Raw genomic sequence first — 57,671 nt, forward strand, 5'->3', positions numbered from 1 at the left:
GATAATCAGCTATTCTTTCCTTCCAAATATCGTGTTTTATATTACTTGACATCAATACCTCCCAGAACTATTATTTTAAGGTATTATCTCAATAAATTACTCTTCACTCAAGATACAGTCGGTTTGACACTTACAAATATATAGCAGTAATCATCTTTAAAATAGTAGAAGTCCTTTTCCTGAAGCCATCCAAGAAAAAAGCCATTTATAATTTGATTTTTCTCAAAAAGTACAAAATGAATATGTTTATTCATCAAAAGATTATTTATCTCTTCATATGCATCTGATGCCGGACTGCAGGCATCATACACGCTTCCAATAAGCCCATTGGACATTTTAGCCCATAAATTTGATAAAATAAAAACATAATCTTTTGTTGCTCTTCTTATCATACTAAATCATCCTATTTAAAAATATTAAAGCTTATTTCCCATACATAATATCGTTTAATACATAAAAAAAAGTGGCTTCAAGTCACACTTTTTTAAAGAATACGCACATTTTAAAATAAAATTTGTGCCATTGTCACGAATATACTTGATATTGTGTGCAGCAAAAAAGGGCATTGCTCATCTACTTTAAGTAGTTTTGCAACAGCCCTTCTTTTATTTATATAACCATCAAATATCCATTAATAGTTCTTGTCTGCGTAATCCACCCAACCGCCTTCTCTTACAAGGGTTTTGTCAAATTCTCCAACCTTAAAGTCAATCTCTTCGGTTTTGCCGTTCGCAGAAATAACAATTTTATCCCTGTCTACATCAACACTTATTGACACATCCTGTCCTTTATAAGTATTGAAGAGGTAATCGATTTTTTCTTTGGGAAGCTCAATGGCAAACAAGCCGCAGTTGTACATGTTTTGTCTGAATATTCTTGCAAAATTCTCAGCTAATACAACGTTTATGTTGTTTACTTCCAAGGCCCATGGTGCATGTTCTCTTGATGATCCGCAACCAAAGTTTGCCCTTGTAACTATGACAGCTTTGCCTTCAATATCTTTCTTAGGATCAAATTCATCAAGGCTGAGATCCTCTAATACATAGGGCTTTAAAGCTTCCTTGGTAATCTCTGTTAGATATTTGGCAGGGATTATTTCATCGGTATTTATATCACTTCTATCTAAAAACAATACTTTTCCACTGAATGATTTCATTTATGCCTACCCCCTTCTATTCAAACAAACATGAATTGACTATTTTACCTTCAATGGCTGTAGCAGCTGCTGTAGCCGGGCTCATGAGATGAACGATTCCGCCTTTACCCATACGTCCGTTAAAGTTCCTGTTGGTTGTGGCGGCACACGATTCTCCATTCGCCAATACACCGTTACTCATGCCAAGACAAGCTCCACAGGTCGGATTGGTAACACAAAATCCTGCACTCTGGAAAATATCGATAATACCTTCCTTTAAAGCCAAACTATATATTTCAGGAGTTGCAGGACTGACTATTCCACGAACATCCTCGCTTATCTTCTTGCCTTCCAAGACTCTTGCTGCAACTCTCAAATCCTCTATACGCCCATTTGTACAGCTTCCGATATAAATCTGGTCAACCTTGGTACCGACCATTTCCCTGACGGGTTTAACCTGATCGGGCTTATAACCGTAGGTAACCATTGGCTCAAGGTCTGATACATCATATTCATAAACCTTTTCATAAACGGCATCTTCGTCGGAAATCCATTTTGTGTATTCTTCCAGTGCCTCTTCTTTTGATTTAAACTCATCTTTTATATATTTCCAGAGGTAATTCACCGTTGTCATATCCGGATAGCACACCCCGCAGGTTCCGCCTGCTTCAATTGCCATATTGCACAATGTCATACGTGCCTCCATTGTCATTTCATCAACAATTGGGCCTGTAAATTCCATTACCATATTTGTGGCACCGTTGACTGTCAATTCCTTAATGACAAATAATATTACATCCTTTGCAAATACTCCAGGCTTAAGCTTACCGTTCAACACTATTTTAATGGTTTTCGGAAAACGGAATGCACACACACCTTTTAAAATACCAACTTCCAGGTCGGTAGTTCCAACCCCTGCAGCAAATGCTCCAAAGGCACCATGGGTACAGGTATGGGAATCTCCCATTATAATAGTATATCCAGGTCTTACAAAGCCCTTTTCAGGAAATATTGCATGGCATACTCCATTACGTCCTATATCAAAAAAATCCTTAATACCATGTCTTTTTGACCATTCCCTTAATATCCTTCCCTGCTCTGCTGTTTTACTGTCCTTGGCAGGAGTTACATGATCTATTACGGCTTTAATCTTTGATGGATCAAAAACCCTGTCCTTTCCTCTCGCCTGAAGATCTGTAATAGCTATTGGCGTAGTTATTTCGTGGCAAAATACCGCATCCAGCTTCAACACATGTGTGTCAGGGAAAGGCATATTCACCCTGTGGGCATCAAATATCTTCTCTGCTAATGTTTTTCCCATTCAAATCATCCTCCTCGTTATTGCTAATTCTATAACCTATATTTATTCTATAACTGATATACTAAATAAACACCTATCATTGGTTTTAAGATAACCCAGGCTTTATTATACTACTGATTATATTACTTTCCAAGTCAATATTCTTCCTGTATTTTATCTAAAAAGGCCTTAATTTTAATGATTTTTGACTTCTGTAATTGATATTTCTGGATGCAAGCGATAACATTCATATATCAACCGGTACATACAACATTGGCGGTCCTTCTGCTGACGATTGTGGAAATTTGCCCGAAACTTCAAGAGAGATTCAATCAAACACCAAGATTGAAAGCTCTATAGATTACGTCAACGATTATGACTATTTCAGCTTCAAACCAAGCAAAGAAGGCAATTGCAATTTGAGGGATTTTGCTGCAAAAACTAATACCACTTACTATGATGAGCCATATTTGGGCCATTTTGCAAATATTTATAACAGCGATCTTAGATACTTTCAAATGACATACATAGACGATTACAATACTACTTTTTACTTTGAGAAAGATCATACATATTATTTTGTCGTTTCAAGTGCAAGCTATGATTATTTCTACTGCTGAACCGATATCATAAGGTGTTTCATCGAGATACACCGGCTGTAATACCTGCGGATCATATTTGATGTTTGCCTGATATCCCGCTACTACGTCAAAACCTTTAATATGAAGGGTTGCAGTAATTATATCTCCTATTGAGGCAGTTGTCTTATCCAAAGATAGATGCACCTCGCCCATTAAACCTTCCACTGGCTCTGCCGCCAACGATAAATTAACAAAAATGCTTCCAAAAAGCATAATCGTTGTCATTAAAACTGCTATAAGCCTTTTAATCTTCATCAATAATCCCCCCAAGCTATAAAAGAATATTTAGCCATGCTTTATTTTTATCTAAATACTATCACTTATTGGCAGTATATATAATTACTTGAAACAAATAATTATAAAACAAGCTTTTAACCATTTAGAGTAAGTATGGCTAAAAGCTTGTTTTTATATAAATATTGTTTCCTATGTAAATAGAACCCCGCTCATAGTGTCCGAACATCCCCCCTCCAAGATATGTATAATTTGTTGTAGCTTTTCCTAGCCAAGTGTTCTGGGCATACTTAGCACTTATTTTGCTTATCATTTCAGACTGTGTTAATGCATTGGCATTGATATTTATTGAAAACAGCATAGATATCATAATACTTATACAAACTAATAAAATAGTTGATCTTTTTACAATTTTTGATCTCATATCGAACACTCCTTTTCAATTTTTCAGTCAATACTATCCGTTACTTATATCCTTTTTGGTTTTGCTGATAAAAGTTACATTAATAATGATTTCTTGAAAATCATCTTTTAACTTCTAAGGAAGTTATATTTATTAAATTATATATTTCCCAATTCAAATAGTATTAACTTTTTTCACCCTCTTGCGTTTATAATTATCAGCATTTATAGTAATAGTAATAGATTAATCACTTTTAATATAGAAAGAGTGTTGCTATATGAAACTTTTTTTGGCACCTATACAGGCTATGACAGCAGCATGTTACAGAAATGCATTTGCAAAACATTTTGGAGGTATTGATGCATATTATGCTCCATTTATAGCAGCCTCCGATATAAAAAAAGTAAGTCATAAATTACTAAAGGATATTTTGCCTGAACGTAATGATAAATCAGTTAATCTTGTTCCTCAGCTTCTCGGTAATGATGGAGATCAGTTCAAGGCCTATGCCTATGCTATTTCAGAAATGGGTTACCAAGAAATTAACTGGAATATCGGATGCCCATTTCCTATGGTTACAAATAAGAAAAGGGGTTCTGGAATTCTGCCATACCCTGATATTATTAATAAGTTTCTTGAGACTGCTTGTTCTGGCAGTACTTACACTATATCTGTAAAGATGAGGCTGGGACTTAATGATACTGAAGATGGCATTCGTGTAATGAATATACTGAACCAATACCCTTTATCCGGAGTAATAATACATGCACGAACCGGGAAACAAATGTATGAAGGCAAAGTTGACCTTGATGCCTTTTGCACGCTTTCAACCGAATGCAAGCACGAGGTAACCTATAATGGTGATATATTCACACATAATGACTTTTTATCCATAAGCTCCAGGGTTCCCCATTTGAAAAATTTCATGCTTGGAAGGGGGGCCCTAAGTGATCCGTTTCTTCCTTCAAGCATAAAGGGACATGATGTACAATCCACCGATAAAGTAAAAATTGTCCATAAATTTCATGATGAGATTTTCGAGTATTATAAAAACACTCTTTCGGGAGATAAGCATTTATGCGATAAAATGAAAGAATTTTGGGACTTCATGCATATCCATTTGGATCAGGACGGCAAACTTATGAAAAAAATAAAAAAGTGCAACCGCACTTCTGATTATCTGGAAATAGTCAGCAAAGCATTCCATTCTGATGCGATATGGAAGGATAGCTAGAACAAAATTATGAAGTGGTTTTGTTATATTTATATAAAAGCAAAGGATTCCCAAAACCTGATTTTAGGAATCCTTTTATCATTTTCAATTTATATTATTTTGATCATACCTTTACTTCTGCCGGAAACTCATTAATCATTCCAATAAGCCATCTTCTCATGCAAGCATAGTCATCGGAATCAAAGTTGCCGTCTCCGTCAACGTCAGCCGCCTTCAATCCTTCTTCACCGCCCGGGAATTCATCTATTATTCCAAGCAAGTACTGCCTCATATAAGAATAATCGTCTGAATCAACATTTCCGTCACAATCAACATCCCCTACAATTACGGGTCTTGATGGAACAGGTAAAAGTGCTGCCGGTTGCTCTACGCCGAACTGATTGGATTTTAGAGCTTCACCGTTCCAGTTAAAGAGTAGTATGCCATTTACATCGCTCATTGTATTTGTGTATGCAAATGAGACCTTTGATCCGCTGTCTGGTATTTTCTTAATAACCTTAAATGTGATAAATGCGGCTGTCCCCGATGATTCCGGTCTGCCTGATGCTTTGTATGCACTCAGGTCCATATAAGCCCTGCCAAAATTGAGAATACCTTTTGTCAGGTCATGAACTGCTATATTGGTTCCAGAATATTGCTTTTGCATCAGCAATGTGCCTAAATCAGGCATTGTACTATTTGTGTAAGCCGCATCTACTGATGTATCCCACGGCTGCAAATAATCTGGATCATATTTAATATTGAACTGATAACCTGCAAAGTTTTCTATGCCTTTGATTCTTATTTCAGCTTTTACCAGATCTCCAACATCTGCATAAGTCTTGTCAAAACTCATTTCAACCTTGCCCCTCGGCGGAATGGTTGGAGTAGTTGAAACAGGATAGATTGCAGGTGCCTGAGTAACTTTATATGCTGATAACTGGTTACTATCCCAGTCAAACACCATTGTTCCATCCACAGGCTTAGTCATAGCCGGTGAATTTTCCAACAAGATCTTCGTAGGTTGGGATTTTAACACTTTAAATCGTACAACTGCTAAAGAACCATTATTTTCCTTAATTCCTGAGTTTCTATATGAAGTCCTGTCCATATATATTCTTCCGAAATTAAGGTCACCCTCAATAAGATTATGGCTTGCATGGTCAACCGGACTGTATCTCTTCTGCAGCAATGTACCATATTCAGGCACCGAGAAAGAATCATATGAAGTTCCGTCAGCGTATACAGGCTTAAGCACATATGGATCATATTTTAAGCATGCTTGATACGCAATTATGGAATCAAAGTTCTTAACATTCAATGTTGCTGTTATAATGTCTCCCACTGATGGAGATGTTTTATCAACAGTAACATATACTTCAGGCATACCAACAGGCGGAGTTGGTGTTGGTGTTGGTGTCGGCCCGGATATAACCACAGATTGGGCCTGGGTTACTTTGTAACCTGCCAGCTGATTACCGTCCCAGTCAAATATCATTGTTCCACCTACTGGATTTGATAAGAATGACGTGTTTTCCAATGTTATATTTGCAGGTGCAGCTTTCAATACCTTAAAGTATAACATTGCCAATGATCCTGTTTTTTCAGGTACTCCTGCAGCTTTGTAGGCCCACATGTTCATATATGACCTTCCGAAGTTCAAGATTCCTTTCACAAGATCATTCGTCACAATATCCACTGGTGTGAATCTTTTATTTAACAGCATACCATGGTCAGGTGCTGATATTGAATCATAAGGTGTTCCATCAGCATATACTGGCTGCAATACACTTGGATCGTATTTGACTATTGCCTGATATGCAGCTATTGAATCAAAATCTTTCACATTGATTGTTGCTTTAATGATATCTCCAACTTGTGCTGTGGTCTTATCAACAGTCACATATACTTCACCTTTGCTTATTGGTGTTGTAGGGGTTGGGGTTGGAGTTGGCCCACCGATAGTAGGATTGTTTTTTACTTTGTAGTCCGAAACCCGCATAGAATTCCAGTCAAATATCATAGTTCCTTCTACTGTGTCGGGAATACCAAGTGAATTTTCCAACATAATCTTGCTGTCTCCATACTTTAGAACCTTAAAATGAATAACTGCTAATGAACCGGTATTCTCAGCCACTCCTGAACTCCTATAAGCAGACATATTCATATATGTTCTTCCGAAAGTAAGTATTCCTTTTGTAAGGTCGTTTAGTGCCATATCTACCGGAGAGAATCTTTTCTGCAATAAAGTACCGTATTCAGGTACTGATGATGGATCATAGGGTGTACCGTCACTGTATACCGGCTGAAGTACGCTAGGATCATATTTGACTGTTGCCTGATATCCACCTATTGATTGGAAGCCTTCTACAGACAGTGTGGCGGTAATTATCTCTCCAGCGAATGCCCTTAATTTATCAACACTAAGAATTACAGAAGCATTGCTTGGTGTGCTGTTATTAATAATAGGTGCCTGAGTTACTTTGTAGTTTGACAATTGAGCACCGTCCCAATCAAACAACATTGTTCCCGAAACTGCATTTACTAAGGCTTCACTATTTTCTAATTTAATTGCTGCAGGCGTATTCTTTAGCACTTTAAATCCTATTATTGCTAATGAACCGGCAGTTTCAGCTACTCCCGACCTCTTGTAATTTTCCAAATTCATGTATGCTCTTCCAAAATTAAGCACGCCGTTTATCAGGTCATTTGATGCCATATCTACCGGACTATACCTTTTGCGTATCAAAGTACCTGGCTCAGGTACGGAATCACTGGCATATGGAGTACCATCGATATAACATGGCATTAATACTGTAGGGTCATATTTGATATTTGCCATGTAACCCGCTATAACATCAAAGTCTTTTACGTTTAGTGTTGCTGTTATTATATCGCCAACTGCCGCATTTGTTTTATCCAGTGTTACATAAAGTTCACCTTTTTGTTTTGGTGTAGGTGTAGGCGTTGAAGTTGGCGTAGGCACTTCTGTGGACACTTGATTAAAATATGCACCCTGGAATACTGTATATCCTTTTAACTGTATACCGTTCCAGTCATATATCAAAGTTCCTTCTACAGCTTCCGGCATTACTTCTGAATTTTCCAATGTTATCTTTATAGGTGCAGACTTCAATATTTTAAAGCCTATAACAGCCAAAGAACCGGTTCCTTCAGCCGCTCCTGAATCTCTGTATAAAGACAGATTCATATATGATCTTCCAAAGTTAAGTATACCTTTTGCCAGATCATGAGCTGCCATGTCTATAGGGCTGAACCTCTTGTTCAGCAAGCTGCCATATTCCGGTGCTGACGCATTATCATATGGTTCATTTTCAGAATATACCGGCTGCAAAATATTTGGGTCATATTTAATACTAGCCTGATATCCAGCTATAACCTTAAAATATTTCGCATACAATGTTGCCTTTATTATATCTCCAACTTTCGCACCAGTATTTTCAAATTCGATATAAACGTGACCATTACTAAAATCAGTCGGTGTAGGTGTTCTTGTTATCATTGGTGTAACTACTGAAGTTGGAGTTGATACTACCTTATTGATAATCGGCGCCTGTGCCACTTTGTAGCCTGACAACTGTGCCCCATCTCGGTCAAATACCATAGTCCCGTCTACAGGGTTTGTCAAGCTTGGTGCATTTTCCAATTTAATTTCTGTAGGTGTATTCTTTAACACCTTAAATCTTACTGTAGCTACTATTGCTTCTTTAACCGACTGTTTATATATCCTTCCAAAGTTAAGGGTTCCATTGATCAGATCATTTGATGCCATAAACTGATCGCCCTTGATCGACGGTGAAAACCGATTATGCCAATCCTCAGGCCAAGAAGCTGCATCATAAGGTGTTCCATCAGCATAACAAGGCATTAATACTGCAGGATCATATTTGATGTTTGCTTGTAACCCCATTATGTCCAAATCAAATTTTATATTCAATTTTGATACTATCATTTCTCCAACCGCAGCAGCTTCTTTATCAACTGTCAAATAAACTTTAGGCATACTTGTCGGAGTCACTATATTGTCATTGATTATTGGAGCCTGGGTTACTTTATATCCAGCTAACTGATTGGCATCCCAATCAAATACCATTGTTCCATCTACCGGATTGGTCAACACCGGTGTATCAGTTAACTTTATGTATGTAGGTGCTGCTTTCAATACCTTAAAACGAATAACTGCCACTGAACCGTTGTTTTCCGGTTCACCGGATTTTTTGTATGCAGCCATATCCATGTAATGTCTTACAAAATTAAGTACTCCTTTATTGAGATCATTTGAAGCACTAGTGAAAGGAGAAAATCTCTTCTGTATTAATATTCCGGCTTCTGGATCTGATTTTTCATCATATGGCGTTCCGTCTCCGTATACCGGCATCAAAACTGCCGGATCATATGTCATGCATGCTTGAATCCCAATTATTACATCAAATTCCTTTACGCTTAATGTTGCAGTTATGATATCTCCTACTGCTGCATTTGTTTTATCCAATGAAACAAATACTTCACCTTTTGCAGGAACCGGTGGTGTAGTTGCCGGCAAAGTATTCTTAGGTGTTGCAGTTACATGTAATTCTGTTATGCTTGGTACTGTAGGTGTTGCAGTAGTGGGCACTGAACCGTAAATAAGCTCTCCTGACAGATAAACAGCGATTTTTTCGTTTTCTACATACTTTGAAACAGGTCCTATGTATGAGTAGTCATTTGATTGGTCGAACTTTGAGCTGTCACTCTTTATCACTCTGCCCTGAAATGTCATTTCAGATCTATTTGGATTCTTGGATCCTGCAGGTGAAAGAGTTCCTGATGATAACTTTATATCAATATATTTATTAGCCTTATCTGTTACCGATAAAACGTCATTAATTGTAGCCGAAACTTTTCCCATACTTACACTTTTAGTATAGAATTTTATATCTGTATTGTCATCTTTAGTAAAGTAGTATCTGATGGTTATGTCTGAAAGATTTATATTACTTGTGCCTGAATTTTGCAGTTTAAAATTGGTATAAATCTCTTTTGAATTAGTTTGTGCTCCATTATTGTTAAACAGTACTTTCAAGCCTACAGGTTCTGCGGAAGCTAATGATACATTTGAAAATATACTACTGAATAACATTAATGTCGTCATTAAAACTGCCATAATTCTTTTAATTCTCATCGTAATACCCCCTCTTTTAAATTTTAAAATCATTTCATTTTCCTGCTTTTTCTTTTTTATACCTCCTTTTAAATTTGATTTATTCGGCATTGATATGCTACCTAATGCCATTTAAGGTTAGTGCTATAAAATCATAATTAACTTTACATTTTATAGTACAAATACTAAAACTTAAGCAGTATTTGAGTTGTTAAAATATAAAAATTAATTGATTTTTATAAAATAATTACGCCAATACTGGTAACGTCTATCTTTTTACCTAAATATTATCACTTATTAATTGCATATACAATTGTTTCAAAATAATTTTATTGTACAACATTCTATTACTAAATGTTTTCTGTAACTCATGGTTTACTCCATTTTATCATATGTATGGATTGCGTGCAATAAAAGGATTAACTGTAATAAAAATAAAATAATTTCAATCAGTTCATCAGGGTAGAAACAATATTCCACAATTTTCATATAAATAAACTTTAATATTTTCTTAGAGAGATTATGTAAACTGGGTCTGATGAAAATACACATAATTACAGTGGTTTTATAATTTGTAAATCATGATATTTATTATTATTTTACTTAAAATATTGAAAATTAATAAATATATGATAAAATTACAGCATATGGCATCCAATATTTTCAATGTTTCTACATTTTTCTTAAAAAGCTGTTTTAAGTACTTTTGTTGGTATTTAAAATCGTGAAGTTTTACATTATTCCAAGGCAAGAGTTCATTAAAGTATTCATAAATTTGCCAAAGGATATGTAAAATTATTATTGATTTTAATTTATACAAAAAACTAAGGAGGCAAAAAAATGAAAAAATTGTTAGCATTACTTTTAGTCAGCATTATGATACTTGGCCTTGCAGCATGCGGCAGTACAGACGATGTATCCACTTCACCGGCAGCATCATCACCTGAGGCTTCTTCCGCTTCAACTTCACCTGATTCTACTGCAGATGGTATGCTTATAGGAGTTGGAATGCCAACACAATCACTCCAGCGTTGGAATCAAGATGGAGCCAACATGAAGGCACAGCTTGAAGCAAAAGGTTACAAGGTTGACCTTCAATATGCAAACAACGATGTCAGTACACAAGTTTCGCAACTGGAAAATATGATATTAAAGGGCTGTAAAGTTCTTGTCATTGCTGCTATTGACTGTTACGCACTTACAAATGTTTTAAACAATGCACATAATGCAGGCATAAAAGTTATTTCATACGACAGATTGATAATGAATTCTCCTTATGTAGATTATTATGCAACCTTTGATAATTTTAAGGTTGGCGTAATCCAAGGACAGTACATAGAGAACAAATTAGGGCTCAAAGACGGCAAAGGTCCATTTAATATAGAGTTGTTTGCCGGATCTCCCGATGATAATAACGCAAATTTCTTCTTTGATGGTGCAATGAGTATATTGAAACCATATATGGACAGTGGCAAATTGAAAGTGACAAGCGGCCAGACAGAATTCAAAAAAATCGCAATTGAAAAATGGGAATCTGCAAAAGCTCAATCAAGAATGGATACTCTCATATCTGCAAACTATGCAGGCGGTAAAAAACTTGATGCAATACTTTCACCTAACGATAGCCTTGCTTTAGGTATTGTAGCCTCCCTCAAAAATTCAGGCTACGGAACCGATTCTAAGCCATTCCCGATTCTGACAGGACAGGATTGTGACAAACCTAATGTTATAGCAATGATCAACGGTCAGCAGTCCATGTCAATATTTAAGGATACAAGAGCTCTTGCTGCAAAAGTTGTCGAGATGGTTGATGCAGTTTTGAAAGGCCAACAGGCACCTGTTAACGACACCAAAACATACAACAACGGCAAGCTGGTTGTTCCCTCTTTCCTATGTACTCCTGAATTTGCAGATGCAAGCAATTACAAGAAGCTTCTTGTTGAAAGCGGTTATTATAAAGAGTCTGATCTTAAACAATAATTGGCTTTCTCTAATAAAAGTTAATTTTAAAGACATTATTCTTTTCCCAAAGTGGAGTCGGACGCCATCAAATGCGTCCGACTTCCATATTAAAAAAGCAATTTCTCACGACAACAATCACAGTTGCAAAATCGCAAACTATTTTGTTATTTCTCAAGGAGTTGATGGAATGGACGAAACCATTTTGGAAATGCGTAATATAACTAAGTTTTTCCCAGGTGTTAAGGCACTTGACAATGTAAATTTGAAGGTTAAAACCGGTGAAATCCATGCCCTGGTGGGCGAAAACGGGGCTGGCAAGTCCACTCTTATGAATATTTTAAGTGGTATTTACCCTCATGGAAGCTACTCCGGCTTAATCATTTTCAGCGGCAAAGAATGCATATTTAAAGGCATTAAGGACAGCGAAAGAGAAGGTATTGTCATAATTCACCAGGAGCTTGCTTTGGTTCCCTACCTCTCAATAGCCGAAAACATGTTTTTAGGTAATGAAATATCAAGCAAAGGCACAATCGACTGGTATAAGACCCATAGTCAATCGGCAGACCTGCTTCGAAAGGTTGGCTTAAATGAAAATCCAGATACCCTTATTAAAAATATAGGGGTCGGAAAACAGCAACTGGTTGAAATCGCAAAATCTCTGGCAAAGGACGTAAGACTTCTTATTCTTGATGAGCCGACTGCTGCCCTTAACGAAGAAGAATCCGGCAATCTTTTGAAACTGCTTTTAGACCTAAAAAAAGATGGCATAACTTCTATACTCATTTCCCATAAACTCAACGAGATCTCAAGCGTTGCAGATGCCATCACAATAATACGTGACGGTTCAACAATCGAAACCCTGGTTAAGGGTGCTGATACAATAACCGAGGACAGAATCATAAGGGGCATGGTTGGAAGAGAACTTGTTGACCGTTATCCCAAAAGAATCTCAAAGATAGGGGAAATTTTCTTTGAAATAAGGGATTGGAATGTTTATGACCCCATAGTCGACGGAAAAAAAGTGATAAAGAATGTAAGCATAAATGTGAGAAAAGGAGAAATCGTAGGAATATCCGGACTTATGGGTGCTGGCAGAACAGAGCTTGCCATGAGTGTTTTTGGCAGGACTTACGGTAAACACATAACCGGAACATTAATAAAGAACGGTAAGGAAATAACCCTTCACAATGTGAAGGAAGCAATAGACAACGGTCTTGCATATGTAACGGAAGACCGGAAAACTTCCGGCCTTGTTCTTATTGACGATATCAAATGGAATGTCACTTTGGCACGCCTTGATAAAATCTCAAGCAATCAAATTATAGATGATAACAAAGAAATCAACGTTGTAGAGCACTACCGCAAAAAGCTCAATATAAAATCCTCAAGCATTCTTCAAAAGGTAGGCAATCTTTCGGGTGGAAATCAGCAAAAGGTTATCTTGAGCAAATGGATTTTCTCAGATCCCGATGTTCTGATACTTGACGAGCCTACCCGTGGTATTGATGTTGGTGCAAAATACGAGATCTACAGCATCATAAATCAACTTGCATCTGAGGGAAAGTCAATAATCGTAATTTCCTCTGAGCTGCCCGAAATACTTGGAATCAGCGACAGGATATATGTAATGAACGAAGGCAGAATAGTTGGTGAATTGCACCAAGAGGATGCCTCACAGGAGGCTATTATGAAATGCATAATGAAAAGCAACAGGGAGGCTGTATAATGGATAAGATAATGGAAATATTCAAAAATAATATCCGGCAATACGCGATGCTAATTGCTCTGGCAATTATAATGGCCCTATTTCAAATACTTACTGACGGAATGCTTCTTTTACCTCAGAATGTATCAAATCTCATACTGCAAAACAGCTATGTCCTTATTTTGGCAATCGGCATGACATTCTGTATAATTTCGGGCGGTAATATTGACCTTTCAGTAGGCTCTGTATGTGCTTTTTTGGGTGCAATTACAGGCACATTTATTATATCGATGAAAATGGATATTACAATGGCTATCATATTGGTTATTGTGATAAGCATATTAATTGGAATTTGGCAGGGATTCTGGATTGCTTATATCAGAATTCCCTCATTTATAGTAACATTAGCGGGAATGCTTATATTCAGGGGGTTGACTGTTACCATGCTGGAGGGATTAACCCTTTCACCCTTCCCTGAAGAGTACCAATTTATTAGTGCTGGCTTTATTCCCGATTTATTCGCAGGTTTGATTGAAGGTATACACTTTACAACAATTCTTACAGGTATTGCTGCATCGATTATATATATTTTGCTGGAACTCAGAAAGAGGTCAAATCGCAGGAAATATCATTTTGAAGTAACACCAAGGGGCTTGTTTATCGCTCAGATTATTTTAGTTTTACTTGCAATCAATTTGTTCTCATACTGGCTTTCAGCTTATAAGGGAATTCCAGTGATCATGGTGCTTATAGGAGCGTTGATTCTTATCTATTCATTCATTGCAACAAAAACCATACCAGGCAGACATATTTATGCCATGGGTGGAAACGAAAAGGCTGCAAAGCTTTCGGGTGTAAAAACAAACAAGATGCTTTTTCTTACATATATAAATATGGCCGTTCTGTCTGCTGTCGCCGGGATTTGCTTTGCATCAAGGCTTAACGCAGCATCACCTCAGGCCGGAATCAACTTTGAGCTTGATGCGATAGCTGCATGCTTTATTGGAGGTGCTTCTGCCTCAGGCGGTATCGGGACTGTAACAGGTGCAATTATTGGTGCACTTGTAATGGGAGTTCTAAATAACGGTATGTCAATATTAGGACTTGGCAGTGACTGGCAGATGACAATAAAGGGGCTTGTGCTTTTGTTATCAGTTGCATTTGATGTATTGTCCAAGAGAAAGTAAGGCATTTTATAGAATTTTATAGACTTTATTTTTAGGACTTCAATATCAAGCAGTTGGCTAATATCAAAATCACGAAGTGATTTTGCAATCTTGATGTTGTCGTGAGAAAAATAAAGTCTACTTTTATTCTTTTTCTGATTGTTTTTATGTATTCTACAAATATGCACCATTAGCCTCAGGCATATTTTTATATTCATCAGTACTATAAATGTAATCACTAATATATTTGACCAGCTTCAGAAAATTTTTGTTATGGATTGAAAGATCAATGTTGTTAACCTCTGGATATAATCCGTTACTCCATTCTATTGTTCTACTCTTGCTTCCAATGGTTACTGTTAATTTATAATCGCATGAAGGCATAATCCCTGTACCCTCCAAATCCAATTTAGTGGGAAATGACATAATATCAATATCCCGCATTAAATCATATATGCTTTTTTTTATATTATCAGGCAATTTAAATTCTATTGTCTTTGTCCCATCCTTAACCAAATCCTTAGTAAACGTACCCTTATATGTATCAATCTGATACTTTCCATTAGTATTAAAATTTAATTTAAAATTAAACTTGTCTAAATCTTCATAGCTTAAAATATATATATCCTTTGGTTGAAAATTCTGTATCGCTACATAGGCAGTGCATAGCAGAACTACCAAAACAGCGGCACTAATAATAAATACAACTAATTTGTTATTTTTAATTTCACTCAAGAATTTGAACCTCCCCTTCTCTTAATTAGAAAAACAAGCCCTAAACACAGTAGAACACTGACTGCACTAAATCCCCATGCAGTTACATTGTTGCTATTTATAATGTTCCTTTTCGAATTCATTCTCATCATTTATTTTGTGATTATTTGATTCCACAAGAGTCCTCCTTATAATAATTATACTAAGCTCATCACTTCTGAACGTAAACTAATACTTTCTCTTCAATAACAATTTTATCATAGTCTACCTTTAAATTGAATCCAATCTGAATTTATTTTTCTATACATTTTCTATAACAACAAACGAACTGTTTTATTTAACAAGGTCATCCAATACTTACATTTTGAGCAATTCTGCCAATGGCGTAATAACTGTAACTTACAAAATAATAAGCCAACTGGTAGCTTCCAGTTGGCTTGTCCTTTTTAACCTTGAATATATTATATTCCGAATTCTTTTGGGTCAAGGCTAAGTCTTTGACACATTTCCTTTACAATTGCAACTTCACTCTTGTCAAAGTTACCGTCTGAAGATCCCACTGAAACACAAACTGCTATCAAAAGCCTTGCTTCCGAAGGTTTGTTTTTCATTTTTTCAACCTGCTTCATTGCTTCTATTTTACCTACATTGTAATCAAAATCAAAGTGACTTGCATAGTGATTGAACCTATCAATTACATCGTTAATTTTAAACACTTTAAGAGTATCGTTGATGTTTATGAATCCAATCATTTTTTGTTTTTCTTCAGAACTGATATTTCCGTCTGCTGAAGCTACCAGTGCACATGCCGCAGCCACTGCTTCCATGAAATCCTTATTTGCAATCTTTTTAACTTCTCCGGTTAATGATGCACCTTTCTGCTTTGCCCAATCCAAAAAGCCCATTTTATTTCCTCCTTATTAATTAATAATCTTAAATATAATTTAACACTTTTTAATACTTTTAACCAATTTTATTAATTTTATCACACTTAAGTTGTGAGTTTCAATATATTGGTGTGGAATTTTGAAAATATATACTGTAGAGCCAAATATATAGCTAAAAGTGTCTTAATCCACTTTTTCCTCAAAGGCTATAGATAGACAAAACTCTCTGCAAACTACGGATTTAACCCGGATACAGCAATTGTCAATAACAACTTTATCCCTTGATGTATCAAGCCTTTTAAAGTTAAGCTTCATTCCAAGTCTAACAACCTTAGATGCCGCCTCTTTTCTTGTCCAATATTCCATTGCCCTTTTAGCATATTCCTCTGCTCCTTTAAGACCCTTCAAAGCATCTTTTTCATTTCTGCTGTAGAAATGCTCAATCAAAGAAGGTTCAGGCACTACTGCCTTCTCAAGGTCCACACCTATCCTATTGCTTGAAACCATTCCGATACAATACGGAAAGGAATGTGTAATAGAAGCACACAAGTCAGGATACTGAAGGATATACGGTGCAGAATCCCTACCTTTTAGTACATCTATGCAAGAGGGATTTACAAGACTTGATTCCGACATTTTATATTTGAATAAAGCAGCTTTGACAGCATACCTTCCTGCCGCCCACTGAATTTTATTTTTGTTAATCTTAAGGCTGTGAAAATGATCCATCTCCTTTTCAGAAAGGACTGAGAGAAGGTTTAGTTCCTTCTCTCTGAGTCTTCTTTCCATATCAGTCATATTAACAAGGCAGAACTCAAATTTATAAGACCCGCTTAATAAATCAAGAGAATTCCTCATCATATATTCTGTTTTACGTAAGCTGCTTACATAATGATAATTATCATAAATTGTTTTATCGTTAATCATTGTGCTATTCGCTTAACTGTAACATCTTTTGCATAGTAGCAAACTTCTCCCTTATCATTATACAAAATAACGTTATACGATTTCTCGTTGTCATCTCCGCTGATCCTTTTAGCATATGCCTTAAACAGACCGGGTTCTTTTGGAGCCTTAACAATACCAAACTCCTTGATCTCCCACGGCAGATAAAGACCATCAGTATCAACCGAAGAATGAATCCCGCAGGACTGCATCAATGAATCGGCAAAGGCTGGATTTATAAGCAAATTATCAAGGTTATACTTTTTATTGTTTATCTGCTCCTCAGATAATGCAATGGACAGGACAACTCCTTGATCATTGTATTTGAACATATTGACTTTTGCAGCCTTTTCATCCATAAACAGCGGGCCTAACTTTATGGCATTTGGAAGCTTCTTTGATAACATTTCAAGTGAATCCTTAAGCGTAATCTCTACCATATTATCTGTTTCAATACCTTTAAGCTCGTTTAAATGTTCATAATCTCCGATGTTTGGCGAAACATTCATGCTGTTTAGTTCAATCATCTTGCCTTGACCTATTTTAGGCTTAAAATAATTGTAAAAGGTTGCCTTGATTAGGTTATCAGAAGACTTTTCAGGTTTCATTATAATCTCCTGCGGTTTTTCATTAAAAAGCTTTAAAGCTGTATTAAACTTGAGGTTTTTAAAGCAGTATTGCTCCTTTTTTCCAAACATCAAGCTGTGTGCCTGAGCACCAATTTCCATAAAACCTACAGCAGGCATCAATGGAGTCTTTCCAACCCTATGGTGATTTATTATTGGGTCCCCCTTGACAGAAAGCACCTTATAAATTTTCTTTATATCTCCATCTTTTTTGCTTACCCAGTCAATAAGAGGTGTCGGATTTTTTATTCCATGCCACTTTTTAAGGCCTACGAAAAAGCTTAATCCCTTACTTATAACAATTTCATCCATATTTATATTGCTTGTGAGTATGTTTAAAAATTCATTAATTCCTCTTTCCGGTTCAATTAAATGAAGTCCCATTTCCTCGGAGTTTTCTTTAACAAACTCATTTCTCCAAGCCATACCCAACTCTTTCCATCCCGACCATGAAATACTCACAGCTCTTATTTTACTGTTCTGAGACTTAACCATGGACATGAAGCTGCTTAGAAAATTATTTGCTGAGCAGTAATCCAATTGTGCTTCATTCCCAAACCTTCCTGATATGGATGAGAATGCCACTAGCACTTTTAAATGACTTTTATCTATTAATCTATATAGATTGCACAATCCATTAGCTTTTACCTCAAATACTTCCCTAAACTCCTCTACTGTCTTCTGCCCTATTAACCTGCTTTTTTCTACTCCTGCACCATGGATGGCAACATTTACCGGACCAAACACCGATACTGCATCACGAAGGACTGCACTCAAATTTTCATATTCACTTACATCACAGCTGAAATAACGAACCTCACACCCATTATTTCTGATATTATTTAATAGTTTGTAAACCGATATTGCTTTTATCAATTTGGTATGCTCTTTTTGAACCTCAGCCGGAGACACCTTCTTGCCCTCTTTCTTAAGCTGTTCATGTATTTGAAGCTTTTTTTGCTCCAATGAATTTTCATCGAGGCTTGAAAGTTCATCAATATTTGAAGGCAGTTCTGTCCTTCCGAGTATGGTTATCTTCGCCTTTATTCTTTTGGAAATTCCCAGTGCAATGGCTGCCGTAATTCCATTTCCTCCTCCTGTTATGAGGAAATGGTTTGAATCATATTGCTCAATAGGCGTCATTTCTCTTCGATCTATATTATCCAGTTTCAAGGTCACTCTTTTTTCATTGACATAACCTATCTCATATGACTTGAATCCTTCCTCCAACTCATTAAGAAGCCTTGCCAATATTATTTCATCCAGCTTCTCCCCGTTGTTCATTCTACCCAAATCTACTATCTTTACTTTTGATTTTCCAAATTCTTTCCTAATACCTTTGTAAAATCCGCAAAGTGCACCATAATACGGGTCAACCTCTGAATTAACTTCCCCTGCAAATCCGAAGCATCCATCCATAGAAACAATGGACAGTATTCTTAATGTGGGATCAGGTCTTATTTGTGAGAGCTTTTTATAAAACATAAACCTTATTAAACTATTTAATCGAAGTATATCTTTTTCCGCTTCTTTTGTAAGCGTTTCAAATTCATAGCTTTCACCTATATGACCGCAATCTATTATGATATCGGTATTATTAACTATATCTTTTAAACCCTTCATACATTTATCCAATTTATCCGAAGTCATAGATTGCTCAAATACCAGCTCGCTTACATTTGACGAAAACTTTCCAAAATACTCAAAGGCATTTCTGACGGTTTCTTGATTATCGCCGATCACCAGGATACTCCTGCCCTTTAAATCATAATCCTTAGTTCCTATATTTTCTTCCACCACAACAGGATATTGAACACACAGCTCTCTATCAAAGCCGTCATCTGCTATTCCATCTTTTTTTGCTTCATAAAGCTCAGTCTCTTCCGCCTCAAACTCTGCTACGGTTTTAATTTCTTCATAAGACTCCGCTGCCTTAGAGGCATCAGCGGATTGTGAAGATTCGTCCTGCTTGGCATCAACAGCATAGCTTTCAACTATATTTGTTATATCTTTAATAGTTTTAAGCTCTGATGGATTAAGCTTTATATCGGCACCAAGATTAAACTTTTGACTTAATTCCGAAAAAATTGTTGCCTGCTTTATAGTGTCAATCCCCAAATCAGCTTCAAGCTCCATATCATCCTCAAGCATTTCAACCGGATATTGAGTAATCTCTGAAATCAGCTCCAAAACCTGAACCCCAATATTTTTATCCGTCTTAATTACCTGTTGGACCCTTCTATCAACTGAATTTTTAATGTTTCTTTTAACAAATTCTATAACTGCACCAATGGTATTATACTGAGATATGTTTTCAGAACTATTTTCATTAATTTCAAACCTATCCCTGATAATGGAAAATATTGTGACTTGCTTAACAGTATCAATTCCCAGGTCTGCTTCCATATCCATTTCCTTATCAAGCAGCTCCACAGGATACAAAGTAATTTCTGAAATAAGTTTTAGAACTTCGTCTTCACAATTAAGTTTTAGAACTTCGTCTTCACAATCTTGATTATCTGATACAATCTGAATTTCTTCTGCAGCAACTTCTTTTTCAGTATACTCAACTTCCATAGCTGCACAATCACTGCTCACTTTTTCCAATACAAGTCCAATAATATGCCCGATCGTAGGGTAATTTGAAAGTGATTGCCCCTCTGAAAGTGCCAGGCTAAACCTCTCTGTCAAAATAGAAAAAATAGTTGCCTGCTTGACTGTATCTATCCCCAAATCAGCTTCAAGCTCCATTGAAGGCTCCAGCATTTCTTTAGGGTACTTGGTTATGTCTGCATAGATCGATAAAACCTCATCTTTTATTTTTTCAGTATCAAGTGTTACAGGCATTGCATCGGCTTTTTTCTCTTCAATCCGGGCAGCTGTCTTTTCTGTTTTATCTACACTATATTTCATTTCTATTTTATCCGTCTTATCTATCTTATCTGCTTTTTTTGTTTCTGCTGCCAACACTTCCCTGCCATGTACGTTAGGCAATCCACCAATCGACTGACCTTCAGAAGAATCAGCAACCAGCAGCCTACCGTGATTTTTTAGCCCTGCATTTTTTGATGCAACAGAGTCCAGCCAGTCTCTATATGCCTGCTTATCAACTATTCTTTCATCTCCATGAGCGATCTTTTGAAGCAAATGATAGTTGCCGTTTGCTCCAAAAGCAGCTACTGTCCGCAGAACATACTCAAATTCATACTTACCGCCCTTTGACAAATTAAGGCCCTCAAGATCCGGGTCAGGCACCTTATAGTTTGCAACAGGCGGAATCTCCTGATACTGCAGAACTTTTGCCGATACCGCTTCCTCAATCGAAGCTCCTAAGGTATGACCTGTCATCCCCTTAGTATTAATTACTTTAATCTCACGGAACTTTTCTCCAAAAGTTTTTTCAAGGGCAATTTTCTCCATATTTGAGCAGCCACCCTGTTTGTTTGAATAAGTTTCATGGGAGCAATATACCATTTTTGATGTAATGTCATTTCTGCTTAAGTTATGCTCATTCTCCATCTTTGAGATAAACCTGTCCAACTCAACACAGTGCTTATTGACATCAATTTTGGATTGGTGGCCCCCAGCATTAAACAAATGGGTGCCTAAAATCCGGCAAATGCCGTTCATACCTCTTTTTACGACATCGGCATCCTTTTCTATTATAAGTCCGACAGCACCCGATCCAAGAATCATACCGTTTCTGCGATTATCAAATGGAACTGCAGCATCATAAAGACTATCCGAGTCAGTGAGTGCACCGATACTTGAAAATGCAGCCCCAAACCAAGGCAGCATACTCTTTCCGCTTGTTATATCGGCACCAATGACAATCATTCTGCGGGCATGTCCTGCACGAATCAAATCTTCGGCAACAGTTACTGCACTTGCTGTTGATGAACATGCTGCACTTATGTACATATTCGGCCCTTCTGCCCCAATAAATTGTGCCAACCTGTTATTGGCTTGGGATGACAGGAGTGCTAGAAAATTATGATTGAATTCATATACATCAGCTTCAGTAGGATTACTAGAAAGCCTTGAGTAATGCAATGCAAACCAGTCTGCCAGTATATTCTTACTATCAAAATCACTTACCTTTGATATAACATCCTCAAAGAATTTTAAAATATCTTTCCTCGTGCTTGTTCCAAACTTTGCTGCAGTATACTTTGACACCTCGGATATTATAGATTCAACTTGAGAATGACCGCTTGCAAAAATAATACCGGTATCATCCTGCATATCCTTAGGCAGAACTAGTCTTCCAGGCAAAGACGCTCCTGAAGCAGTTTTCCTATACTCTCTGATCAAGGGAATTCCGGCATCTTTTAATGCCTCATATCCTGCTGCAACACCGGCACATACACTCTGGGTCATCTGGGTTAGAATCTTTTCGTCAATGAGATAGTCATTGATCATATCCATTTTACCCATTTTACCCGAAAGGTGAATAACCTCATTGATAGTGGATATCTTCTTAAATACCGCCTCTTTTTCACCTTTTATTAACCTTGTAATATTTAAATCCAGTATACTTTGAGCTTCCTCATCGGTAAGCAGCTCAATCATGTTTTTCCCATCCAAAATATACTTGAAATTATCATCAGTAAAAGCCTTTTTAAAGGTACCGGGAAGCCCCATTGATGCCCCGCTGTATACCAGGCTTTCCTTTGATTTTGTTTCTGCGTCTTCGGAATTTTGGTACTTTGCACCTTGAGGTTGAGAACTTTGGTATTGAGTGTTCTGATACTGAGTATCCATCAAATTAGGTATTATACTTTCAGTTTGAATACTTACGGGTAGTCCGAGCACACTGTTGGATGGTACATAAGAAACTTCGGCACCATGAGCGAACAGTGCGGCAAGAGCTTGTTTGAAACCTTCCACTGAGCACTTACCCTTGTTGTTTATGTTTATTATCTTAACTTCTTTACCTGGAAGTATATTCCTGACAAGGTTAGTCAAAACATTGGATGGCCCGGATTCTATAAATACCCTTACACCCCTATCATAGAGCTTTAAAACAGAATCGGTAAACCTAACCGGTGACAGAATTTGTTGTTTCAATAAGTCAGCCATACTTTCAGATGTTATATTCATATCATTGTAGAAATCCGTCAAATGGCAAGCCATCATATTTAATCTTGGATTATTAAACTTGATACCCTTAATTTTTTCATAAAAGGAATCCGCAGCCTTCGATACAATACCTGTATGAAATGCGTGGGATACATTTAAAAGAGTATGCTTCAAGCCTTTTTCAGTTAAAAACTGGGTAAACCTTTCTATTTCAGCACTTTCTCCCCCAACAACAGTCTGATCCAATGAATTTATGTTGGCAATGCCTATTTTAAACCCACCTGATTCAATAAATTCTGCAACCCTTTCGGCTTTTTCCTTGACGCTTAACATCTTGCCTCTTTTATCCTCGTCAATACTGTCAAATGAAAAACCTCTCTCACCAATTACCTCTACAGCCGCCCTCAAATCTATCATCTCGCCAGCATACAGTGAAATAATCTCCCCAAGGCTGTGTCCGATCATATAATCGGCTTTTATACCGGCTTCACTTAGCAGATTGTAAACTCCCATATTGCTGATAAACATCGCAGGATGTGTATTTTTTGTATTTTTGAGATCTTCTTTAAGTTTTTCTTCATCATCGCCAAATACCATTGACATAATGGAACTGTTATATTTTGATTTCCACAATGCATCTGCTTTCATATAGAAAGCTTTTACACTGGGGTATGTATCATAAAGACCTTTTAACATATTCGGGTATTGGGACGCTTGACCAGGAAACATAAGGGCGATTTGAGAGGATTGTACATTAGCCCCATGCCCAATGTATATACCCTTGAGATTTAAAATATGAGCCTCATTCAGCTTGTCTTCCCTAATGTATTGTTCTGCAAAGCCCCATTTATCCTTCAACTGCTTTATATTGGAGGCACAAATAGATAACCTCCACTCATGGCATGAGCATACAGACAGATTGTTAATATAGACAGCCTTTTCAAAAGACTGATCCCCATAATTTTCAATAAACGCCATAAATGCCTTAGTTATATCCTCAATGGTATCCCCTGAAAAAAATACAGCTTCTTCCTTTTCTTCCCTCTCTATCTTTTCTACCAATTCACTCCTATTCTCACTTTTATCAGTATTACTAATGCTGTATGTCTTTTGTAAAAACTCAGGCCTGAATTCCTCCAGACACACATGGTAATCGGCACCTCCAAATCCATAGGCACTTATGTTTGCCCTTCTTGGGTGAAGCGGATTTTCATTCCAGTTTTTGTTGTCACGAATAACATAAAACGGTGAGCCTTCCAACTGCAGCTTTGGATTTATTTCATTTATGTTCGCAGATGCAGGCAGTATTTTGTTATGCAGTGCAAGTGATGCTTTTATAAAACCTGCAATTCCTGCTGCGTTTCTTAAATGGCCTACATTTGATTTTATCGAACCCAAACCGCAGTTATTTTCCTTCTGGGCACCTAACCCACTGAAGGCTTTTTTCAAAGCCGATACCTCCACCACATCTCCAACAATGGTTCCTGTTCCGTGAGCTTCAAGCATCTCAATTGTATCCACTGAATAACCGGCCATTTTACAAGCACTCTGTATGACTCTAACCTGACCCTCTTCACTTGGAGCCGCAATATATTTGCCTTTCCCATCGCTTCCCTGACCATAACCTGCTATAACGGAATAGATATGGTCTCCGTCACGGATTGCATCGGACAGCCTTTTTAAAACTATAATACCACAGCCCAGTCCCATAACAAATCCGTTTGCTCTGGAGTCAAAAGGATATGAACCATCAGGAGACAGTGCATTTATTCCGCAAAATGCAGTAAGACCCACTTCAGATAGTGTAACCTCTGATCCTCCCGTAACAACAGCATCGTATTCATGGTTCAAAAGCCCCGCAACACTGATTGCAATAGCAGTAAGTGAGGATGCACATGCAGAATCAACTACATATGAAGGTCCCCATAAATCAAATATATTTGAAATCCTCCCTGCAGTAATGTTCTGCAAAAATCCTGTTGTTGAATCCTCAGCTATAGGCTGTGTATTTTTTAAAAGTTCATTTGAAACCTCTTTTAAAACCTCTTGGATCTGAGGAAATTTTCCGGAAGCCAGTTCCGGATGATTTATTATATGACTTTGAACATTTTCAAAAAAGGTCCTTCTAACAACATTTTCAAATTTCTCGCCAGGTGCACCTGTACATAAAATAACTGCTGTACGCTCTTTAGGAAGACTACCGTTCAGTTTCCCAATTACCTGATCTACACAGTATATTGCAGATTTTTGGTTGTTATCCAAATAAGCTGCAACTGCTGGCGGTATTCTGTATTTTCTTCCTAAAGCCAAAAAGTCAAATTCATCGACAACTGCAGCAACCTTTGTATAGGTTTTATCGTTCTTGTTTATCTTTCCATTTACTTCAGGTCTATAAAATACAGATTTATTGAAATAATGGTCAGGTACTTCCTTTATAGAAACCTTTTTCCTTAAAATATTCTCCCAAAGAATATCAGTGTTAGCAGCATCAGGCATAAGACAGCCCATTCCAACAACGGCAACTCTTTCATTAGGATAATAATACTTCTTCATTGCATAAACCTCCAAATCAAAACAAGTAATTCTTAAACATTACTTACATCTTTATTTTTATCGCTATTATGAATGCTTTCATCATTGTTCAGAAATTTGAATATATCTCTAGAAAGCCTTGGCACTCTTAAAACATTCAAATGTCCTGATGAGTATTCAATAGCGTTTTTAATTCCAATTTTATTTATAAAGGCATCATACTTGACTTTTTCGATTACCTGGTCATAGATTGAATAAACCATTGTCAGATTATCAACCTTAAAATCCGGGCCAATATTTTCGCAGGGATCAATTTCTGCTAATATTTTTAATACCTCATCCCTCGACATTAGACTTTCATCAAGGTCTCGTCCTACTGTGAGCAATAAATTGTTGTCCCATGCCAGCTTTTTAAACTCTGTAACCGGATTAAGCAAGAACGTTTTTATTAGACTTTTCTTCAGTAAATAATAACGGAATGCTGCACACCCTCCCATACTAAAGCCTAAAATTCTTTTTGGCATACTGTTGTGATATCCGATAAACTGCATGGATGCCTCAATATCCAGAACAGTCTGTTTAAATGCATTTCTTGTCCTGAACAAATCAGCACTAAAGAAATATTCACCTCCGAAAAAACTTCCCTCTGGCCTTCTTTCAAAATGGTACGGTAATACCATAAAATATATATTGAAATTCAATTCATTGAGCTGCTTTATCAAAAATAGATAATTAGCCATATTGTCGTCAAACAAACCATGAAGCAGTAAAATATTACATTGAGGGTTGTCAGACGGATAATAATAAATATTTATCAAGTTATTTTCCAAATAATGCGGTTGCTTATAAAAAGATGGAATCTGAAAGTGACTAATCCCATTGACAATGTCAACTAACTTGATTTGAGATTTTTCAAGTTGCAGATCATCAATACAATTCAAGGATATTTCATCTTTTTTAAAAAATGAATCATCGGGTGAGTGTCTTACTTTTGCCAGCTTTTCACTAATAAGCTTTTCCATTGCCAATTTGTCAACAAACTTGGAACTTGCTTCATTCACGTAAAATCACCCCTTAGCCTTAAGTACCTTTTTATCAATCTTCCCAAGATTATTCCTTGGAAATTCGTCAATTATAGCTATGTATTTTGGTACCTTAAAGTTTGCAATCTTACCTGAGACATACTTTATCAAATCTCTTTCAGTCGCTTTTGCATTGTCCTTCAAAACCACATATGCCTTAACTATTTCACCATAAATACTATCTTCAATACCGATTGCAGCTGAATCAACAACATCCTCATGTGAGTTTATTGCAGCCTCCACTTCTAAAGGTGACAGCTTAAGTCCTGCAACATTAATGACATCATCCTTCCGTCCGCAGATTACAAATGAACCATCACTTCTTCTATAGCCATGATCACCTGTATACACCCACCCATCTCTTATTCTTTTGGCTGTTTCCTCAGGTTTGTTTAAATAACCCAGCATTATTCCTTTACCTCTTACCCTAAGTTCTCCAATAATTCCATCCTCTAAAACCCTGCCTTCTTCATCAACAGCATTAATTTCCAATATGCCCTTCGGTGGGAATCCAACATTTCCTGCCGGTTCAGGCAGCATATTCATTCTTGTAGATATAAGTGTAGATGTTTCAGACATGCCGTACCCCTCGTCAAGATAAATGCCTGTAATTTTATACCACTCTGCAGCAGTTTCAAAGTTAAGAGGAGCCGCAGCAACAAAAGCAGCTTTTAGCCTTCTAAGTGAATCATGAATGGATTCATATCTTAAAAGCTGCTGATAATGCGTTGGAACACCTAAAATATGTGTAATATTCTCTTCCAGTATTGCTTTGGAAATCTTTATTGGCTGGAATGATCTTAAAAACACTATTGCAGCCTTTCCATCCAAGGAAGGAATAAGAATTGAAAGAGAACCGAAACCATGGGAGAATGGTACAAAACATATTATCCTGTCATCTTTGGTATATTTATATAAAGACATGTTACTTTTTTCCAAAAACACTGAGTAGCATCCAGCTGATATCATTACACCCTTTGGCTTGGATGTTGAACCTGATGTGTAGAGAAGCATTGCCAGCTCATCTTCTTTATAATTGTAAAATTCCTTGTCTACATAACTATATGTTCTTATTTCATCGTTAAATTCATTAATATTAACCACATCCGTCTTAATATTTTCCGGCAAATCTATCTCTGTGTTATTAAGATGGGTAACCAGGCACTTGGCACCAGAGTCCTCTATATAGTATAAAACCTCATAAGACTTATATAACGGATCTATGAGGCATATTACACCACCAATGTATTGAACCGCCAATAATATAACCGCTGCTTCTATGCTGTTATATAAATGAGTTGCAATTACATCTCCACTTGTATAACCCTTTGACTGCAATAGTCCGGCTACTTTTTTTACTTCCTCCATAAGCTCTATATATGTAAGTCTTCTCCCATTTTCTCCATCTATAAGTGCATCAAGATCCAGATACTGTTCCTCTGTATCAAATAAAAATTCACAATAATTCATAAATATTTCCCCCTAATAAATTAAACCCTATGATCAACTTAAGCTTGTAATTTCAATACCTGAAAATCATTCCACCACTGCTTGCTCCTGCCCCGTGTGCATGCATCATCACGAGATCCCCTCTTTTTAACCGCCCTGAAATTATAAGATTATCAAGATTTAAAGGGCTCATAGCTGCAACGGTGTTCCCATGCTTGTAAAACAGACTTTGACTTTTCTCTTTTGGAATCCCAATTACTTTTAGCTGTTCCTCCCATATTTTTGTTGATTGATCGGACGTAACAAAAAAGTCAATATCGTCAGTTGTAAGACCTGTCTCTTCTAGCAGCTTGTCTGCAATTATCTTAGAGTATCGGACAGCTCCGTTAAAAATTAGATTTGGGTCTGCGATTTTCATGAAAAAAACACTTGGATCCAAATTTTCCATTCCTTCTCGAAGGAAGCTGGTTCCAAATGTTATCTTTGCATTATCATACAAAGAATGATTTGTCAAGAGATAAGAAGCCATAAAGCTCTTAACTTCGGAATACCCTATTAACATCGCTGCTATAGCATCACCGAATAAAAACACGGTTTTGGGGTCGGGACTTTTCCAATGGCGAGTGCATTTGCCAATTGTACTTCCTCCGAAAATAAGAACATAGTCATCACCTGAAGAAATATAACGAATAGCTAGATCCATAGCATGCATAAATCCACTGCATGCCGAGCAAATATCAAATGCTGGTATACCTTTTTTGACACCAAGCTTTTTTAACACTCCTATTGATGTTGCAGGAATCATATAATCACCAAATAGTTTGGTATATATAACTCTGTCAACCTTGTCTATATCTATACCTGCTCTTTCGAGACACTGTACAGCAGCGGCAGCCATTATGTCCTCCGTTTTCTCGTCTAACTGTGTCCATCTTCTTTCCTTTATGCCCACAGAGTACTCAACTGCCCTGTCTGTTGCAATTATATTATAATTATCAATTATATCCTGATTTGAAACCACATCTCTTGGAAGGCCGATGCCTGTAGAAACTATTCTGGCATACCTATCAACATTGAGTGATCTTATATTAGGAAACTTTACTTCTCTTTCCATTAAACCTCCAGTTATATAAAAAGCTATTAGCCTTTTAAAATTGATTAATATAATCTAATCAATTATGCCTCCTGCATTTTTCCTATAATATGGCTTACAAGATTCTTCATAATATAAAGCTCAGAATCTCCTTCAATCATGGGAATGGAGAAAGTCTCCGAAAACCTGAATCCCAGTTCGACAAGTGCAATTGAATCTGCACACAGCTCTTCAACAAGATTTGTTTCAGGGCTAACTTCATCTTCGTTTACCCTCAAATAATCCACAACTATTTCTTTAACCTTGTTAAAAATCTCATTTTCATTCATATCCATTTTCATCCTCCAAAAATTCAAAATAAAATATTAGACTTTATATATTAAACCTCCACCGCTTAAACCTTCTCCATGCGATATCAGCATAATATTCATACCTTTTTGTATCCTACCTGTTTTATAGCCATGATCCATAAGAAGCGGCAACATTGCTGACATGGTATTTCCATGATCCCTTAAAAGCGTAATACTTTTTTCTTCTGGTATACCCAGGACTTCCAAAGTCAGTTCCCAAATCCTGCGATTATTTTCTGTTACAAGAACCAAGTCAATATCCTCTATCTTAAGACCGCATTCCAATAAAAGATTTTGTGAAACAGCATTAACAGCCTGCCTGTAAAAATCCTCTGCGTCCTTCCAGCTACCCATTTTATATGTATCAAATATATGTGACATCTGCTCCTCAAGATTTAAATCTTGTCCCATATCTACAATTGTCAATGGTGTTATAGCAGTAGCTTGCTCATAATATTCATAATTGGAATAAAAGTAGCTTGCCAATATATGTTGTTCTTTAGAATACCCTAAAAGTACGGAAGCTGCCGCATCACCAAATAAGAAAGCAATTCTGGGATCATTTTTACTTACCAGCCTGTTGCTTATACCGCCTGATGCAATAAGTATATAATCGTCCCCGGTACTTATAAACCTTGAGGCAACATCTACAGAATGAAGAAAGGATGATATTCCCCCATCAATATCAAAGGCATGGAACGCAGTAGTACTTTCAAGCTTTCGCTGCAAAATGCTTGCAGTCATCGGCAGAAGATTATCTCCATAAAACTTGTTTACAATAAGCCTTGATAAGTCATCAGGCTTTAATTGGCACTGTTTAAGGCACTTGTCTGCTGCAATCTTTAAGAGATCACTGTCAGACTCATGATCATGAGCTACATGCCTTAATTCAACACCTATGGATTTTATAATAGCTGAGCTCTTGAAAGGCAAGGCGTATCTATTTATAATGTCATCATTGCATAAAGTTTTCTCCGGTACACAAGAAGCAACCGATTTTATTTCGCAGTAACGACTGATGTTTTTCCGTTTAGGATTAGGAAAAAAATAGTGTGTGTTTTTCATATATTCCCCCAATTGTAGTGTTAAATACACCACGATTTCTTAGACATAACAAAATCATGAAATGATTTTGCATCCTTGGTCGTTGTCGTGAGAAATTGTTGTGTAGCATACACCACAATTTCCTAGACATAACAAAATCATGAAATGATTTTGCACCCTTGGTCGTTGTCGTGAGAAATTGTTGTGTAGTATACACCACAATTTCTTAGACATTAAAAAACAAATGATTATTTAAGGAAATAACCATTTTGTTATCATTATATTACGATTTTACAATGTCATTTATCTATTTCACCAACCTATTATATAATTGTTTTAATTGTTTTTACAAAAAGAGTTGTATTTTTAGTACTTCACTAATTTAATGGATAATTGTCCCGGTTTGACACTTGGGATAGTGCCAAAGCTTCACTCATACTTGCGTAATGGCAGTATAAAAAGCTTTTGAAGTTATGTTTAAACCAATAACCCCGGAAAAGGTTGGCCGCAAGATATATAATGCCAACGCCGACATTATATAATAACAGAATAAAACCTCAAAATTTAAATAACCATAATTCAATTAACAAGGTCCAAATATTTTGTCGAGTAAATAATAAAAGTATTCTTTTGTATATAAATATGATAATACACATCTAAAATATTGTAAAGTATTTTACGAAATTAGTTTACAATATTTAACCAAATATATTTACTGCCATTTTTTGTCACATAAAAGAAGTTTTTATTCCAATATTCTACAATAGTCAGCAATAAAATAAATTGAGAAGTGATTTTGCAACTTTGATGTTGTAGTGAGAAAGGAGCTGTTTTAAAACGGCACTTAACCACACATATTGTGTAGATTTGAAAAGAAAAAACACAATATTAGGCGGTTAAAAGACATTTTCCAACAGCTACTTCCTGATATATGGACAAAATTAAATATAGCTGCAAAGCAATAAATGAATTTACACAAAGTAATCAATTAATGCTTGAGGAAACCTTTTCGTTATCAGCGAAGAGATAAATTCCTTTATTTCACCTGCATGTTCTTTGGTATAAGTATACTTATACCTTCCGAACTTTCCCCACTTTAATGTTCTCTTTGATTCATCCATATCAAGCTTTGTTCCGGGAAATCTTTTTATGATAAACTCTTTCGCAGTAGGTGTAAAACGGTGCTGAATAAGCTCAAATGTAATTGGTTCAATGGAGTTAACACTATTAATCTTCTCCTTCAAACGGTCAAACAGCTCCATATACTCCTCTTTCCATCCTTCATATCTCATGATGGGAGCTACAATAAATCCTAAAGGATAACCGGCACCAGCTATTTTAGATGCCGCTTCAACACGCTCCTCTAAGTTTGCGGTATTATGTTCGAAATTATTAATAACATACCTGGAATTTATGCTAAACCTGAAACGGGTATGAGAGTTATGCTTTAAGCCCAGCAATGGTTCTACCCTATCAAACTTTGTTACTACCCGCAATCTTGCATTTTCCAAGGTTCCGAAGAATTCAATGGTTTTTGATAAGCTCCCTGTTATATGTTCAAGGCCTAAAGGATCTCCTGAACTGGCTACTTCAAAGGTGGTCAGCTTATTTTCATTATTTGCTATATGGGATTTTATATTGTCAAATATATCTTCAAGATTTACATAAGTCCTCAAATAAGGCTTATACGCCTGGGCTGTTTGTAGATAACAGTATTCACAGTTGCCCGGACAATTGGTAACCAGAGAAAATTCATAGTCTGCAGAAGGTTTGCAGACATCAAGTTTAGTCCCTTTTTTGGTTGTGATCACTAAAGTTTTCTTAGCCCTTGGAAATTTTTCTCTTTCTGTAGTTCCCGGTATCATTCGTGAAACATTTTGTGCTGTTGTTCTTATTATTTCAGTATTTTTATTTCGGAAATACTCATAAAGCTCTTTACCAAGGGGGTACTTGAGTGCTGAAGGTTCAAAAAATACTCTTTCAGGCATAAATAATTCCATAAGATTAGATCAGCCTCCTTATTTATAGTATTTCTCTAAAGTTTTTGAAAATCTCCAGCAATTTATGGCAAAGAACCCCTATCGTTGTCATGAAAAATTGCAGCGTGTAATTTCCTACTATTCCCCAACAACTGCATTCTTCATTAATCTTACATATTCTGTAACATGCGGCACACAGTTCACCCCATATTTCTCAACAATCTTTACTATTGCACTACCCACAATCACTCCATCTGAAAACTTAATCATTTTTGCCGCCTGTTCAGGAGTAGATATACCAAAACCAATTGCACAAGGTATATCCTTAGCCTCTTTTACAAGCTTAATCATTTCCTCTACGTTGCTACCAATATCCTGTCTAACTCCGGTTACCCCCATGGAGGATACACAGTATATAAAGCCCTCAGCTTCACTTGCTATCATTCGAATACGGCTTTGGGATGTAGGTGCAATCATAGAAACAAAAGTAACATTGTATTTTGAGCAATAGGGCAAAAGTTCGTTCCTTTCCTCAAATGGAATATCAGGTACAATAATTGCATCAACACCTGCATCCTGACAGTTCTTCATAAACTTTTCCGAGCCGTAGGTGAATATAGGGTTTGCATATGTCATTAAAGCAAGAGGGACATTGCAGGTCTTTCTAATACGTCCTACCATGTCGAATATTTTATCTGTAGTTGTTCCACTTGAAAGTGCACGATAATCAGCATCCTGAATAACAGGTCCTTCTGCAATCGGATCAGAGAATGGAATTCCCAATTCAATCAAATCCGCACCAGCTCCCGCCATTTTCAGCACCAATTCTTCAGTCACCTCTAACGTGGGATCCCCTGCTGTAACAAATGGGATAAAGGCATTTTTGTTTCTGAATACTCCGTCAAGCCTATTCATTTATTTGCACCCCCCTGTAACGTGCTATAGCAGCAACATCCTTATCTCCTCTTCCAGATAAGTTGATTACAATTATCTGATCCTTGCCCATGGTCGGTGCAATTTTTTTTGCGTATGCAACTGCATGGGAGCTTTCTATTGCCGGAATAATTCCCTCAATACGTGAAAGGTATTCAAAAGCCTCTACAGCCTCAGCATCCGTCACCGAGACATATTCAGCCCTTCCGGTATCATAGAGGTTTGAGTGCTCCGGGCCAATTCCAGGGTAATCAAGGCCTGCAGAAATGGAATAAACCGGAGCAATCTGTCCATACTCATCCTGACAAAAGTAGGATTTCATGCCATGAAAAATACCCACAGAACCTTTTGCTATAGTTGCTGCAGTCTTGTCAGTTTCAACACCATGGCCTGCTGCCTCGCACCCTATAAGACGTACATCTTTATCTTCTATAAAGTCATAAAAAATCCCTATAGCATTGCTTCCTCCCCCAACACATGCAAGAACTGTATGGGGCAGCCGTCCTTCTTTTTCAAGCATTTGCTGCTTTACTTCACGGCCAATAATGCTTTGAAAATCGCGTACAATAGTTGGGAAAGGATGCGGTCCCATCACAGAACCTAAGACATAATGAGTGTCTTCAATACGCTTGGTCCACTCACGCATTGTTTCATTTACTGCATCTTTAAGTGTCTGAGTACCGCTTGTTACTGCATGAACCTTTGCACCTAAAAGCTCCATGCGGTATACATTAAGTGCCTGACGTTCGGTATCTTCCTTGCCCATAAAAATCTCACACTCAAGTCCCATAAGTGCTGCAGCCGTTGCTGTAGCAACACCGTGCTGTCCAGCTCCCGTCTCTGCAATCACTCTGGTTTTACCCATACGTTTTGCAAGAAGAACCTGACCTAATACATTGTTAATCTTATGAGATCCTGTGTGGTTAAGATCCTCGCGTTTCAAATAAATCTTAGCCCCTCGAAGATTATAAGTCATCTTTTCTGCATAATAAAGCAGCGACGGCCTTCCTGCGTAATTTTTCAACAGTTCATCCTTCTCCGATATAAATGCAGGGTCATTTTTGTAGTGATTATATGCCTCTTCCAGCTCGATCAGAGCATTCATAAGGGTCTCTGGAACATATTGTCCACCATGGATACCAAATCTTCCTTTTGACATATTCATCCTCCTTTTCATATCGATTAAAATACCATTTGTATTATAATGTCCTAAACAATAAAAAAAGACCTTTATCCCCTATAACAGGGACAAAAGTCATAGCTTCTGCGGTACCACCCAAATTGACGATAAATCGTCCACTTATTCAGTATACAATCATATACGCCTCGCTGGTAACGGACGAGATTCCCGTAAGCACCTACTCTTATAATAATTTCGGGCTTCCCTCTCAAGACCATTCGGAATAACTTTGTAACCGCATTCTCAGCACCTGGCGGTTCTCTTTGTACAAATAATTATTCTTACTACCCTTGATCATAGGTTTATCATTATTGACAAAATTATAGCACTAATTAATAATATTGTCAAACCAAAAAGCCAATACACCATAATACCGTAATACCAATCTACTTTAAAACTTCAACCATCTGTCTTTCCAGATTCTTAAGCTTGATTCTGAGTTCATCTATTTCAATATCTTCCTTCTCATCCTTCATATCGGTTTTAAGAATTTCAGCAAGCTCGTTGAATTCTTCCTTCATTGTTTCAAGAAGCTCAATAACTGCAAGTCTCTTAAATTGATAACTTACCTCAGGTTTTTCCATACTCTCGATGACTTTTCCGCCTGTAATAACGTAAGATTGGCCTTTATCAGGGATAAGAGTCTCAATGCCCAGTTCAGACTTAATAAGTCCTGCAAAGGAATTCATTACCTCCTCCTCACCATGAACAATGAATATCTTCTTCGGCTTTCTATTAAACTTTGAAACCCATGCCAAAAGATCATCCCTGTCTGCATGGCCTGAAAAACCATCAATTGATTCAACTCTAGCTTTTACAGTGATTTCCTCTCCGAACAGCTTAACCTTTTTTGCACCCTCAACCAGTTTTCTTCCAAGAGTCCCCATAGCTTGATAACCTACAAACAGAATTGTAGAGTCTTCCCTCCAGAGATTGTGCTTTAAATGATGCTTTATCCTGCCTGCTTCACACATTCCGCTGGCCGATATAATTATGATGCTGTCTTTTCTTTCATTGAGCTCCTTGGATTCATCCGCTGTTTTTGTAAACTCCAGACCCGGAAAATCCAATGGATTATCACCGTTTTCTATGTATTGTCTGGCTTCATCGTCATAACAATCAAGATTCTTTCTAAAGATTTCAGTTGCAGAAATAGCTAAAGGACTGTCTATAAAGACTGGAATATCCAGCAATCTTTCCAGTTTGCCCTCAAACTTTTCTCTTTGTTTGTGAATATCATATATTATTTCCTGCGTTCTTCCAACTGCAAAAGAAGGAATAATAACATTTCCGCCATTTTGGACTGTTTGGTCTACTATATCGATAAACTTTTGGACCTTATCCCTTTTATCCTCATGGAGCCTATCTCCATAGGTTGATTCCATGATAAGATAATCAGCAGATTCAATAATTGATGGGTCTCTCAAAATGGGTATGTCCCTGTTTCCAATATCACCTGAAAATACCAATTTGGTCACTTCACCCTTATCTGTAATCCAGACCTCTATCATTGCTGAACCCAGTATATGACCTGCATCATTGAATCTAACCTTCACGTCATCATTAATTTTTATTGCTTCACCATAGTTGACACCTTTAAATAGCCTTATGCAATCAAGAGCATCCTGATAGGTGTATAGAGGCTCGATGGCATGTTTGCCTGCTCTTTCCCTCTTTCTGCTTATCCATTCAGCTTCCATTTCCTGAATGTGCCCTGAATCCGGAAGCATTATGCTGCATAAATCACAGCTTGCCTTAGTAGCATATACAGTGCCGCAAAAGCCATCCTTGTATATTTTAGGTATTCTTCCGCTGTGGTCAATATGTGCATGAGTCAGTAAGATAAATGATATTTCCGATACATCGAAAGGAAAGGATTCCTGATTAAGAGTAATTTCCTTCGAGTGGCCTTGAAACATTCCACAGTCCACAAGGAACTTACAGCTTTTTGTTTCTACTAAGTAACAAGATCCGGTTACTGTTTTGGCTGCTCCGAGAAATGTTATTTTCATATGGGCACCTCACTTTTCGCCAAAACACATTAAATATTAAAGTGCTTTAGCTATATTAAATTGTTCCCTAATTCTATTATACCATATTTTTGGTGTTCTTGAGATATCCAATGTTAAGATCGTCTACTATTTTAATTAATCAAGAGATTTACTATTTTCTTGGCTTCCTCATCAATCACTGCATAATAAATCTCACTGCCATGATGCTTTCCTTCAATTATTCCTACCGACTTTAGCTTGGCTATATGTTGAGAAACAGTGGATTGAGGGAGATTTAAGCATTCTTGCATTTTACTAACATTACATATACTTTCCATGAGTTCTTTTACAATGTAAAGTCTGTGTGGATGGGCTAAAGCCTTTAGTTTTTCTGCCTTACTTTGAATATTTTCTAAATTCTCCAATGCACTCCTCCCTTTCCATCCATCGTACATTAATAATGTTTATATAAATAAATTCATATCAGAGTCCTCTGCAGCTCCTAAAAACGTTGCAACTCCGCCTATTGTAATGCCGTCAATCAGTTCCTCCCTCTTTATTCCCATTATATCCATGGACATGTTGCAAGCCACAAACGTCACACCGTTTTTCTTTGCTTGGTCAATAAGCTCTTCCAATGATGAAACTTCCTTTTTTTTCATAAGGTACCTTATAAGCCTTCCCCCTATACCGCCCATGCTCATCTTGGATAGAGTCAGCTTTTTTGAACCTCTTGGCATCATAAACTCAAACATCTTTGACAGAAAATCTTTTTTTACATTTGCACCTTCAGGTTTTCTAAGTATATTTAATCCCCAGAAGGTAAAAAACATTGTAACCTTTCTCCCCATTGCGGCAGCCCCATTGGCTATTATAAAGGATGCAATGGCCTTATCAAGATCTCCGCTGAATACTACCATTGTTTTATCATTCTTTTTTGGAACTTCTGGGGTTTGATTGTTATTTACCTCCTTTAAAACGGCTGCTTTAAAAGTGTTGTTCTCAAATCTCACATCAATCAGCCTATTCCCTGTAGTTTTGCACCATGTTTTAATATCCTCGGCAAATGCAGGATCTGTTGCTTTTATCTCAAGAATTTCACCATAGTTCATTGACTTAATGGTGTCATAAACCTTCATTATTGGGCCAGGGCACTGAAGCCCGCATGCATCAATCTGGATTTTTGTATCAGCAATGCGGCTGTCAGGGCTTACATCAACAGGCTTTATATCGTCGTTTTTTAAAATCTTGTCATACTCATAAATATCCTCATTGGCCTGCTTCTGTACGGCTACCTGGTATGTCTTATACCCTCCGCTTAAGTTCTTTACTCTATATCCCTTTTGCATAAGTATCCTTGACGCCAGATACCCCCTTAATCCCACCTGACAAAAAACGTATATATCCTTGTCTTTAGGTATATCATCCAGCCTATCGCGAATCTCATCAACAGATATATTTATAGATCCCTTAATGGTTCCAAGTCTGTGTTCCTCTGGAGATCTTACATCAATAAGCATGGACTTTTCAGTGTCAATTCCTCCTACCTCTTCCCAGTGAAATATCTCCACATCTTTTTTTAGGATATTGGATGCCGCAAAGCCTGCTATATTAACAGGGTCCTTTGCTGAGGAATAGGGCGGAGCGTATGACAGTTCGAGGGTCTCTAAATCAAATACAGTCATATTTGCTCTTATGGCAGTGGATATGACATCCATCCTTTTGTCAACGCCTTCATACCCAACTATCTGAGCCCCTAATATCCTGCCATCCTTTTTTGCAAATAACAGCTTGATCGACATTGGTATTGCCCCAGGATAATATCCTGCATGAGACGCAGAATGGGTAAAAGACTTTTCGAATTCTATCCCGTTTTTTTTGAGTATTCTTTCATTATTCCCCGTTACAGCCACAGTTATATCAAAAACCTTAACAATTGATGTGCCTTGTGTTCCGCCAAATTTTTCATAAAGACCGGCTATATTGTTGGCAGCAATCCTTCCCTGCTTGTTGGCAGGGCCTGCAAGCGGAATCAAAGCCTCTTTGCCGCTAACAAAATCCTTTATCTCGACGGCATCTCCAACAGAATAAACATCTTCATTAGAGGTTTGCATATACTCATTTACCAGTACACCTCCTGTTTTACCTATGGCAAGGCCTGCTTCCCTTGCTATTTTAGACTCAGGTCTTACACCTATTCCCATTATTACCATGTCAGCTTTAAGGGTCCGCCCGCTTGACAGCTTAACATTGACCCATGCATCACCATCCTCAAAAGCCTCAACGGCATCCTTCAAATAGAACTCAACTTGCTTTGTTTTCAGATGTTGATGAACCAAAGCAGCCATATCATAATCCAATGGCCCAATTACATGGTCTGCAAGTTCTACAACAGTAACCTTAAGACCTCTTAAATGAAGATTTTCAGCAACTTCAAGGCCGATAAACCCAGCTCCCACAACAACCGCCCTCTTCGGATTCATCCTATCCACATAGTCCTTAATCCTGAAGGTATCCGGTATATTTCTTAAGGTAAATATTCTTTTAGAGTCTATACCCGGAAGAGTCGGCCTTATTGGCTCTGCACCCGGAGATAATATCAATTTGTCATAACTTTCTGTATACACCTTTCTTTCAACAAGGTTTAGAACCTCAACTTTCTTGTTTTCTGTATCTATTTTTGTAACCTCACTGTTTACCCTCACATCAATCCGAAATCTTTCCTTCATTTTTTCAGGAGTCTGTACCAGGAGCTTTTCTTTATCCTTGATGACTTCTCCGATATAATACGGCAGCCCGCAATTGGCAAAAGAAATGTGCTCACCCTTTTCAAACAATATTATCTCTGCCTCCTCACTAACCCTCCTAAGCCTTGCCGCTGCACTTGCACCACCTGCAACTCCACCTACTATTACAACCTTCATTTAATTCGCCCCCTTCGATGATTCGTTAATTTATATTAACACTCAATCCTTATATCTATATATTGTAATTTTATGATATATATCTTGTTCTGTCAATGTAAATATATTAATTTTAAAAATTAATATAACAGCAAAATCTTTATGGACATGAACACATCGCCAATAGCAAACATATTATGTTAATAACAAAATGGATTGCGATTTTGCAACCTTGTTTGTTGTCATAAGAAACTTCAAAACTTTATTAATTTACGAGGAAGGCGATATAAATGGATGAATACTACTCCATGAACCACTTAGAGGATACAGACTCGGCAAAAAACGTCGAAAATGTATATTATACACTTTCAAATTCACTAGAAGAAGCATCCAACCCAGTATACAAAATTCCTGTATTTCTTAGCTATGCAACACCATATAACAGCTTGCAGCAAGAATTTTTAAACCGGGTAATTGAAGAAATCAAGGATCGTTTGCTTTTTCCAAGAACTCTTGGTAGAACCGATCAATATACCGAAACTCCATTAACTGGTATAAGGCGTATGATGCTAAGTAGTTTTGGGTTCATGACCATTGCTTTCCGGCGAGTTTTTGTTACAGAAGCAATATCCAGGCTTTGCACACCACAGCAGCAAACCTTTGAAAATTTTTGGTTAAGCAGCCCATATATACAGATTGAAACCGCAATGGCATACCAACGTGGGCTTCCCGTTATGATACTTGTAGAGGAGGGAGTCAGCACGAATAGTGTCTTTGGTGGTGTATTGGAACAGGGTGCAGATCCTTTTACCATTATCAGGTTTAATCCTCAGGATCAACAGTCAATAACAGATTTCTTCAACAGTGTATTCTGGAAAGAGACATTTGAAGACTGGGTTGGCCAAGTCAGATGTTATTATGATAGGCTAACTTCTCCTGAATACAGTAATAAAATGTGTCAATAAACACTTGCAATATGAAATTAGCCCTTCATCTATAAATAGACAAGTCAAAAACGACTTGTCTATCTATCTTTATTTAATAATAACCGGTTTTAAAAAATCAAACTCTGGGTTAATAGCTTTACAGCATCCTCCATATCTGTTAATGAAACCATCTCCGATGGGCTGTGAGTATACCTGCATGGAATGGATATTGCACCGGACGGAATACCTCCTGCCGTAACGTGGATAGCTCCCGGATCACTTCCTCCGCTTTCAAGTATTTCAAACTGATACGGAATACTAAGTTTTTGTGCCGATTCTTCCAAAAGCTTTTTTACAGTATTGTGGCATATGACTGATCTGTCTTTAATTTTTATAGCAGGTCCCTTTCCACATTTTACTTCCATGGGCTTACAATCAGGCGTATCTCCTGTAAGTGTAACATCAACGGCAATAGCAAAATCCGGAAGCAGCTTGTAGGCTGCGGTCTTTGCACCTCTTAGCCCTAATTCCTCCTGGACCGTAAACACAAAATATATCTCATTATCAGTCTTTGGCAGATTTTCTATTGTCTTGATCAAAACCGCACATCCCGATCTGTCATCGAGGGCTTTTGATATTACCATATCTCCTGAAATTAAAGCATCTCCGCAGAAAGCAGCAGTATCTCCTATTTTAACCTTGCTTTGTGCGTCAGCCTTGTCTTTAGCACCAATATCTATATACATATTGGAAAGCTTTAGTCCCTTTAGATCTTCAAGCTTTTCTTCATAAAACACAGTTCCATAAGTACCGCTTCCAAACCTTACTCTCTGCCCAAGTGCATAATTTGCAGATACCCACCCTATATTTGAGAACCTTACAAAGCCTTTGTCATCTATATGAGTTGCCATAACACCAATTTCATCCATATGTGCTGCAACCATGATCTTCTTTCCCTTACCTTTTTTAGTTGCAATGAGGTTTCCCAATGCATCAACCTCTATATTGTCTACGTATTTTTCTATCCTGCCCTTTATAAACTCTCTGATTTCTTCCTCATTGCCCGATACACCAAACTTTTCGGTCAAACTTTTTATAAGCTCAAACATGCTTTTACCTCCGATATTCTGTATAAGGATGATAAAAAATAAATTAATTTTCACCTGTTTTAAAATCAATTAATCTACCTATAATTTCATCACTGTTAAATTCATTTAATGCCAGCTTTGCAAGCTCAAGGCAGGAGTTATAATCCCTCTTGCTCATTACTGAAACAGGTGAATGAATATACCTGCATGGAACCGAGATTGAAGCAACCTTCACACCCGATCCCGTAAGCTGGATTTTCCCTGCATCATTACCGCCTGTTGTAGTCCTTTTAAATTGAACCTTTATATTGTTTTCTTCACCAAGCTTATATAAATAATTAACTAAAGCTTTATCTGAGTATGAAGTTCTGTCCATGATGGTAAGAACCGCACCACCGCCCAATGTTGATGAGTAACTGTGTTCCTCAACTCCCGGGACATCTGAACATGTAGTGCCCTCCATAACAAGAGCAAGATGTGGTTTTATCCTGTATGCAGCTACTTCGGAGCCTCTAAGGCCCACCTCCTCCTGCACAGTAAAACAAACATATAAATCAAAGTCATATTTTTCTTTGATCAACTCCATAAGAATGGCACAGCCTACCCTATCATCCAATGCTTTTGCTTTAACAACGTCATTCCCAAGTTCGGTGTACTCGCTGTGAAAAGCGATATATTCTCCTAAAGGAGCAAGTACTTCAGCTTCCTCCTTCTTGTCAGCACCTATATCTACATACATGCTTTTAAGCTTAATATTTACGCCCCGTTCATCTCTTTCCTGCAAGTGAATGGGTTTAACACCGATTATGCCGGGTAAACGCTTGTCACCTACCAGAACTCTTTTTCCTGGAAGTATTCTATCATCAAGGCCTCCAACATTCTTAAACTTAAGCATGCCATCTTGATAACCTGTCACCATTAATCCTACTTCATCCATATGGGCTGAAAGCATGACCTTATATTTGCCCTTAATCCCTTTTTTAAAAGCAATGAGATTACCCATTGAATCTACTTGTATATTATCTGCATATTTTTCTACATGACTTTTTATAAATTCCATAACATTGTACTCGCTGCCGGAAATTCCGTTTAACTCAGTCAGCTCTTTTAATATCACAAAATCCCCTCCATCCCGTCATCTAAAGCTGTTAAGAACGCCTTAACCAGCTTAACGGTGTTTTCCACATCCGAAATACTTAAGGTTTCCGTTCCTGTATGCATATATCTTAATGGTATGGAGACTAGCACAGTTGGAATCCCTGATCTTGACACTTGCAGTGCCCAAGCCTCTGTTCCGGTGTTATCAGGCTCTATATCGGTCTGGTGTGGAATATCGTTGTCTTTAGCTATTTTGAACAATTTTCCGGTCAAAATTCTGTGAAGGTTTGGACCAAGACCTATTGCCGGTCCTTTACCAAGTGGATAAATGGACTCTTTAGGGCATTCCGGCATATCACCATGACATGCATCTATAACCACTGCTGCATCAGGAGCAATTGCGTAGGATGATACCTGCACTCCTCTCAATCCAACCTCCTCCTGGGTAGTGGCTACAAAGAAAACATCGTTTTTCAGCTTGATACCTGAAATCTCGTTCATAATTCCAATCATTGCAGCTACTCCGCTTCTATTATCCAAAGACTTGGAACTAATTTTATTTCCTTCAAGTTCCAATAATGGAACCATTAATGTAGCTGTATCTCCAATGGATACAATTTTCCTTAATTCCTCCTTACCCAGGCCTGTATCAACCGATAAATCCTCCAGTTTAACCGCCTTCTTTGCTTCTTCCGGCTTTAACAGGTGGGGCGGCTTTGCACCTATTATACCGACTATATCCTTTTTGCCGTGAATAACAACCTCTTGTGCTAATAGAAGTTTAGGGTCAATTCCACCCATATTTGTTAATTTTATAAATCCCTTATCATCAATGCTCTTAACCAGAAAACCTATTTCATCATAGTGAGCTGTTATTATTATTTTCTTAGGATTATCCCCGGTACCTCTTCTAATCCCTATAACATTAAAAAAGCTGTCAATTGAAGCCTCGTCACATTTCCCTTCCATAATACCCTTTATTCTTTCAGCGGAAGCTTGTTCAAAGCCTGAAACAGCCGTTATTGATACCAATTCCTTTAATATATCTTTATAATCCATTTTTCACCTCGTTGAAACTTCAGTAGAAAAGTATTCTATATTTGCGACAAGCAAATATAAATATTGATCGATTTTAATATTAGCATTGTTTTAAAAAATATGCAATTATTGACTTATAATTAAAAAAAATAATAAATTTATTTAAATTTCTCTTGACGAAATAGCTATTTTCTACTATACTAACACATGTGACTTTTTTGAGGGCCTTTAGCTCAGTTGGTTAGAGCAACCGGCTCATAACCGGTTGGTCCGGGGTTCGAGTCCCTGAAGGCCCACTTGCTTTAATACATAAGCAGAAATATAAATCGTTTGGTTTATACCTTATAAAAAGTTGACATTTAATAAGCCCAGATAGCTCAGTCGGTAGAGCAGTGGACTGAAAATCCACGTGTCGCTGGTTCGATTCCGGCTCTGGGCACCATATGGAGGGGTTCCCGAGTGGCCAAAGGGGGCAGACTGTAAATCTGTTGTCGCTGACTTCGATGGTTCGAATCCATCTCCCTCCACTAAAAAAGATCAGTTCATTGAACTGATCTTTTTAATTTCTAGGAAAGTACAATCGCTTATTTATTTACCAAAACCCCTGGATTATCAATCCAGATTAAAAGATATGGATTTTGTGCATCCTTCTGTTTAAGGCATATCAAAAATTGTTTGTCAAACACCAAGTTCTTTTTATTCATGATAGCAGAAGGCGTTGCAAGTATAATTGCTTCTGAAGCAAGTTTTACTCCATCCTTGTTCAGTTTAAATTTTACATTCTGATATGCTTTTGTAATCTTATAGTCATATAAAGCTTGATTAAAAATTCTTTTATGCAAATCAGAATATTCTCCTTCAATATTCAAATTCACTTCAGGTATTGCTATGGATTCAGTGAATCGTAAGCTTTCCGGCGTTGATTTTTTTATCCTTTCCATTATTTCTGCATATGTTTTATTGAGGGTTTCACCTGGTGCAACCTTTGCAAGAATTATTTCTTCATTTGTGTCTTCCGGTAATAACTTAACTATAAAATCATTGTCGTTTTTATAATCATATATGCTAACCTGACTGGAAAGATCATTATACCTTTTAGATCCGTTTTCTATTCCAAAAGACGCTACCTGAGTAGTTTCACCATTTGAGCTAAAGAAAATAGGACGTGTGTCTTCAAATGACTTTGCAAATTTCATTTTTTTCAGCAAAAATGCACAGGATATGTATCCCCCAGGACCTATAGATTCAACTTCAGGAGCGTCATCACCGAACTTGGACTTAAGATTGTTTTTAATTTGTTCTACCATATTGTCACCAATACCTGATATAGCAACATAACTATCTTCAGTTAGTGAGTTTGACCAATCAAACCCCTTATTGAGAATATCGGCAAGCGGGGGTTTGCCTTCTAATACCACGTCACCGCCAGCATCCTTTTTCAGACCGTCCCAGGCCATTTGGAATGTAGGACAGAATATAGTATTTTGTCCGGGAACTATATTACAGTCCGAATATGGAGTCAGCATAGAATGGTCCACTGCACTGGGGATTGGCGATGCTGATGGGCTTGGTGTATCTGACGGCTTGGTTGGTGTACTGCTTGATTGGATTGGTGTACTGTTTTGCGGGTTACCTTCAACCTTTATGTTGTATATATCAGGCATACCTCCCACATAGTTTGAATGAAAGGTCACAATCACATTGCCCAGCGATAACGCCTTAAACTCCCATGTATGAGTGTAAGGGGCACCAGCAGGCTCTGTGTTTTCAATGGTTGATTTATCTAATACCACAACCGTATCATCGGAAATTTCTGCATTCCATTTAATACCTGAGCCCCCTTCTCTTTTGGTTACTGCAAATACTTCCCCAACTTTCATTTTAATATCGGTTATCTCAGACTTCATAGGCGTTATATAACTCTCTGATGTTTTATTGAAGTTTTTAGCTATAATTACCACATCACTCATGTTTATGGCACTATCCCAATTTAGATCGCCTTTATATGAATATTTGTCATCACCCTTTAATGTATTGAATGATGATGCCAGTATAACTATATCAGACATATTTACAGCATTATCATTATTTACATCACCGGCACACATTTCAAATGGAACTTGAGGTGAACCAATCATCATATTTTTTACAGGGCTAATACTTATATATCTTGTAAGGTATTGTTCCTTAGTTACATAAATATTGGTGTCCGCCCCAGGAATGAATTTTCCGGTGATTTCAAAATATCCGCTGCTATCAGTATATGCTTCTATATTACAGCTCGGCAAATATACCCTGAATCCAGAATTCATTACGGAATTTGTTAACTTGTGATCTGTACACAAATATCCGTATATTTTATAGTCTTCCTGAACCTCGGAACATATGGAATTCATCGGCTGCAATGCTACAATAAAAACAAATATCATAAGATACGCCAACACTCTTTTCATAACCATTCCTCCCATTTAAATTTTATAGCATTATTTTATACCAATAACGCCCATGTGTGAATCATGTTTTACCTATTAACCCAGATTTACAATCATTATTAAAATCATGATTTCCTATTCATAAACCTTGATTACTGTCATGAGGAATGGGGTGTTGCATACACCATAATTTGCTAGACATAAAAAAGCCGATCTATGACCATTTTAAGGTCATTAGATCAGCTGCAAGCCAAACACCAAATTACAAACCGTTTACAATTTCCTTAAACATTTCACCCCGTTCTGCGAAGTTCTTAAACATATCAAAACTTGCACTTGCAGGTGATAATATTACTATATCTCCCGTTTTTGCTTGCTTGGAAGCTGAGTTTACTGCATCCTCCAGCGTTTCACAATACACAACAGGAATATCGCTTCCTTTACCTGTTCTTTCTATTTCGTCCTTTAACGCTTTATCGATCTTTTTACCGGTCTGCCCGATAAGAACCAAGCCTTTAACCTTATCTGCAATTATTTCACCCAGGCAATCATAAGGAATCTTTTTATCGTAGCCTCCAGCAATCAATATAACTTTCTGCTTGAATGAATTAAGCCCTGCTATAGTTCTTGTAGGACTGCTTGCTATGGAGTCGTTGTAGAATTTTACTCCCTCAATCTCTCTTACAAGCTCTATTCTGTGCTCTACTCCCTTAAAGGTTGTTGCTACCCTTTTCATAACTGAAGGTTTAACATCATCAATAACAGCTGCTATAGCAGCTAGATAGTTCTCTACGTTATGGACACCCGGTATGACAATTTCATGGGCAGACACAATGATTGTATCAATACCATTCTTCCTGTAAACAAGATTATCGTCTTTCATCAAGGCCCCATTATCCAATTCATTAACTCTGCTGAAATAGACAACTTCTCCTTTTGCTTCACTAGAGAGACTTTTTGTTATTTCATTATCGAAATTTATAATTAGCTTATCGGTGCTGTCCTGAAAGTTTAATATGTTCTTCTTGGCTTCCACATATTCTTCCATTGATTTATGAACATCAAGATGATTTGGCGAAATGTTTGTTATAACAGCTATGTTAGGGCTCCTTTTCATAGTATGGAGCTGGAAGCTGCTTAGCTCCAATACCACCTTGTGGTTCTCTTCTATTTCTTCGATACGGTCTAAAAGCGGATTACCTATATTACCGCCAAGCCAGCATCTATACCCCTGCTCTGTCAGGAATTTATGGATAAGTGTGGTAGTGGTAGTTTTTCCATCACTGCCTGTAACTGCATAAATAGTTGCAGGACACAGCTCAAAAAAAACTTCCATTTCTGAAGTTATTTCGGCCCCCTCTTCTTTAGCAGCTAAAAGCTCGGGAAGGTCAAACCTCATTCCAGGCGTTCTGAAGACTATATCAAAGCCTTTAAGGCTTTCCAAATAGTTTTCGCCCAGGCTAAACTTAACCCCTAATGCATCAAGCTCTTTTACAATGCTCCCAAGCTTCTGTTCATCGGCTTTGTCAAATGCTGTTATATCTACGCCTATGGACGAAAGATATTTAATAAGGGGCACATTACTTACACCAATCCCTAACACGGCAATCTTTTTGTTTTTTATGTAATTCTTATACTCTTGCAATTTATCGTTCAACATTATTTCCTCCCGATACTTAATTTATATTAAAGCGTTAATAATCATACATATTGCAATATTATATTATTCCAAACATATACAAATCTATTATAAAATTAAGTATAAATTTGCCTTAAATTTCCCTTCTTTTTTTCATATACTTGTACTGCATAAGAGTCTTCTCCCATTTTCTTTCCCACTTCTGCGAACCAAGCATCTTTGCAAATTCAATACATTGATTAAGAAATTCTTCTTCTTTTTTTATGTTATTTACTGCAAGCCTTTCTTTAATGGAGATGAATGTACCAAACTTGTCATAAATGATTATGTTTTCTTTGCATATCATATATAAAAATGTACCTGTAACCTTATCGGAATATAAAATTTCTTCAAATATTTCCGGAGTATACAGCAGTATTTTGACCAAAAACAACTTCTCCCTTAAAAGTTCAATTCTTAGGACATTTGTTAATTTAATAAAAGAATTGAGAGGAGTATTATTATTTACGAGAACTACGAACTCGTAATCATTTTGTGAATTTCTATCTCCCCTTGCCCGTGATCCGTACAAAACAATGCTCATAATCTCTATCCCGAGACTATCTATACATTTTTCCAGTATTTCATCCACCTTGTTTATAAACCTGTCATTTTCCAACCAATCAACTCTCATCTGTTCCCCCAAAAAAATTTATAAATTTCCACTTGCTTTTTTTTTATATATTTAGTACAATAGGTGTGCGTTAATTTTGCGAGAGTGGCGGAATTGGCAGACGCGCTAGATTCAGGTTCTAGTGGCCGCAAGGTTGTGTGGGTTCAAGTCCCGTCTCTCGCACCAATTAATCAAATGGTTTCAAAGATTCACATCTTTGAAACTATTTTTTATATCAAGGTTATAAAATCTCTTTGAGATTTTGTTCTATGTTTATTTAATATTATAGTACTTAAAAGCATTTATCTCAATTTTATTTCCCATACTTTTAGCTATTGCAATTTTTGGACTGGTATATTATTGCACAAATAATTTTGCTAGTCAATATTTAATTGATTTAAAATATTTCCCGCTGCTTTTTTGCAACCTTGATGCTATCATGTTGATGTTATCATAAGGAGCCTAGACATAAAAAAGCCTCTAACGGCTTGTAGAGGCTTATGTCTTTTTATATCACTTGTTTTGGTTCTCCTTGACATAGAAAAATGTTTTCAAAGACTTTAGGTTAAACTTACTTGACATTATTATTTGCTCGGTACTTCCGACAAAAAGTACGCCATGAGGCTTTAACGAAGCATTAAATTTATAATAGATATTTGTTTTTGCTTCCTCAGTAAAGTAAATAAGTACATTCCTGCATACAATCAAGTCCAAATCTGTCGGGTAAGGATCCTTTAAAAGATTATGATGCTTAAAATCTACACATTTTTTTACACTTTCCTTTATCTGATAAGTGTCACCAATTGAAGTAAAATACTCGTTTAAATAGTTCTTAGGCAATCCTGCAAGGCTTTTGGCTGAATAAATTCCCGTTTGAGCCTTATTTAATATTTCTCGGTCTATATCTGTTGCTATAATTCTAATTTCATTTAACGGAATAAAGTTGTTCAAAATCATTGCAAGTGTATACGGTTCATCTCCTGTAGAACACGCAGCACTCCAGATTCGGGGCTTTTTGTTAACATTTAAAATCATAGGAAGTATTTCATTTTTTAGAACTTCCCATTGCTCAGGGTTTCGATAAAATTCAGAAACATTTATAGTCAGGTAGTTTATAAACTCATTGTACATGTCATTTTTAGCCTTTATGGCTTGCAAATAGCTTTCATAAGGCTCCATCCCGTACTTCCTTATTAGAGCCTCTATCCTTCTCTTCATTTGCTTTTCTTTATAACAAGAAAGATCAATGCCTGAAAGTTTATACACCTCACCCTTAAACCATTCGTAATCATTCATTTTTATCTTCCCTTTCTCTTAAGATAGCTATAAGTTTTCCCAATATACATCAGAAATCGCCGAAAAACCTGCAAATTTCTTTTTCAACACTTTCTAAAGAGTCAGATGCGTGGATAATGTTCATAAATCTATGATAGCCAAAATCTCCCCGTATAGTGCCGGGACTTGATTCAAGACAACTAGTCTTTCCTATCATATTTCTTACCGTTTTTATGACATTTTCGCCCTCTAAAATCATAACTATGACTTCTCCCATTGTTATGTAATCTATCATATCATTAAAGAAGGGCATGTCACTTATATGTGAATAGTGCTCCTCAGCCTTTTTCCTGTCAATTTTAATGATCTTTATATCAACAATTTTTAAATTTCTTTTCTCAAACCTGGAGATTATCTCTCCTACAAGCTTTCTTTCCACTGCGTCAGGTTTTAAAATAACAAGTGTTCTCTCCATTGCTACCATATCCTTTTCATTATTTTGAAGCTCATAAATGTATTTTATTATCGTTTATCGGAAAAAATTATAAACTAATTAAGAGAAATTATTTTTTTATTTTATGTTAACTAACTGGAATACGCAAAAAGGAGCTGTTACATAACTAGTTTGCAGTTTTGTAACGGCTCCTACAGGTTTTATTTCATAGGCACATTATTGTGCGTCTACATCTATTTTGCCGATAATATCGCCAATAGTACTGTTTATCTCTTCCTTGTGCTCAGTGGGCAATTCCTCTTCAGTCTTTGCTTCTTCAGAGACTTCTGCTTCATCCTTTACTTCTTCCTTCTTGTTTGGTGCAGGAATTGGGTTTACTTCCTTTATGCTGAGGCTGATTTTCTTATTTTCAGCACTAAACTCAGTAATCTTAGCTTCAACTTCCTGTCCAACAGAAAGCACATCGGCTGGCTTGCCTATCCTGTCATTTGATATCTGGGAAATGTGAACCAATCCATCCACACCTTCATCAAGCTCAACAAAGGCACCAAATGGAACTAGGCGTACAACCTTACCCTTTACAATATCGTCCACCTTATATTTATTAGCAGCTTTAATCCATGGGTTGTCTTCATTCTTCTTATAACCCAGAGAGACCTTCTTCTTATCTTTATCAAACTCTTTTATAACTACTTCTATTTTGTCACCAACCTTTAAAACTTGCGAAGGATGCTTTATCTTGTTCCACGAAAGCTCAGAAACATGTACTAGTCCGTCAACTCCGCCTATATCAACAAATGCACCGAAGTCCATGAGGCTTTTAACTGTACCTGCGTATTTTTTACCCACCTCAACACTGCTCCAAAACTCACTTCCAGCTTTTGCTTTTTCTTCTTCAAGAAGAACCCTTGCAGAACCTACGAATTTTCTTTTTTGCTTATTGTAATCAATAATGCGGATGTCCATAATCTGCTTTAAAAATCCGTGAAGCTCTTTAACATATCTGTCACTTATTTGAGAAGCAGGGATAAATATTTTTATACCGCTTACAGCTGATATAACACCACCGTTTACGATTTCTATAACTTTAACCTTAACAGGCGTTTTATTTTCAAAGGCTGCAACAAGAGCATCCCAGCCTTTCATTGATTCGACTTTCTTTTTGGATAACTCTACAACACCTTCTTTATCATTAACCCTTACTATAAAAACCTCAACTTCATCTCCAACTTTTATTGACTGGGAAGGGTTAAAATCAACGTCGTCTGTAAACTCTTCAATTTTTATGATTCCATCAGACTTATACCCTAAGTCAACAAATACTTCGGAATTGTTATAGCCAATAATCTTGCCTGTAACAATATCACCAGTATTGAGAGTTACTAAAGAGCTTTCAAAAGCTTCTTTAAAACTCATTTCATTTCCTTTATTTAATTCTTCCATTTTGCCAATAACCTCCTTGATTACCCAGTCAGGAGTTGAAGCACCTGCGGTAATACCAATTTTTTTAATATTTTTTATATCCATCGGTGGAAGATCACCGGATGTTTCAATCTGATAAGTTTCACTGCAATATTTTTTGCATATTTCGTAGAGCTTTTGTGTATTAGAGCTGTTCCTGCCGCCTATCACAACCATGGCGTCGACATTTTTCGCTACATATTCCGCTTCATTTTGACGATTACACGTCGCACTACATATTGTATCAAATTTTAATACATTTTCAAATTTATTCTTTAAAAAATTATTGATAGTTTCCCATCTTTCTTTAGTAATAGTTGTTTGGGCCACTACACAAATATTCTTTTTGTCAGTATTTATGTTTTTTACATCCTCTTCACTATAAACAATAAAGGCAGTATTGCCACACCAGCCGTTAATTCCTATAACCTCCTGATGATCTCTGTCTCCTATAATTATTATTTGATAACCATCTTTGTATTTTTCATTAACAAGGTTATGTATTTTTTTTACATACGGGCAAGTTGCGTCAGTATACTTGAGTCCTCTGTTATTTATTTCTTCATATACCTCCGGTGTAACACCATGAGTCCTTATAACTACCTGGCCCTCATTTTTTATTTCGGATATATCCTTTACAACTTTAACACCCTTTGCTTTTAGTTTCTCGACGACCTGATCATTATGTATAATGGGACCTACCGTATATAATTTTTCATCCGATTTATCCAATAAATCAAACAACAGATTTACGGCTTTACTCACTCCAAAACAAAACCCTGCATTTTTAGCAATAATAATTTCCAAACTAACATCCCCCGGCTTGTACGAGAATCATTTATAATTATATAAACACTTACATATTTTCTTTTATAATGCTTACTATCCTTTGGGCCACTTCATCGATGGATAAGCTTGTGGTATCTACTTCAATAGCATCTGCTGCTTTTGCCAAGGGGGCAAACTCCCTTGAGCTGTCATTTTTATCGCGATATTCAATGTCGCTTTTGACGCTATCAAGGCTAATATCTTTAAATCCCTTGGCCAATTGCTCATTATACCTTCTCAAAGCACGCTCTTCAACAGAGGCTGTAAGAAAAAACTTAAAATTGGCCTTAGGTAAAACATAGGTACCTATATCCCTGCCATCCATTACAACACTTGTTTTTGAAGCAATTTGCCTTTGCAATTCAACCATTTTAATACGAACCTCAGGCACAACAGCTACATTAGACGCACCTATTGAGATTTCAGGAGTCCTGATTTGGGAAGTAACATCTTCTCCATTTAAATAAATGGACTGTTCCCCATCAATATAATCGACCGTTATATCCACATCTTGAACCATTTTCGCTAAAGACTCCCTATCTGTTGTATCAATTTGGTCTCTGACAGCTTTTAAAGCAACGGTTCTGTACATGGCCCCGGTATCTAAATAAACAATACCCATATTTTTTGAAATAATTTTGGCAATTGTGCTTTTACCTGCACCGGCCGGTCCGTCTATTGCAATGCTTATGTTCCTTTGCATCCGTATCCCCCAGATTTGAATATTACTCAGCAAGATCAGGCCTTAAAATCTTTGCACCATTCAGGTACACATGAATTAAATCCTTATTGCCCTTTTCAGTATTTATATGTAATAAAACCCGAATGCATTTTGACAGGCTTCCCGGAACATCCATTTCATTTGTACAAAAAAGTGCTACGTTTGTCCAGCCCATCTTTCTCGCTGCGACGGCAGGAAAGGCTGCATTCAAGTCTTTTGTTACGCTGAATATTATGCTAATTACATCGTCTTCATTTATATTGTTTTTTTCTACTATATCAGTTAAGAGGATTTTTGTTTCCTCAAGTATTTCATTTGAATCATTGTTTTTTACAGTGGTAGCACCCCTTAATGCTCTTACCATTATACATATTCTCCCATCCTACAGTATTAAAGAGTAGCCCTACAAGGTCAAATAACAACCTATACTACCCTATGGCCTACACCTATAGCTACTTCATTCAAGTGCAAAAGACCAATGCCCAAAAATATCGCAACACTGATATGGTCATGATATCTGGCAATACCTATCTTACCGCCTACATTAAGCCCCATCGCCTTTCCTGTTATTTGGGACAAGGCTTCTCTGGCTGCTCCAGCAACTGCTCCCTCCTCAGCATGAGAATCGGTTATTACACCTTCCCTTTTTGAGGATACCACAGCTCTTTCAATAATCTTCATTATGGATGTTATAAATTCCCCTCCATAATCAACTGCAGCTGCATGAATGCCACTCTTTAAATATTCAGACTGCAGTTCCTTTTCCTCATATCTGTCACTTGTTAAAGACATCTTAATTGCTGCTGCTGCGATCTCCTTGCTACCATAATTCTTTGGGTATTCAGCATCCTTTGTCATTTTATCCTCATATTCTCTTGAATATTTTACAAATATTTTATTTAACAAACTTTTTGACTATTATATTATATAGTATGAATGGTTTTAAAACAACACCTATTATATATTAAAATAACTATAATTTCCTAGGCATAGATGAAATACTAAAGACAGGCATGTGTAAGACTTCAAATCCTATATCAGTTTTCGCTTGTTGTCTCAGATATCTTTACCATTATTAGGTTTTTAAGCTCGGATTCAACCGTGAACTCTTTTCCCACACAGCTGTTTTCAATGTTGCTGCTGCTTTTGGTAATCTTAATAACTGCAGAGTTATTGGTTCTGGTACCGTCTATTTCAATAACATCTCCGTCCCTCACTCTCAATACCATGCTCTTATTTGAAAATGCAGCTACCTCATCCCCATTAATTAAGATATTAAGATTTTCGTCCCTCTGAATATTCTGAAGCTCAAGCTCCAACTCCCCTTCAGTGAAGAGATTCTCTTCCAGCCTTATAGGGCTTCCCTCAAATTCGGTATCCTTAACAAGCAATTTTCTTGTGGTTGGGGCAGCCAGTAATATTTGAGTCAAAATTAGCGATGCAAACAAAATAAAAAACGTTATTACAAATGCTTTCTCCGTATTTGATCTTATCCTTTTTTTCTGATTCTTCTTGCCTTTTCCTACTTTAAACACTGCAATCTTCATTTTCCATACACTCCATGAAAATCATATAATCATTTAAAACAATTTAATTATATGCACATTGGAATAAAAAAATACTATCAGCAGTTTGCTCCTGCCAGAAATCCTGTTGAAAAGGCAATTGTCAAGTTAAAGCCTCCGGTATAAGCATCCACATCTACAACCTCTCCCGCAAAGAACAGCCCTTTAACAAGTTTTGACTCCATCGTTGATGGATTTATCTCAAGAGTAGATACGCCGCCTGCAGTAACAATGGCTTCACTTATAGGCCTTGCACCGCATATGTTTACTTCAAGATTCTTAAGAAGCTTAACAATGCCTCTTCTTTCTTCCCGAGTAATTTGATTGACAAATTTCTCCGGTGATATCGATGATAAATCAATTATTATAGGTATCATTTTACTTGGAAGCAAATCATCCAGGGCATTTTTAAACTGCTTTCTGGAATACTTTTCAAAATCCCTTGTGAGTCTGTCATAAAGCTTTTCCTCATTTAAAGCAGGCTTAAGGTCTATTGAAAGCACCACATCCTTATAATCATAATCTAAAATATGCCTGCTGGCACTTAAGATGAGGGGTCCTGAAACCCCAAAATGAGTAAACAGCATTTCCCCAAAATCGTTGTATACTTTTTTTCCCTTTGAGTTTTTTAGTGTTATAGCAACATTTTTTAATGAAAGGCCCTGGAGATCTTTTACCCATTTTTCCTTTGCCAACAGCGGTACGAGAGAAGGCTTTAGGTCTATGACATGGTGTCCTAAACCCTTTGCTATCTTATATCCGTCACCGGTAGACCCTGTACCGGGATAAGAAATACCTCCTGTTGCTATTACAACAGAGTCGCATTCAAGCTTTCTTCCATCCCTTGTAACTACCCCAGTCACCTTCCCATCCTTAATATCTACATTATCTATCGGGGTGCTTAACCTGACACTAACGCCTTTGATTTTTAAAAATCTCCATAAGGCATCTACAACATCCTTTGAGCTATCCGATACCGGGAAAACCCTTTCTCCTCTTTCAACCTTGGTTTCAAGCCCAAGCCCGTTCAGCATGGCTATCAAATCCTGGTTTGAAAAGGTATAGAAAGATGAGTATAAAAAATTCCCGTTCCCAGGAGTGTTTTTTATAAGTCCTTCAATATCAGTGTTATTGGTTATGTTGCACCTTCCCTTGCCCGATATTAAAATCTTTTTCCCCAGCCTGTCATTTTTCTCAAAAAGTACAACTTCATTACCAAGCTCGGCAGCCTTCCCTGCTGCCATTATTCCAGCAGGTCCGCCGCCAACTACAAAAACCTTTCTTTTCATTTTGTAACTCCTATTATATTATTAAAAGTCTGCTTTTCTGAACTGTTCAACGTGGTCCGGCTTTTCATAAACCTGGTACTCGTCCCATATAGTCTCAAGTCTCTCAAATGTCTTGAAAAGATAGTCCTTCCTTCTCATACCTACCGCAACAATCAAGGCGTTTATAACACTTAAGGGTGCTACAAGAGAATCCGCAAAGGATGCCATATCACTTCTTGCTATAAGTGAACTGTCTGCATATTGGGCAACAGGAGACTCATAACTGTCGGTAATCGCAACTACGGACGCCCCTTGATCCTTAGCAAACTGCATAGCCTTAATTGTCCTCTTTGAATACCTGGGGAAGCTTATACCTATTACAACATCTCCGCTTGATGCATTTATAATCTGTTCAAATATTTCACTCACACTTGTTGTATGGACAAGCCGTACATTATCAAAAATAAGATTGAAATAAAATCCTAGGAAACTTGCCAAGGGTGCTGAACTTCTAACCCCTAATATATATATCTTCTTTGCGTTTAATATTGTTTCAACGGAATTGTTAAAGCTGCTTTGGTCTATCTCCTCCATAGTTATTTTAATTTTTTCCATATCTGAGCTAAGTACACTTTTTAAAATGTTCTCATCACCTATTCTATTGGAAGAAACCTCCAGTCTCTGAACTGCAGTAAGCTTGCTTTTAATCAGTTCCTGCAAAACTTTCTGGAGCTTGGGGTATCCGTCATATCCCAATTCGTTGGCAAACCTTACCACTGTGGATTCACTGACTCCAACATCCTCACCAAGCTTGGCAGCTGTCATATATGCAGCTTTTCCATAATGATTTATAATATACCACGCAATTAACTTTTGGCCCTTACTGAATTCATTCATATTCTCCTGAAGCTTCTTAATCAAATCATTTGACTTATCCATATACCCACTCCATCTTTATATAATTAGTATATTAACATTCTCTTGCACCTTTTTACCTATCACAGATTATATTACATTTTTACAGGATAAAAATCAATATATACATAAAACACTTGTTTCTGAATCTGTCATTATTTGCTCCGACAAATACAAGATTATTTACACTTTTGTGTTTTATCTATATAATAGTCCTAGTTGATATTATTTTATATTTTTTACAAATTATATCCTATTATTAGGAAAGGATGAATTTAGTTGAGAAAAATACTTTTTATAGCTATTATTTTGATAATATCGTGTGCAGGAATATTTTATCTGTATGATTACACTGTGAACAGCTCTTTTTTTGATAAAAATGCCTCTCCTACAGAGAAAGCAGTGAGCAGCAGTGTTAATTCCCCTTCAAAAAAGAATATTCCAACCCCTATACCTACAAAAGTACCTACCAAAGCACCCCAAAGCAAAAAAGACACTATTACCCTCTCCTTTGCAGGGGATGTTTTACTTGATAGGAATGTTGCAAATGTCATAAGCCAAAAAGGTGCAAAATTTATATTGTCAGATGTTAAGCCTGTTC

At 37.0% G+C, this 57,671-nt stretch carries 43 protein-coding genes, 4 tRNA genes and 1 other annotated feature (1 of these 48 running past the window's edge); of the genes, 11 read left to right on the top strand and 36 right to left on the bottom strand.

The features are described 5' to 3' along the window. Window positions 1–107 precede the first annotated feature (107 nt). The 3 genes from VIO64_RS14715 to VIO64_RS14725 all read right to left on the bottom strand — a co-directional run bounded on the left by VIO64_RS14715 (window position 108) and on the right by VIO64_RS14725 (window position 2,456). Window positions 108–392, bottom strand: a complete 285-nt coding sequence (locus VIO64_RS14715; RefSeq protein ID WP_331919551.1) for a hypothetical protein — start codon at window positions 390–392, stop codon at window positions 108–110. 239 nt (window positions 393–631) lie between these two features. Further along, entirely contained in the window at window positions 632–1,156 is a 525-nt protein-coding gene (locus VIO64_RS14720) for a 3-isopropylmalate dehydratase small subunit (RefSeq protein ID WP_331919553.1), read from the bottom strand. Between the two features lie 16 nt (window positions 1,157–1,172). Next, window positions 1,173–2,456 (bottom strand): 3-isopropylmalate dehydratase large subunit, encoded by a 1,284-nt coding sequence (locus tag VIO64_RS14725; RefSeq protein ID WP_331919555.1) that lies wholly within the window; start codon window positions 2,454–2,456, stop codon window positions 1,173–1,175. Between the two features lie 197 nt (window positions 2,457–2,653). On the opposite strand from VIO64_RS14725, the gene VIO64_RS14730 reads away from it, so the two are divergent. Continuing rightward, on the top strand, window positions 2,654–3,055 hold the full coding sequence (locus VIO64_RS14730; protein ID WP_331919557.1) for a hypothetical protein: 402 nt from the start codon (window positions 2,654–2,656) through the stop codon (window positions 3,053–3,055). Here the strand turns inward: VIO64_RS14730 and VIO64_RS14735 are convergent. Together VIO64_RS14735 and VIO64_RS14740 are read right to left on the bottom strand one after the other, a co-directional pair. Further along, the gene (locus tag VIO64_RS14735; RefSeq protein ID WP_331919559.1) at window positions 3,023–3,331 is read right to left on the bottom strand and encodes a cohesin domain-containing protein; all 309 of its coding nucleotides are present in this window, start codon (window positions 3,329–3,331) and stop codon (window positions 3,023–3,025) included. The two genes, VIO64_RS14730 and VIO64_RS14735, sit on opposite strands and share 33 nt — an antisense overlap. A gap of 139 nt (window positions 3,332–3,470) precedes the next feature. Then, on the bottom strand, window positions 3,471–3,734 hold the full coding sequence (locus tag VIO64_RS14740; RefSeq protein WP_331919561.1) for a hypothetical protein: 264 nt from the start codon (window positions 3,732–3,734) through the stop codon (window positions 3,471–3,473). A 256-nt stretch (window positions 3,735–3,990) separates the two neighbouring features. On the opposite strand from VIO64_RS14740, the gene VIO64_RS14745 reads away from it, so the two are divergent. Beyond that, window positions 3,991–4,947 (top strand): tRNA-dihydrouridine synthase family protein, encoded by a 957-nt coding sequence (locus tag VIO64_RS14745; protein ID WP_331919563.1) that lies wholly within the window; start codon window positions 3,991–3,993, stop codon window positions 4,945–4,947. A 103-nt stretch (window positions 4,948–5,050) separates the two neighbouring features. On the opposite strand, the gene VIO64_RS14750 is transcribed toward VIO64_RS14745, so the two are convergent. Further along, window positions 5,051–10,108 carry a cohesin domain-containing protein gene (locus tag VIO64_RS14750; RefSeq protein ID WP_331919565.1) on the bottom strand — a complete coding sequence of 1,686 codons (5,058 nt, stop codon included), beginning with the start codon at window positions 10,106–10,108 and terminating at the stop codon, window positions 5,051–5,053. 819 nt (window positions 10,109–10,927) lie between these two features. On the opposite strand from VIO64_RS14750, the gene chvE reads away from it, so the two are divergent. The 3 genes from chvE to mmsB all read left to right on the top strand — a co-directional run bounded on the left by chvE (window position 10,928) and on the right by mmsB (window position 14,941). Next, window positions 10,928–12,067, top strand: coding sequence for a multiple monosaccharide ABC transporter substrate-binding protein (chvE, locus tag VIO64_RS14755; protein WP_331919567.1), 1,140 nt, complete (start codon window positions 10,928–10,930; stop codon window positions 12,065–12,067). A gap of 169 nt (window positions 12,068–12,236) precedes the next feature. Beyond that, window positions 12,237–13,775, top strand: a complete 1,539-nt coding sequence (gene mmsA, locus VIO64_RS14760) for a multiple monosaccharide ABC transporter ATP-binding protein (protein WP_331919569.1) — start codon at window positions 12,237–12,239, stop codon at window positions 13,773–13,775. Further along, window positions 13,775–14,941: a multiple monosaccharide ABC transporter permease gene (mmsB, locus tag VIO64_RS14765; RefSeq protein WP_331919571.1), complete on the top strand. Its 1,167-nt coding sequence runs from the start codon at window positions 13,775–13,777 to the stop codon at window positions 14,939–14,941. Before mmsA ends, mmsB begins: the two co-directional genes overlap by 1 nt. A gap of 153 nt (window positions 14,942–15,094) precedes the next feature. Here the strand turns inward: mmsB and VIO64_RS14770 are convergent, their stop codons facing one another. From VIO64_RS14770 to VIO64_RS14840, 15 genes are all read right to left on the bottom strand, one after another. Next, complete coding sequence (locus VIO64_RS14770; RefSeq protein ID WP_331919573.1) at window positions 15,095–15,655, bottom strand: hypothetical protein; 561 nt, start codon at window positions 15,653–15,655, stop codon at window positions 15,095–15,097. A 440-nt stretch (window positions 15,656–16,095) separates the two neighbouring features. Beyond that, the gene (locus VIO64_RS14775; protein WP_331919575.1) at window positions 16,096–16,539 is read right to left on the bottom strand and encodes a tellurite resistance TerB family protein; all 444 of its coding nucleotides are present in this window, start codon (window positions 16,537–16,539) and stop codon (window positions 16,096–16,098) included. A gap of 165 nt (window positions 16,540–16,704) precedes the next feature. Continuing rightward, entirely contained in the window at window positions 16,705–17,448 is a 744-nt protein-coding gene (locus tag VIO64_RS14780; RefSeq protein ID WP_331919577.1) for a 4'-phosphopantetheinyl transferase family protein, read from the bottom strand. Beyond that, complete coding sequence (locus VIO64_RS14785; RefSeq protein WP_331919579.1) at window positions 17,445–25,727, bottom strand: SDR family NAD(P)-dependent oxidoreductase; 8,283 nt, start codon at window positions 25,725–25,727, stop codon at window positions 17,445–17,447. The genes VIO64_RS14780 and VIO64_RS14785 overlap by 4 nt, the downstream gene beginning before the upstream one ends. Window positions 25,728–25,759: 32 nt before the next feature. Then, entirely contained in the window at window positions 25,760–26,767 is a 1,008-nt protein-coding gene (locus VIO64_RS14790; protein WP_331919581.1) for an alpha/beta hydrolase, read from the bottom strand. 6 nt (window positions 26,768–26,773) lie between these two features. Next, window positions 26,774–28,258, bottom strand: coding sequence for a class I adenylate-forming enzyme family protein (locus tag VIO64_RS14795; RefSeq protein WP_331919583.1), 1,485 nt, complete (start codon window positions 28,256–28,258; stop codon window positions 26,774–26,776). Window positions 28,259–28,310: 52 nt separating this feature from the next. Beyond that, a complete protein-coding gene (locus VIO64_RS14800; protein ID WP_331919585.1) occupies window positions 28,311–29,351 on the bottom strand; it encodes a ketoacyl-ACP synthase III in 1,041 nt (346 codons plus the stop codon). A gap of 62 nt (window positions 29,352–29,413) precedes the next feature. Beyond that, the gene (locus tag VIO64_RS14805; RefSeq protein WP_331919587.1) at window positions 29,414–29,665 is read right to left on the bottom strand and encodes an acyl carrier protein; all 252 of its coding nucleotides are present in this window, start codon (window positions 29,663–29,665) and stop codon (window positions 29,414–29,416) included. A 30-nt stretch (window positions 29,666–29,695) separates the two neighbouring features. Continuing rightward, a complete protein-coding gene (locus tag VIO64_RS14810) occupies window positions 29,696–30,745 on the bottom strand; it encodes a 3-oxoacyl-ACP synthase III family protein (RefSeq protein ID WP_331919589.1) in 1,050 nt (349 codons plus the stop codon). Window positions 30,746–31,695: 950 nt separating this feature from the next. Further along, window positions 31,696–32,724 (bottom strand): spore photoproduct lyase, encoded by a 1,029-nt coding sequence (splB, locus tag VIO64_RS14815; RefSeq protein WP_331919591.1) that lies wholly within the window; start codon window positions 32,722–32,724, stop codon window positions 31,696–31,698. Window positions 32,725–32,841: 117 nt separating this feature from the next. Beyond that, window positions 32,842–33,618, bottom strand: coding sequence for a tryptophan synthase subunit alpha (gene trpA / locus VIO64_RS14820; protein ID WP_331919593.1), 777 nt, complete (start codon window positions 33,616–33,618; stop codon window positions 32,842–32,844). Continuing rightward, window positions 33,611–34,795 carry a tryptophan synthase subunit beta gene (trpB, locus tag VIO64_RS14825; RefSeq protein WP_331919595.1) on the bottom strand — a complete coding sequence of 395 codons (1,185 nt, stop codon included), beginning with the start codon at window positions 34,793–34,795 and terminating at the stop codon, window positions 33,611–33,613. The genes trpA and trpB overlap by 8 nt, the downstream gene beginning before the upstream one ends. An 82-nt stretch (window positions 34,796–34,877) precedes the next feature. Beyond that, window positions 34,878–35,123 (bottom strand) — a binding site (T-box leader). 79 nt (window positions 35,124–35,202) lie between these two features. Further along, on the bottom strand, window positions 35,203–36,828 hold the full coding sequence (locus VIO64_RS14830) for an MBL fold metallo-hydrolase (RefSeq protein WP_331919597.1): 1,626 nt from the start codon (window positions 36,826–36,828) through the stop codon (window positions 35,203–35,205). Between the two features lie 131 nt (window positions 36,829–36,959). Continuing rightward, a complete protein-coding gene (locus VIO64_RS14835; RefSeq protein ID WP_331919599.1) occupies window positions 36,960–37,232 on the bottom strand; it encodes a metalloregulator ArsR/SmtB family transcription factor in 273 nt (90 codons plus the stop codon). 39 nt (window positions 37,233–37,271) lie between these two features. After that, window positions 37,272–39,731, bottom strand: coding sequence for a CoA-disulfide reductase (locus VIO64_RS14840; RefSeq protein ID WP_331919601.1), 2,460 nt, complete (start codon window positions 39,729–39,731; stop codon window positions 37,272–37,274). Between the two features lie 269 nt (window positions 39,732–40,000). On the opposite strand from VIO64_RS14840, the gene VIO64_RS14845 reads away from it, so the two are divergent. After that, a complete protein-coding gene (locus VIO64_RS14845; RefSeq protein ID WP_331919603.1) occupies window positions 40,001–40,675 on the top strand; it encodes a hypothetical protein in 675 nt (224 codons plus the stop codon). 89 nt (window positions 40,676–40,764) lie between these two features. On the opposite strand, the gene VIO64_RS14850 is transcribed toward VIO64_RS14845, so the two are convergent. From VIO64_RS14850 to VIO64_RS14860, 3 genes are read right to left on the bottom strand one after another with little or no spacing between them, the layout of a single operon-like run. Then, window positions 40,765–41,745, bottom strand: coding sequence for a M42 family metallopeptidase (locus VIO64_RS14850; protein ID WP_331919605.1), 981 nt, complete (start codon window positions 41,743–41,745; stop codon window positions 40,765–40,767). A gap of 43 nt (window positions 41,746–41,788) precedes the next feature. Beyond that, the gene (locus tag VIO64_RS14855; RefSeq protein ID WP_331919607.1) at window positions 41,789–42,841 is read right to left on the bottom strand and encodes a M42 family metallopeptidase; all 1,053 of its coding nucleotides are present in this window, start codon (window positions 42,839–42,841) and stop codon (window positions 41,789–41,791) included. After that, window positions 42,838–43,881, bottom strand: a complete 1,044-nt coding sequence (locus VIO64_RS14860) for a M42 family peptidase (protein ID WP_331919609.1) — start codon at window positions 43,879–43,881, stop codon at window positions 42,838–42,840. Before VIO64_RS14860 ends, VIO64_RS14855 begins: the two co-directional genes overlap by 4 nt. Before the next feature lie 201 nt (window positions 43,882–44,082). On the opposite strand from VIO64_RS14860, the gene VIO64_RS14865 reads away from it, so the two are divergent. The 3 genes from VIO64_RS14865 (at window position 44,083) to VIO64_RS14875 (ending at window position 44,387) form a co-directional block, all read left to right on the top strand. Further along, window positions 44,083–44,156 (top strand) — tRNA-Ile (locus VIO64_RS14865). Window positions 44,157–44,226: 70 nt separating this feature from the next. Next, window positions 44,227–44,302: transfer RNA gene (locus tag VIO64_RS14870), tRNA-Phe, on the top strand. Between the two features lie 3 nt (window positions 44,303–44,305). Beyond that, a tRNA-Tyr gene (locus tag VIO64_RS14875) sits at window positions 44,306–44,387 on the top strand. A gap of 57 nt (window positions 44,388–44,444) precedes the next feature. Here VIO64_RS14875 and VIO64_RS14880 read toward each other — a convergent pair. From VIO64_RS14880 to VIO64_RS14890, 3 genes are all read right to left on the bottom strand, one after another. Further along, complete coding sequence (locus VIO64_RS14880; RefSeq protein ID WP_331919611.1) at window positions 44,445–46,313, bottom strand: dockerin type I domain-containing protein; 1,869 nt, start codon at window positions 46,311–46,313, stop codon at window positions 44,445–44,447. A 241-nt stretch (window positions 46,314–46,554) separates the two neighbouring features. Beyond that, the gene (gene murD, locus VIO64_RS14885) at window positions 46,555–47,949 is read right to left on the bottom strand and encodes a UDP-N-acetylmuramoyl-L-alanine--D-glutamate ligase (RefSeq protein ID WP_331919788.1); all 1,395 of its coding nucleotides are present in this window, start codon (window positions 47,947–47,949) and stop codon (window positions 46,555–46,557) included. Between the two features lie 115 nt (window positions 47,950–48,064). After that, window positions 48,065–48,604 carry a nucleotidyltransferase domain-containing protein gene (locus VIO64_RS14890; protein ID WP_331919613.1) on the bottom strand — a complete coding sequence of 180 codons (540 nt, stop codon included), beginning with the start codon at window positions 48,602–48,604 and terminating at the stop codon, window positions 48,065–48,067. Between the two features lie 78 nt (window positions 48,605–48,682). Here VIO64_RS14890 and VIO64_RS14895 point away from each other — a divergent pair. Then, window positions 48,683–48,769 (top strand) — tRNA-Leu (locus tag VIO64_RS14895). A 327-nt stretch (window positions 48,770–49,096) separates the two neighbouring features. On the opposite strand, the gene VIO64_RS14900 is transcribed toward VIO64_RS14895, so the two are convergent. The 9 genes from VIO64_RS14900 to VIO64_RS14940 all read right to left on the bottom strand — a co-directional run bounded on the left by VIO64_RS14900 (window position 49,097) and on the right by VIO64_RS14940 (window position 57,094). After that, window positions 49,097–49,879 carry a protein-glutamate O-methyltransferase CheR gene (locus tag VIO64_RS14900; RefSeq protein WP_331919615.1) on the bottom strand — a complete coding sequence of 261 codons (783 nt, stop codon included), beginning with the start codon at window positions 49,877–49,879 and terminating at the stop codon, window positions 49,097–49,099. A 49-nt stretch (window positions 49,880–49,928) separates the two neighbouring features. Beyond that, window positions 49,929–50,333, bottom strand: a complete 405-nt coding sequence (gene ndk / locus VIO64_RS14905) for a nucleoside-diphosphate kinase (RefSeq protein ID WP_331919617.1) — start codon at window positions 50,331–50,333, stop codon at window positions 49,929–49,931. Between the two features lie 195 nt (window positions 50,334–50,528). Then, the gene (locus VIO64_RS14910; RefSeq protein WP_331919619.1) at window positions 50,529–52,580 is read right to left on the bottom strand and encodes a bifunctional 4-hydroxy-3-methylbut-2-enyl diphosphate reductase/30S ribosomal protein S1; all 2,052 of its coding nucleotides are present in this window, start codon (window positions 52,578–52,580) and stop codon (window positions 50,529–50,531) included. A 49-nt stretch (window positions 52,581–52,629) separates the two neighbouring features. Continuing rightward, window positions 52,630–53,304: a (d)CMP kinase gene (gene cmk / locus VIO64_RS14915; protein WP_331919621.1), complete on the bottom strand. Its 675-nt coding sequence runs from the start codon at window positions 53,302–53,304 to the stop codon at window positions 52,630–52,632. A 22-nt stretch (window positions 53,305–53,326) separates the two neighbouring features. Next, entirely contained in the window at window positions 53,327–53,686 is a 360-nt protein-coding gene (gene aroH / locus VIO64_RS14920; protein ID WP_331919623.1) for a chorismate mutase, read from the bottom strand. Between the two features lie 59 nt (window positions 53,687–53,745). Further along, window positions 53,746–54,180 (bottom strand): HutP family protein, encoded by a 435-nt coding sequence (locus tag VIO64_RS14925; protein WP_331919625.1) that lies wholly within the window; start codon window positions 54,178–54,180, stop codon window positions 53,746–53,748. Window positions 54,181–54,359: 179 nt separating this feature from the next. Next, window positions 54,360–54,869: a hypothetical protein gene (locus tag VIO64_RS14930; protein WP_331919627.1), complete on the bottom strand. Its 510-nt coding sequence runs from the start codon at window positions 54,867–54,869 to the stop codon at window positions 54,360–54,362. A gap of 77 nt (window positions 54,870–54,946) precedes the next feature. Further along, window positions 54,947–56,176, bottom strand: a complete 1,230-nt coding sequence (locus tag VIO64_RS14935; protein WP_331919629.1) for an NAD(P)/FAD-dependent oxidoreductase — start codon at window positions 56,174–56,176, stop codon at window positions 54,947–54,949. 21 nt (window positions 56,177–56,197) lie between these two features. After that, entirely contained in the window at window positions 56,198–57,094 is an 897-nt protein-coding gene (locus VIO64_RS14940; RefSeq protein WP_331919631.1) for a MurR/RpiR family transcriptional regulator, read from the bottom strand. A 255-nt stretch (window positions 57,095–57,349) separates the two neighbouring features. Here VIO64_RS14940 and VIO64_RS14945 point away from each other — a divergent pair, with 255 nt between their 5' ends. Beyond that, a protein-coding gene (locus tag VIO64_RS14945) for a CapA family protein (protein ID WP_331919633.1) crosses the window boundary here: on the top strand, window positions 57,350–57,671 show its 5' end (the start). Its footprint extends 836 nt past the window's final position; 322 of the gene's 1,158 nt are visible here — the first part of the coding sequence; it begins with the start codon at window positions 57,350–57,352; its stop codon lies off the right edge, out of view.

Origin of the sequence: Pseudobacteroides sp. (genome assembly GCF_036567765.1) — a bacterium.
GTDB lineage: Bacteria > Bacillota > Clostridia > Acetivibrionales > DSM-2933 > Pseudobacteroides.

What these genes read in the sequence shown, in the direction of transcription:
- VIO64_RS14715 (WP_331919551.1), bottom strand. Translation starts at nt 392, where the DNA reads ATGATAAGAAGAGCAACAAAAGATTATGTTTTTATTTTATCAAATTTA.
- VIO64_RS14720 (WP_331919553.1), bottom strand. Translation starts at nt 1,156, where the DNA reads ATGAAATCATTCAGTGGAAAAGTATTGTTTTTAGATAGAAGTGATATA.
- VIO64_RS14725 (WP_331919555.1), bottom strand. Translation starts at nt 2,456, where the DNA reads ATGGGAAAAACATTAGCAGAGAAGATATTTGATGCCCACAGGGTGAAT.
- VIO64_RS14735 (WP_331919559.1), bottom strand. Translation starts at nt 3,331, where the DNA reads ATGAAGATTAAAAGGCTTATAGCAGTTTTAATGACAACGATTATGCTT.
- VIO64_RS14740 (WP_331919561.1), bottom strand. Translation starts at nt 3,734, where the DNA reads ATGAGATCAAAAATTGTAAAAAGATCAACTATTTTATTAGTTTGTATA.
- VIO64_RS14745 (WP_331919563.1), top strand. Translation starts at nt 3,991, where the DNA reads ATGAAACTTTTTTTGGCACCTATACAGGCTATGACAGCAGCATGTTAC.
- VIO64_RS14750 (WP_331919565.1), bottom strand. Translation starts at nt 10,108, where the DNA reads ATGAGAATTAAAAGAATTATGGCAGTTTTAATGACGACATTAATGTTA.
- chvE (WP_331919567.1), top strand. Translation starts at nt 10,928, where the DNA reads ATGAAAAAATTGTTAGCATTACTTTTAGTCAGCATTATGATACTTGGC.
- mmsA (WP_331919569.1), top strand. Translation starts at nt 12,237, where the DNA reads ATGGACGAAACCATTTTGGAAATGCGTAATATAACTAAGTTTTTCCCA.
- mmsB (WP_331919571.1), top strand. Translation starts at nt 13,775, where the DNA reads ATGGATAAGATAATGGAAATATTCAAAAATAATATCCGGCAATACGCG.
- VIO64_RS14775 (WP_331919575.1), bottom strand. Translation starts at nt 16,539, where the DNA reads ATGGGCTTTTTGGATTGGGCAAAGCAGAAAGGTGCATCATTAACCGGA.
- VIO64_RS14780 (WP_331919577.1), bottom strand. Translation starts at nt 17,448, where the DNA reads ATGATTAACGATAAAACAATTTATGATAATTATCATTATGTAAGCAGC.
- VIO64_RS14785 (WP_331919579.1), bottom strand. Translation starts at nt 25,727, where the DNA reads ATGAAGAAGTATTATTATCCTAATGAAAGAGTTGCCGTTGTTGGAATG.
- VIO64_RS14795 (WP_331919583.1), bottom strand. Translation starts at nt 28,258, where the DNA reads ATGAATTATTGTGAATTTTTATTTGATACAGAGGAACAGTATCTGGAT.
- VIO64_RS14800 (WP_331919585.1), bottom strand. Translation starts at nt 29,351, where the DNA reads ATGGAAAGAGAAGTAAAGTTTCCTAATATAAGATCACTCAATGTTGAT.
- VIO64_RS14805 (WP_331919587.1), bottom strand. Translation starts at nt 29,665, where the DNA reads ATGGATATGAATGAAAATGAGATTTTTAACAAGGTTAAAGAAATAGTT.
- VIO64_RS14810 (WP_331919589.1), bottom strand. Translation starts at nt 30,745, where the DNA reads ATGAAAAACACACACTATTTTTTTCCTAATCCTAAACGGAAAAACATC.
- splB (WP_331919591.1), bottom strand. Translation starts at nt 32,724, where the DNA reads ATGGAATTATTTATGCCTGAAAGAGTATTTTTTGAACCTTCAGCACTC.
- trpA (WP_331919593.1), bottom strand. Translation starts at nt 33,618, where the DNA reads ATGAATAGGCTTGACGGAGTATTCAGAAACAAAAATGCCTTTATCCCA.
- trpB (WP_331919595.1), bottom strand. Translation starts at nt 34,795, where the DNA reads ATGTCAAAAGGAAGATTTGGTATCCATGGTGGACAATATGTTCCAGAG.
- VIO64_RS14830 (WP_331919597.1), bottom strand. Translation starts at nt 36,828, where the DNA reads ATGAAAATAACATTTCTCGGAGCAGCCAAAACAGTAACCGGATCTTGT.
- VIO64_RS14840 (WP_331919601.1), bottom strand. Translation starts at nt 39,731, where the DNA reads ATGAAGGTTGTAATAGTAGGTGGAGTTGCAGGTGGTGCAAGTGCAGCG.
- VIO64_RS14845 (WP_331919603.1), top strand. Translation starts at nt 40,001, where the DNA reads ATGGATGAATACTACTCCATGAACCACTTAGAGGATACAGACTCGGCA.
- VIO64_RS14850 (WP_331919605.1), bottom strand. Translation starts at nt 41,745, where the DNA reads ATGTTTGAGCTTATAAAAAGTTTGACCGAAAAGTTTGGTGTATCGGGC.
- VIO64_RS14860 (WP_331919609.1), bottom strand. Translation starts at nt 43,881, where the DNA reads ATGGATTATAAAGATATATTAAAGGAATTGGTATCAATAACGGCTGTT.
- VIO64_RS14880 (WP_331919611.1), bottom strand. Translation starts at nt 46,313, where the DNA reads ATGAAAAGAGTGTTGGCGTATCTTATGATATTTGTTTTTATTGTAGCA.
- VIO64_RS14890 (WP_331919613.1), bottom strand. Translation starts at nt 48,604, where the DNA reads ATGAGAGTTGATTGGTTGGAAAATGACAGGTTTATAAACAAGGTGGAT.
- VIO64_RS14900 (WP_331919615.1), bottom strand. Translation starts at nt 49,879, where the DNA reads ATGAATGATTACGAATGGTTTAAGGGTGAGGTGTATAAACTTTCAGGC.
- ndk (WP_331919617.1), bottom strand. Translation starts at nt 50,333, where the DNA reads ATGGAGAGAACACTTGTTATTTTAAAACCTGACGCAGTGGAAAGAAAG.
- cmk (WP_331919621.1), bottom strand. Translation starts at nt 53,304, where the DNA reads ATGCAAAGGAACATAAGCATTGCAATAGACGGACCGGCCGGTGCAGGT.
- aroH (WP_331919623.1), bottom strand. Translation starts at nt 53,686, where the DNA reads ATGGTAAGAGCATTAAGGGGTGCTACCACTGTAAAAAACAATGATTCA.
- VIO64_RS14925 (WP_331919625.1), bottom strand. Translation starts at nt 54,180, where the DNA reads ATGACAAAGGATGCTGAATACCCAAAGAATTATGGTAGCAAGGAGATC.
- VIO64_RS14930 (WP_331919627.1), bottom strand. Translation starts at nt 54,869, where the DNA reads ATGAAGATTGCAGTGTTTAAAGTAGGAAAAGGCAAGAAGAATCAGAAA.
- VIO64_RS14935 (WP_331919629.1), bottom strand. Translation starts at nt 56,176, where the DNA reads ATGAAAAGAAAGGTTTTTGTAGTTGGCGGCGGACCTGCTGGAATAATG.
- VIO64_RS14940 (WP_331919631.1), bottom strand. Translation starts at nt 57,094, where the DNA reads ATGGATAAGTCAAATGATTTGATTAAGAAGCTTCAGGAGAATATGAAT.